Origin of the sequence: Pseudomonas palmensis (assembly GCF_017848315.1) — a bacterium.
Classification (GTDB): Bacteria; Pseudomonadota; Gammaproteobacteria; order Pseudomonadales; family Pseudomonadaceae; genus Aquipseudomonas; species Aquipseudomonas palmensis.
Window position 1 is genome coordinate 1 of the sequence record NZ_JAFKEC010000047.1, and the last position, 43,799, is coordinate 43,799.

The 43,799-nt window shown below is 66.2% G+C and carries 39 protein-coding genes and 1 riboswitch; of the genes, 11 read left to right on the forward strand and 28 right to left on the reverse strand.

Annotated features, from left to right (window positions below; all coding sequences use genetic code 11):
- The 6 genes from JZZ72_RS20790 to JZZ72_RS20815 form a co-directional block, all read left to right on the forward strand.
- The coding region (locus JZZ72_RS20790) for an urease accessory protein UreF (protein WP_210015071.1) at positions 1–520 on the forward strand (520 nt) is incomplete at its 5' end.
- Positions 521–530: 10 nt separating this feature from the next.
- Positions 531–1,157, forward strand: a complete 627-nt coding sequence (ureG, locus tag JZZ72_RS20795; protein ID WP_058540236.1) for an urease accessory protein UreG — start codon at positions 531–533, stop codon at positions 1,155–1,157.
- Positions 1,158–1,266: 109 nt separating this feature from the next.
- Positions 1,267–1,382, forward strand: a riboswitch (TPP riboswitch).
- 32 nt (positions 1,383–1,414) lie between these two features.
- Positions 1,415–2,065 (forward strand): TenA family protein, encoded by a 651-nt coding sequence (locus JZZ72_RS20800; protein ID WP_054914446.1) that lies wholly within the window; start codon positions 1,415–1,417, stop codon positions 2,063–2,065.
- A 3-nt stretch (positions 2,066–2,068) separates the two neighbouring features.
- Complete coding sequence (locus JZZ72_RS20805) at positions 2,069–2,728, forward strand: TenA family protein (protein WP_043860584.1); 660 nt, start codon at positions 2,069–2,071, stop codon at positions 2,726–2,728.
- A 127-nt stretch (positions 2,729–2,855) separates the two neighbouring features.
- Complete coding sequence (locus tag JZZ72_RS20810; protein WP_210015072.1) at positions 2,856–4,760, forward strand: M14 family metallopeptidase; 1,905 nt, start codon at positions 2,856–2,858, stop codon at positions 4,758–4,760.
- A gap of 80 nt (positions 4,761–4,840) precedes the next feature.
- Positions 4,841–5,869 (forward strand): hypothetical protein, encoded by a 1,029-nt coding sequence (locus JZZ72_RS20815; RefSeq protein WP_210015073.1) that lies wholly within the window; start codon positions 4,841–4,843, stop codon positions 5,867–5,869.
- 6 nt (positions 5,870–5,875) lie between these two features.
- Here the strand turns inward: JZZ72_RS20815 and JZZ72_RS20820 are convergent, their stop codons facing one another.
- Together JZZ72_RS20820 and JZZ72_RS20825 are read right to left on the reverse strand one after the other, a co-directional pair.
- Positions 5,876–6,304, reverse strand: a complete 429-nt coding sequence (locus JZZ72_RS20820) for a RidA family protein (RefSeq protein ID WP_210015074.1) — start codon at positions 6,302–6,304, stop codon at positions 5,876–5,878.
- An 88-nt stretch (positions 6,305–6,392) separates the two neighbouring features.
- The gene (locus JZZ72_RS20825) at positions 6,393–6,938 is read right to left on the reverse strand and encodes a hypothetical protein (RefSeq protein WP_043860588.1); all 546 of its coding nucleotides are present in this window, start codon (positions 6,936–6,938) and stop codon (positions 6,393–6,395) included.
- 153 nt (positions 6,939–7,091) lie between these two features.
- Here JZZ72_RS20825 and JZZ72_RS20830 point away from each other — a divergent pair, with 153 nt between their 5' ends.
- Positions 7,092–7,898 carry a hypothetical protein gene (locus JZZ72_RS20830; RefSeq protein ID WP_043860589.1) on the forward strand — a complete coding sequence of 269 codons (807 nt, stop codon included), beginning with the start codon at positions 7,092–7,094 and terminating at the stop codon, positions 7,896–7,898.
- Between the two features lie 133 nt (positions 7,899–8,031).
- Positions 8,032–8,877, forward strand: a complete 846-nt coding sequence (locus JZZ72_RS20835; RefSeq protein WP_235593661.1) for a site-specific integrase — start codon at positions 8,032–8,034, stop codon at positions 8,875–8,877.
- On the opposite strand, the gene JZZ72_RS20840 is transcribed toward JZZ72_RS20835, so the two are convergent.
- The 22 genes from JZZ72_RS20840 to JZZ72_RS20945 all read right to left on the reverse strand — a co-directional run bounded on the left by JZZ72_RS20840 (position 8,874) and on the right by JZZ72_RS20945 (position 36,012).
- On the reverse strand, positions 8,874–9,386 hold the full coding sequence (locus tag JZZ72_RS20840) for a FecR family protein (protein WP_210015075.1): 513 nt from the start codon (positions 9,384–9,386) through the stop codon (positions 8,874–8,876). The two genes, JZZ72_RS20835 and JZZ72_RS20840, sit on opposite strands and share 4 nt — an antisense overlap.
- Before the next feature lie 144 nt (positions 9,387–9,530).
- Positions 9,531–9,878, reverse strand: coding sequence for a hypothetical protein (locus JZZ72_RS20845; protein ID WP_210015076.1), 348 nt, complete (start codon positions 9,876–9,878; stop codon positions 9,531–9,533).
- A 79-nt stretch (positions 9,879–9,957) separates the two neighbouring features.
- On the reverse strand, positions 9,958–11,151 hold the full coding sequence (locus JZZ72_RS20850; RefSeq protein WP_210015077.1) for a hypothetical protein: 1,194 nt from the start codon (positions 11,149–11,151) through the stop codon (positions 9,958–9,960).
- Between the two features lie 81 nt (positions 11,152–11,232).
- Complete coding sequence (locus JZZ72_RS20855; RefSeq protein ID WP_043860593.1) at positions 11,233–11,700, reverse strand: VOC family protein; 468 nt, start codon at positions 11,698–11,700, stop codon at positions 11,233–11,235.
- 157 nt (positions 11,701–11,857) lie between these two features.
- On the reverse strand, positions 11,858–13,474 hold the full coding sequence (locus JZZ72_RS20860) for an NADP-dependent glyceraldehyde-3-phosphate dehydrogenase (protein ID WP_210015078.1): 1,617 nt from the start codon (positions 13,472–13,474) through the stop codon (positions 11,858–11,860).
- Positions 13,475–13,585: 111 nt separating this feature from the next.
- On the reverse strand, positions 13,586–17,986 hold the full coding sequence (locus tag JZZ72_RS20865; protein WP_210015079.1) for a leucine-rich repeat domain-containing protein: 4,401 nt from the start codon (positions 17,984–17,986) through the stop codon (positions 13,586–13,588).
- 60 nt (positions 17,987–18,046) lie between these two features.
- Complete coding sequence (locus JZZ72_RS20870) at positions 18,047–18,847, reverse strand: carbohydrate deacetylase (protein ID WP_078481267.1); 801 nt, start codon at positions 18,845–18,847, stop codon at positions 18,047–18,049.
- The gene (locus JZZ72_RS20875) at positions 18,819–19,994 is read right to left on the reverse strand and encodes a GNAT family N-acetyltransferase (protein ID WP_210015080.1); all 1,176 of its coding nucleotides are present in this window, start codon (positions 19,992–19,994) and stop codon (positions 18,819–18,821) included. The genes JZZ72_RS20870 and JZZ72_RS20875 overlap by 29 nt, the downstream gene beginning before the upstream one ends.
- A 4-nt stretch (positions 19,995–19,998) precedes the next feature.
- The gene (locus tag JZZ72_RS20880; protein WP_043860598.1) at positions 19,999–20,688 is read right to left on the reverse strand and encodes a GNAT family N-acetyltransferase; all 690 of its coding nucleotides are present in this window, start codon (positions 20,686–20,688) and stop codon (positions 19,999–20,001) included.
- A 45-nt stretch (positions 20,689–20,733) separates the two neighbouring features.
- Positions 20,734–22,662, reverse strand: coding sequence for a hypothetical protein (locus tag JZZ72_RS20885; RefSeq protein ID WP_210015081.1), 1,929 nt, complete (start codon positions 22,660–22,662; stop codon positions 20,734–20,736).
- A complete protein-coding gene (locus tag JZZ72_RS20890; protein WP_043860600.1) occupies positions 22,659–23,963 on the reverse strand; it encodes an oligosaccharide flippase family protein in 1,305 nt (434 codons plus the stop codon). Before JZZ72_RS20890 ends, JZZ72_RS20885 begins: the two co-directional genes overlap by 4 nt.
- Positions 23,960–24,970, reverse strand: coding sequence for a polysaccharide deacetylase family protein (locus JZZ72_RS20895; protein WP_043860619.1), 1,011 nt, complete (start codon positions 24,968–24,970; stop codon positions 23,960–23,962). The genes JZZ72_RS20890 and JZZ72_RS20895 overlap by 4 nt, the downstream gene beginning before the upstream one ends.
- An 8-nt stretch (positions 24,971–24,978) precedes the next feature.
- Positions 24,979–26,115 (reverse strand): glycosyltransferase, encoded by a 1,137-nt coding sequence (locus tag JZZ72_RS20900; protein ID WP_043860601.1) that lies wholly within the window; start codon positions 26,113–26,115, stop codon positions 24,979–24,981.
- Positions 26,108–27,073 (reverse strand): glycosyltransferase, encoded by a 966-nt coding sequence (locus tag JZZ72_RS20905; RefSeq protein WP_043860602.1) that lies wholly within the window; start codon positions 27,071–27,073, stop codon positions 26,108–26,110. The genes JZZ72_RS20900 and JZZ72_RS20905 overlap by 8 nt, the downstream gene beginning before the upstream one ends.
- The gene (locus JZZ72_RS20910) at positions 27,070–28,440 is read right to left on the reverse strand and encodes an O-antigen ligase family protein (RefSeq protein WP_054914458.1); all 1,371 of its coding nucleotides are present in this window, start codon (positions 28,438–28,440) and stop codon (positions 27,070–27,072) included. The genes JZZ72_RS20905 and JZZ72_RS20910 overlap by 4 nt, the downstream gene beginning before the upstream one ends.
- Positions 28,437–29,522 carry a glycosyltransferase family 4 protein gene (locus tag JZZ72_RS20915; RefSeq protein WP_210015082.1) on the reverse strand — a complete coding sequence of 362 codons (1,086 nt, stop codon included), beginning with the start codon at positions 29,520–29,522 and terminating at the stop codon, positions 28,437–28,439. The genes JZZ72_RS20910 and JZZ72_RS20915 overlap by 4 nt, the downstream gene beginning before the upstream one ends.
- 8 nt (positions 29,523–29,530) lie before the next feature.
- Positions 29,531–31,123, reverse strand: coding sequence for a GumC family protein (locus JZZ72_RS20920; protein ID WP_043860605.1), 1,593 nt, complete (start codon positions 31,121–31,123; stop codon positions 29,531–29,533).
- A gap of 20 nt (positions 31,124–31,143) precedes the next feature.
- Positions 31,144–32,166 (reverse strand): polysaccharide biosynthesis/export family protein, encoded by a 1,023-nt coding sequence (locus JZZ72_RS20925; RefSeq protein ID WP_043860606.1) that lies wholly within the window; start codon positions 32,164–32,166, stop codon positions 31,144–31,146.
- Between the two features lie 23 nt (positions 32,167–32,189).
- Positions 32,190–32,837, reverse strand: coding sequence for a CpsD/CapB family tyrosine-protein kinase (locus JZZ72_RS20930; RefSeq protein WP_043860607.1), 648 nt, complete (start codon positions 32,835–32,837; stop codon positions 32,190–32,192).
- Positions 32,838–33,584 (reverse strand): sugar transferase, encoded by a 747-nt coding sequence (locus tag JZZ72_RS20935; RefSeq protein ID WP_043860608.1) that lies wholly within the window; start codon positions 33,582–33,584, stop codon positions 32,838–32,840.
- Complete coding sequence (locus JZZ72_RS20940) at positions 33,581–34,663, reverse strand: NAD-dependent epimerase (RefSeq protein WP_054914461.1); 1,083 nt, start codon at positions 34,661–34,663, stop codon at positions 33,581–33,583. Before JZZ72_RS20940 ends, JZZ72_RS20935 begins: the two co-directional genes overlap by 4 nt.
- Positions 34,660–36,012, reverse strand: coding sequence for a UDP-glucose dehydrogenase family protein (locus JZZ72_RS20945; RefSeq protein WP_043860610.1), 1,353 nt, complete (start codon positions 36,010–36,012; stop codon positions 34,660–34,662). The genes JZZ72_RS20940 and JZZ72_RS20945 overlap by 4 nt, the downstream gene beginning before the upstream one ends.
- Before the next feature lie 408 nt (positions 36,013–36,420).
- On the opposite strand from JZZ72_RS20945, the gene JZZ72_RS20950 reads away from it, so the two are divergent.
- Positions 36,421–38,118, forward strand: coding sequence for a sulfatase-like hydrolase/transferase (locus tag JZZ72_RS20950; RefSeq protein ID WP_104572482.1), 1,698 nt, complete (start codon positions 36,421–36,423; stop codon positions 38,116–38,118).
- An 18-nt stretch (positions 38,119–38,136) separates the two neighbouring features.
- Here the strand turns inward: JZZ72_RS20950 and JZZ72_RS20955 are convergent, their stop codons facing one another.
- Genes JZZ72_RS20955 through JZZ72_RS20970 form a run of 4 tightly spaced genes read right to left on the reverse strand, consistent with a single transcriptional unit; the run spans position 38,137 to position 41,591 of the window.
- Positions 38,137–38,697 carry a PqiC family protein gene (locus JZZ72_RS20955; protein WP_210015083.1) on the reverse strand — a complete coding sequence of 187 codons (561 nt, stop codon included), beginning with the start codon at positions 38,695–38,697 and terminating at the stop codon, positions 38,137–38,139.
- A 17-nt stretch (positions 38,698–38,714) separates the two neighbouring features.
- Positions 38,715–40,370 (reverse strand): PqiB family protein, encoded by a 1,656-nt coding sequence (locus tag JZZ72_RS20960; protein ID WP_078481192.1) that lies wholly within the window; start codon positions 40,368–40,370, stop codon positions 38,715–38,717.
- Entirely contained in the window at positions 40,363–40,995 is a 633-nt protein-coding gene (locus JZZ72_RS20965) for a paraquat-inducible protein A (protein WP_210015084.1), read from the reverse strand. The genes JZZ72_RS20960 and JZZ72_RS20965 overlap by 8 nt, the downstream gene beginning before the upstream one ends.
- Positions 40,992–41,591 carry a paraquat-inducible protein A gene (locus JZZ72_RS20970; RefSeq protein WP_043860615.1) on the reverse strand — a complete coding sequence of 200 codons (600 nt, stop codon included), beginning with the start codon at positions 41,589–41,591 and terminating at the stop codon, positions 40,992–40,994. Before JZZ72_RS20970 ends, JZZ72_RS20965 begins: the two co-directional genes overlap by 4 nt.
- 130 nt (positions 41,592–41,721) lie before the next feature.
- Between JZZ72_RS20970 and JZZ72_RS20975 the strand changes: the two genes are divergently transcribed.
- Both JZZ72_RS20975 and JZZ72_RS20980 read left to right on the forward strand, forming a co-directional pair.
- Entirely contained in the window at positions 41,722–42,642 is a 921-nt protein-coding gene (locus JZZ72_RS20975) for an aldo/keto reductase (RefSeq protein WP_043860616.1), read from the forward strand.
- The coding region (locus JZZ72_RS20980; protein ID WP_210015085.1) for an NTP/NDP exchange transporter at positions 42,642–43,799 on the forward strand (1,158 nt) is incomplete at its 3' end. The genes JZZ72_RS20975 and JZZ72_RS20980, both read left to right, overlap by 1 nt.

Sequence of the window (43,799 nt, forward strand, 5' to 3'; positions counted from 1 at the left end):
GCACGACACCCTCGGCCACCTCGACTGGCCGCTGCTGCAACGGCTGTACAGCGCGTGCCGCGCGCAAGATGCCGATGCGTTCGCCCACTGGAGCAGCTTTTTGCTGGCCAACCGCGAAACCGCCGAGCTGCGCCTGGAGGAACGCCAGCGTGGCAAGGCCCTGGCGCGCCTGCTCGATGGCTGGCAGCTGTGTCAGGCGCCGGCCTGGCGCAGCAGCGTCGAGCTGAGCCAGCTGGGCGGCATGGCCTGGCTGGCCGTGCACTGGCAGATCCCGCTGCGTGAGCTGGCCCTGGGGCATGGCTTTGCCTGGCTGGAAGGGGCGGTGATGGCCGGGGTCAAGCTGGTGCCGTTCGGTCAGCAGGCAGCCCAGACCCTGCTGCGCGAGTTGTGCGAGGAGCTGCCTGCGGTACTGGAGTGGGCGCTGGACGTACCTGATGAACACCTGGGCGGCGGCCTGCCGTTGCTGGCGATTGCCTCTGCCCGCCATGAAACCCAATACACCCGATTGTTCCGATCCTGAGGAAACTGCCATGCAAAGCTACCAGCAACCCCTGCGCGTCGGTGTCGGCGGCCCGGTCGGCTCCGGCAAGACCGCGCTGCTCGAAGCGCTGTGCAAGGCCATGCGCGATGACTACCAGATCGCCGTGGTCACCAACGACATCTACACCAAGGAAGACCAGCGCATCCTTACCGAAGCCGGCGCGCTCGAACCCGAGCGCATCGTCGGCGTGGAGACCGGCGGCTGCCCGCATACCGCGATCCGTGAAGATGCCTCGATGAACCTGGCGGCGGTGGAGGATCTGGCGCGCAAGTTCGGCAACCTGGAAGTGATCTTCGTCGAGAGTGGCGGTGACAACCTGAGTGCCACCTTCAGCCCGGAGCTGGCCGACCTGACGATCTACGTGATCGACGTGGCCGAGGGCGAGAAGATCCCGCGCAAGGGCGGGCCGGGGATCACCAAGTCGGATTTTCTGGTGATCAACAAGATCGACCTGGCGCCCTATGTGGGCGCGTCGCTGGAGGTGATGGAAAAGGACACCCGGCGCATGCGGCCCGAGCGGCCGTGGACGTTCAGCAACCTGAAGACGGGGCAGGGCTTGCAGGCGGTGATCGGGTTCATTGTCGAGCGGGGCATGCTCAGGCCGCGTCTGGGTTGAAGGCTTCGCCGGCAACGCCGGCTCCTACGGGCCCTGCGCTGACTGTAGGAGCCGGCCTTGCCGGCGAAGCGGCCAGGCTGGACACTTCAAGCCCACGGTTGTATACAGTGTGCGCACCAAGGGGAGCCCCGGCAACGGGCTGAGAAACCGCTGGCATCTGCAGCGCGGTGACCCTTCGAACCTGATCCGGATCATGCCGGCGAAGGGATGGGATCTAGCGCCTGCCTTCTTTGCCGGTCTCACTGCGAGGCCGCTACATGACTGCCCCACGTTTCACCGAACACCTGCGCAAACAAAGCGAACCCACCTGGTCGGCCGCCGTCGGCCACCGTTTCGTCACCCAGCTGTGCGACGGCAGCCTGCCGGACCCGGTGATGGTGCGTTACCTGGTGCAGGACCATCGCTTCATCGACAGCTTCCTGACCCTGCTCGGCGCGGCCATTGCCACCGCCGACACCTTCGATGCGCGCCTGCGCCTGGCGCGTTTCGCCGGCATGATCGCCAGCGATGAAAACACCTATTTCCTGCGCGCCTTTGAGGCACTGGGCGTGAGCGAGGCGCAACGCACCGCGCCGGCCGACACACAGCCCACGGCCGGCTTCAAGGCGATCATGCGCCAGGCGGCGGCCACCCGATCCTATGCGGCGGTGCTGGCGGTGCTCAACGTGGCCGAGGGCCTGTACCTGGACTGGGCGCTCAAGGCGCCCAGGCCGCTGCCGGACAACTTCGTGCACGCCGAGTGGATCACCTTGCACGACAACCCGGCCTTCGCCGACTTCGTTGCGTTCCTGGGTGCCGAACTCGACCGTGTGGGCCCCCAGGAAGAGGCGCTGAGCACCGATTTCTTCTTGCGTGCCGTGGCGCTGGAGCTTGAGTTTTTCGATGCCGTGTACCCACAGGGGGAGTGAAGGATGGATATTTTCGACCGTTTGAAAGCTGCTGCACCGACCGAGTGGGCCAGTTACGTGGACCACAGCTTCGTGCGCCAGATGGGCCAGGGCAGCTTGCCCGAAACGGCGTTTCGTACCTACCTGGTGCAGGATTACCTGTTCCTGATCCAGTTCGCGCGGGCCTGGGCGCTGGCCGCGTACAAGAGCCGCCGGCCTTCGGACATCCGTGCCGCCCAGGCGGGGCTTGCGGCGATTCTGGACGAGACCGACCTGCATGTACGCCTGTGCGCGCGCTGGGGCTTGTCCAAGGCTGACATCGAGGCCGCGCCGGAGCACCAGGCCACCGTGGCCTATACGCGCTTCGTGCTCGATTGCGGCGCGGCGGGCGACTTGCTGGACCTGCATGTGGCGCTGTCGCCCTGTGTGATCGGCTACGCCGAGATCGGCCGGGCGCTGAGCCCCGACGGGGTGGCGGCGCTGGGTGATCATCCGTACCGCGAGTGGATTGGCGAGTATGCCGGGGAGGGGTATCAGGGCGTGGCTGCTGCAGCGCGCCTGCACCTGGACGAACTGGCGGCGCGCAGCATGACCGAGCAGCGCTTCACCGAGCTGGTGGCGATCTTTGCCCAGGCGTCGCGGCTGGAGGCGGATTTCTGGCAGATGGGGTTGGCGGCGCGGTAGAACGGCGTGGCGCAACGGCGCTCCCGGCACCGAGCGCCGCTCGCGCGGCGCTTCGCCGGCATCCCATCGCGGTGACATTGCCCCTTATCAGCTAAGGTTGCCTGCTTACGCATGATAAGGACCCATCATGAACGACCTGCACCCGCAGCCCCTGCTGGCCACCTTGCTGCTGCTCGGCAGCCTGCCCGCCCTTGCGGCCTTGCCCGGCGCCCCGGCCTATATCGATGACAGCGGCTACCCCGAGGCCGCCAAGCAACGCGTTCTGCCGGCAATGTTCGAGCAGACCCTCACCAGTACCCGCTATATCGCGCCCGCCGGCAATCCCCTGACCACCGTGGCCGAAGCCACCGGCTTTGCCGACACCAGCACCTACGCGCAAACCCGCGATCACCTTCAGCAACTGGCATCCGCCGCCAATGGCGCCATCGTGCTCAGCGAGCTGCCGGAGAAAAGCGCCGAGGGCCACCCGATGCTGCTGGTGGTGGCCTCGCTGGAGGCCGACAAGTCACCCGCCGCGCTCAAGCGTTCCGGCAAGCCGACGCTCTTTATCGAGGCCGGTATCCACCCCGGCGAGTCCAACGGCAAGGACGCGATGTTCATGCTGCTGCGCGACATGACCACCGGCAGCAAGCCGCTGGCCGGCCTGCTGCAGAAGGTCAACATCCTGTTCATCCCCAGTGTCAACGTGGACGGCGATATCCGTCGCAGCGCCTATGGCCGAATCAACCAGAACGGCCCCCGCCAGAGTGGCTGGCGCGTGAACGGGCGCAACCTCAACCTGAACCGCGATTTCACCAAGCTCGACAGCGCCGAGATCCGCAACGTGGCCTGGGTGTTCAACACCTACGAGCTGAGCTTCTTCGCCGACACCCACTCCACCGATGGCGCGATGTACCCCTACGACAGCTCGTATTGCCATAACGGCAATGGCTGGTCGCCGGCCAGCAGCGCGTGGATGGACACGGTGATGCGTGCGCCGGTGTACCAGGCGCTGGAGGGCGAGGGGCATGTGGTGCACGAGTGCATCAGCATGAACGACAACCAGGACCCGACCCAGGGCTACTACCCGTACCGCACCGACCTGGCGCGCTTCTCCAACCAGTACGGCGATATCCGCAACGTGCCGTCGATTCTGATCGAGCAGCATGCACTGCACCCGTACCAGACCCAGGTGCTGGGCAACTACGTGATGCTCAAGACGATGTTCCAGGTGCTCGGCGAGCAGGCCGCTTCGCTGCAGCAGGCCATTGCCAGTGACCGTGCCCGGCTCGCGGCCCAGCGCGAGGTGGTGCTGACCTGGAAGCCGGGCAAGGAGGAGCAGATGGACTTCAAGGTGGGCGACTACCGCTACGAACAGTCGCCGATCACCGGTGCCAGGACGATCGTGTGGAGCAACGTGCCCAAGCCGCTGACGGTGCCGGTCACTGGCAACACCGAGCCCGACCTGGTGGTCAAGCGCCCACGCCAGTACGTGGTGCCGGCGCAGTGGGCCGAGGTGATCGCGCGGCTCAAGGCGCATGGCATCCGCATGCGCACCCTCGAGCAGCCCACGGCGATGGCGGTGACGCTGTACCGCATGGATGAGGTGAAGGTGGCCGGTGGCTTCGAGCCGGACCGTGCGGCAGCCAACGAGATTCCGGGCTATGAAGGGCATCTGCTGGTCAGTGGCGTGGCCAACCCGCTGGAGCGTATGCAGACCTTTGCGGCGGGTTCGGTGCTGATCGACGTCGACCAGCCGCTGGGCGTGCTGGCGATCAACCTGTTGCACCCGCAAAGCCCCGACTCGTTCTGGGCCTGGGGTTTCTTCAACGCGACCCTGGTGGCGGCGGAGGAGCCAGAGGAATACGTGATGGAGCCGATGGCGCGCAAGATGCTGGCCGCGAGCCCGGCACTCAAGGCCGAGTTCGAAGCCCGCCTCAAGAACGACAAGGCGTTCGCCGACAGCCCGAGTGCGCGCCTGCACTGGTTTTACCAGCGCACGCCCTTCTATGACGTGAATGCATTCGTGTACCCGGTGGGGGCCGTGTACTGAGTTAAAGGAAGCGCCAGCCGTGCCGATGCAGGTGTGGGCCACCGCGACCATTGCGGTGGCGTTGCCTTGTCAGGACGTCCATGAAGACCAGCCTTACCCTTGCCATCACCCTGCTGTACGCCTCGCTGGCGTGTGCCCAGGACATGAGCCAGCAGATTGCACAGCCGCTCAAGTACGCAAGCCTTGAAGAAATGAACCTTGGCGAGTTCGTGCCACAGAGCCGCTATGCGTCGACCTTGAGCGCGCTGCGCATGGACTCCGAGGCCGGTGATGCCAATGCCACGCTGGACCTGCTGGAGGCACTGACCGGCAACAAGGACCTCAAGCCCCAGGACCTCGACGCGGTCAAGCAACTGCTGGAAATCGCCGCCGTGCAGAAAGCCGACGGTGCCAGGTTGCAAGCAATGACGGCCCGCTACAGTGCACTCAAGACCCAGGGTGTGGCGGTGTCGACAACGCCTGCACGGCCAGCGCTGACCCTCGACTACAGCGGCGACTCGCTGGACGACATCTCTGGCGTGAAAGGCTGTGGCGATGCGCAGACGGCGCAGACCACGGCGTGCTTCGCGGCGTTCAACAAGGCGTTGAAGGCCGATTACACGGCGCTCAAGCAGTACAACCTGGCCCTGGGCTGGTCGGCGCAGCGGTTTCAGCCAGATGCCCTGCAAGCCAACGCAAGCAAGGACTGCGGGCGCTTCGACTACTGTCCGACCACCACCTTGTACGTGATGAACCAGACGTTGCTGCACGAAACCAACGAAGTCCGCTTCCCCAAGACCTACGAGCAGGCGGTGTATCAATTGCTCACTGTGCCGGTGGCCACTGTGCAGCGCACGCAAAAGGCCAACTATGAAAAGGCAGTGCAGGCCAACTTCGAGCAGGCCCGCCAGCAACGCTATGCCTACCGCGAACGCGCCGGTCAGTCGGCGGACGCCCTGGTCATCTACGCGTTGCGCATGGATGCGGTGATTCTCGAGCGGCCCAACTGCACCGCGTTTGCCAACCAGGCCTATGAAATGGCCTTCAACGTCCACAACAGGGTTGTTGCCGAGAGCGAGCTGGACCGCATCAACCGCTCGATCGTGCAGACGCAGTGCACGCTGCGCTAGGGGCCATCAGCTCGTGGCGGGCAGGGCCGCCACGGCATCGACTTCGATCTGCATGCCGTCCAGTGCCAGGCGCGGCACGGGTATCAGGGTGCAGGTCGGTTTGCTGAGCTGGCCCCAGGCGGCGTTCGCAGCCGCCACCCACAGCGCCAGCCTGGCTTCGCTATGGTCCACGATCAGCAGGGTCAGCTTGAATACATCGGCCAGGCTCGCACCTCTTGATTCCAGCGCGGTGCGCAGGTTGAGCAGTGCCTGGCTCGCCTGTTCGGCAAAGTCGGGCGACAGCGTACCGGCAGGGTCTTCACCCCCCTGGCCGGCGATGTACAGCAGCTTGGCGGCGGTGCTGACCTCGGCCACGTGTGAATAGGCATTGGCGCTGGGGTCGTACAGGCCTTCGGGGTTGGACAACACAAATACGGCGGGTTGGCTGGTGCTCATGGGGCGACTCCACTCAAGGGAGGCGCAAGGGTAAAACCTCAAGTTAGGTTGAGGTCAAGCACCTGTTTTCAAGGGCGCCGCACGTTCTTCAGTAGTGTTTGAGAAATAGGCGCTGCGAAGGCACCGGCCCCTTGATCAGTCGGATCAGGTCGCTGGCCTGCAAGGTGAACGGCTTCGAATAGTAGTAGCCCACAAAGAAGCCGGACGCCTTCATGGTGCATGGCAGTACCGGCTTTCTTGCCAGCATGTCGAGGGCCGCTGCGTCGCTCAGGTCGCGGTACTGGTCTTTTTTCTGAAAGCTCAGTTTCGAGGTGAACAGGCCATCACGGGGCGGTCGGTCATCGCGTTCGATCTCACCGATCAGCGAATACGTCATGCGGTGGTCATAGGCGAGGTTCTCATCCTCGGTGATCGAGCATTCGATGCGCGTGCCCAACTGGCTGGTCTTGCCCCGGAAGGCGTCGAGCACATCCACATCTGCCGCGAAGGTCAGGGTGTACACACTGTGGTTGCTGTCGAGCTGCTTTTGCAGGGAAATCGGTTCGACCGTGGCCTTGGCGCGCGGGATGAACAGTGAACAGGCACTGAGCTGGGCAGCCAGCAGGCCAAGTACGATCAGTGGAAGCAGGCGCATGTGTCATCCATGGGGCGGGAGGGCGCCTTGATACACCAGTTGGTCACGCTGCGCCAGCGGTTCACGAGGCATCGCACAAAGCGCCGTGACACTTGCCGCAGAGTGCCTGCTAGGGCATCCTGCGCGCCCGCCACACTCATGGAAGAAGGGTGCATGCCTGTGTTTCACCGCTTCGCCCTCGGCTTCACGCTGGCCGCCGGTGCACTGTTGAGCAGTGGCTGCGTCAAGGACCACGGCATCGACCCGTTGCCCCTGCGCTTTGTGTCGTTCAGCGACAACCCGTACCGCTACGACCTGCGTTTTCAGGCCGACGAAGACCTGCTCAGCCTGTTCGAACGCCACACCGGCAATGGCCAGATCAGCGAGCGGCTGGTGTGCGCGCTGGACGGCGACGAGAACTTCGACCTCGAGCACGTGATCACCTACAACCTGTCCGGCTCGCCCGAGTTCGAAAGCCGCGCGCCCGATGGCAGTTTCAACTACCTGGCGCAGATGAGCTTCGACAAGACCCTGCCGAGCCGCTCCAGCAGCACTGAACTGACCCGCGAAACCATCCAGCGCCTGCTCGAGAACAGAACCACAATCCCGTGCAAGCTGTACATCACCGCGTTCCCGTATCACGCGTACTTTTCACTGGTGATGCGCATCCCGGTTTCGGTGCTGCTGGCCGAAGTGAACAAGCACGACTACAGCCCGTACATACCACCCTTTGTGTGGGCCGCGCCGACGCTGGACGACGCCACGCCGCTGGCACCCTTCGCCAGGCAGGTCGAGGCGCCGCTCTACAGTGCACGCCTGCCCATCACCGACAGCGAAACCGGCAGGCCGCTGCCACGCGTGGCCTACGTGATCCAGCGCAAGGACGGGTATCTGGAATACGGCACCAGCGATGCCGAGGGCTACACCCACGAGGTGATCTCGCTGACCCGGGAAACCATCAAGCTTTACCTGGTGGACTAGGGGTATCATCCCCGGCTGAATTTGCCCTACTGCGCTAGAGGAACCCCACGGTTTGCCTGATTCACTGCACGCATCGCTCCACAACCCCCTGCTGCAATACCTCGCCCGACTGGCCCCGTCGAGCCAGTTGACCATGAAGTACATCCTGCAGGACGCCGCCGACCGTCTGGACTTCGAGGACATCGACATCAAGGAGGTGCCCTGGCACTTGCTCGAACCGGGGCATGTCACTGCGCTGGTGGCGGCGTTGCGCGCCGACGGCTATGCGCCCAACACCACGTCGCTGTACGTCAACGCGATTCGCGGGGTGATGAACGAGGCCTGGCGCCTGGGCCTGATCAGCCAGGACCAGCTGCTGCGCATGCGCACGGTCAAGGCCGCCCAGGGCACGCGCCTGCCGGTGGGGCGCAACCTCAAGCGCACGCTGATCCGCGAACTGATGGAGGCCTGCGCTGCCGACCCGCGCCCGCAGGGGCTGCGCGACGCGGCGGTGATCGCCTTGCTGTACGGCACCGGCATGCGCAAGAGCGAGTCGGTCAACCTCGACCTCAGGCAGATCGACTTTGCCGAGCGCAGCCTGCAGGTGCTGGGCAAGGGCAACAAGCAGCTGATCAAGTACGCCCCGGTGTGGGCCTTCGACAAGCTCAATGCCTGGCTGGAGTTTCGCCGCTCGCAGCTGCCCGAGGGCCAGGCCGACGATACCTTCCTGTTCAACCGCATCCGCCGCGGCAGCCATATCACCCGCGAGCGCATCACCAAGCACGCGATCTACTACATCGCCCGCCAACGCGGTACCCAGGTGGGCGTGAAGATCATGCCCCACGATTTTCGCCGTTCGTTCATCACCCGGGTGATCGAGGAGCACGACCTGTCGATAGCGCAGAAGCTGGCGCATCACAGCAACATCCAGACCACGGCCAACTACGACATGCGCGACGACAACGAGCGGCGCCGCGCGGTGGACCGCTTCGACTGCTAGCTGCCGGCGGGCCAGGCCCGGGTGTTGATTCGGCTGGGCCGGGCTGGCCATTGCCAGCTGCTGCCGGCACGGCGCAACCACAGCCCGCTGCCGCTGGGCAGCAGGCTGGGGGTGCCCAGCCGTGGCAGAACCTGTACGTCAGCCGCGTAGGCGTTGACCTGGGAGCCCCTGTGCAGATGATCGACACTGAACGTCCCGGACTGTGCGCGGACTTCACCGCTCGGGGTTTCGACGATCAGCGGGCGCGGGTCGCTGCTGGCCTGCACCAGCACTTCGCCGTCGTGCAGCACCAGGCGTCGTTGCTGCGCGGTGAAGCGGATGTCCACATGGGTGGCGTGGTTGAGCGCAAGCTGGCTGCCATCGCTCAATTGCAGCAGGCGTGTCTGGGTCGGCCCGGTGCGTTCATCGGCCATCAATTGGCGCCACGGCACGATGTTCTGCGCCAGGTAGGCGCTGCCAAGGATTGCCAGCAGGCAAGCGCCAAGGCGTTTCAGGCGAGGGTCAGACACGGGGAGCCCCAGGTGGAAGAGGCTGGGGATGATAGGGGCAGCAGGGGCGGCACTCAAGCGGTTGCAGTGCTTGGGCCTTCGCCGGCAAGGCCGGCTCCTACAGGGTGTGTATCGCCGGTAGGAGCCAGCTTGCGGGCGCAGCGGTCAGCTGCCAGCCGGGCCGCTGACACCGCCGCTGTTGTTGCTTTCGGAGCCTTCGTGGCCATTTCTCTCGGAACCGGTGCCCTCGGGCATCTGCCCACGGGTGTCATCGGTGTTCATGCCGCCCTGGCGGCCGTCGTCGTTGCCCTGGGTACGTGGGTCGGTGCCGCTGGGCATCGACGGCTCGTTGGGCGGCGCCGGCACATCCACCCCGGCCCCAGGAAGGGTGGAGTTGGGCACGCCGTTGCCGGGGGCGGGGTTGGTCGGGCCGGTACCTGCGGCCAGGGCCACGGTGGCCTGGGCGCCCAGCAGCGCGGCGAACAGCAGAGCGGTGATCGGGGTGCGGGTCATGGTCGAACTCCTTTCATGTGGGCTACCTGACATTGGTCCGTCGTCATGCGCCGAGGGTGCGGCGTGAGCGACGGACGGTCTAGTCGCGACCCCGCATGAAGAAGCCCGCCACGTACTTGCGGAAGGTGTCCAGGCCTTTGAAATCGGCAAAGCGCCTGAAGTTTTCCGTTTCGGGCTCCGGGCCCAGCGGCTGTTCGGTCAGCGACACGGACAGCACCCTGTCCTGGTCGGAGCTGAGCACCAGTTCGTCCATCACCCGACCGCCGATCACCGGCCGGCGCATCACCACCTTCACACCCTTGCCGGCCATCCAGTCGATCAGCGAGACGAGCATCTTCAGCGGTTCGCGCTCTTCGTCGCGGTACACCGGGAACAGGTGAGCGCGCGACAGCACCGGCACGCTGGCCACATGGATCAGCTCGTAGAAGTGGCTGCCGGCGGTGGCGGGGGAATAGATGGCCAGCGCCAGCAGTGGGCCGGGGGTGCGGCTACCGCCCCACAGCAGGTGGTGGCCCTGGAAGTCGAACCCGTCTTCGCTGCGCTCGGTGAGCACCTTGCGCGCCTTGATCTGGCTGACGCAGTCCAGCAGCAGGCCATGGCGCCGATGTGTGCCGAACACCGTGGCGTCGCGCAGACGTGCCTTGAGCATCATCATGTGCTTCATGTCCAGGCGGGTTTCCAGGTAGTTGCTGGCGGGCACGCGGTCGATCAGCGGGTAGCGGGTGGCGACGCTGCGCAGCTCGGCGAACTGGGCAGTCAGGTCCTTTTTGAGGTGGGTGGCGTAGACGTTCAGGCCGCTGGCTTCGATCAGGGTCAGCAGCAGCGAGAGCAGGCGATGCTGTTCGCGCCTGTCGCCGCTGCCGCTGCCTTCGCCGCTGCCGGCAGCGGCACGCTGGAAATCGCCGATCAGGCGCAACGGCGCGTCCGGTGCCAGCCAGGCCGCCGGCGGGGTGTCGGCCTCGTTGTGGCTGGCGTCGGTGTCGCGTTCGTCCTTGGTGAAGGCACAGCCCGGCGCATGTTCGGCGGTGCCGGGGTTGTTCTTGAGAAACAACGTGCCGGTGCTGCCGTTGAGGTTGACGTTGAGTACCGGCATGCTTTTGGGCTGGCAGTCACAGGCCAGCCACTGCCCGGCGGCGCGTACCTTCATCAGCAGCTGGTTGGCCTGCAGCAGCCGCGGGCCCTCCAGGGCGCCCAGCACGAACCCGCGCAGCAGTTCCTCTTCGGCGGGGGTAAGGGTGCGCACCAGCGCGGCGTTTTTCTCGATGATTCGCATGGACGATCCTGGCCAGCCTTCCTGTGCCTGCCACCTTAATTCAAAGCCCTGCACGCGACCATCGCCGCGTGCAGGTGACGTTCATTGCGGGCTGAACATTTTTGCCGCGCGGGCGCGGATTTCCTCGACCGACACGTCTTCGACGTGGGTGGCGACGAACCAGAGGTTGCCGAAAGGGTCCTTGAGGGTGCCGCTGCGGTCGCCGTAGAACTGGTTCTGCACGGCGTTGACCTGGGTGGCGCCGGCCTTCAGCGCCTGGGCGAAGGTAGCGTCGACATCTTCGACGTACAGGTGCAGGCCGATGGCGCTGCCCTGCAGGGATTGGCTGCTGGTGAGCCCGCCGGCCTGGTCGCAGGGGTCGGCCAGCATCAGCGAGGAATCGCCGATTTTCAGCTCGGCATGGCCGATACGGCCATCGGGGGCGTCGAGGCGGAACATTTCGGTGGCGCCAAAGGCGGCCTTGTAGAAGTCGATGGCCCTGGCAGCGTCCTTGATGCCCAGGTAGGGGGTGATGCTGTGCTGACCGTCGGGGATGGGTTGGGTGGCCATTTTTTCCTCCATTGGTACGCAGAATCGGGTTGTGGGTGCCGGCCTCTTGGCCGGCAAGGCCGGCTCCTGCCCGAAACTCTGTAGGAGCCGGCCTTGCCGGCGAAGCTGTTCAAGCCGACGCGAACCCTATGCTTGTACCGTTTTGCCCACCACGCAATCAGAAGATGTAGTCAGTCGTCAGGAAACTCGACTCGCGGTTGCGGATGATCTGGCTGATCAGCTGCTTGTTGGCCTCCTGGAACTTGGTGGCCACCAGGGTGCGGATCGAGAACACGCGCAATGCGTCATGCACCGACAGGGTTCCTTCGGCCGAGTTCTTGCGCCCGTTGAAGGGGTAGGTGTCCGGCCCGCGCTGGCACTGGGCGTTGAGGTTGATGCGCCCGACCTGGTTGGCGAAGGTGTCGACCAGCCGGCCCACGGTGGCCGAATCGGTGCCGAAAATGCTCAACTGCTGACCGAAATCCGAATCCAGCACGTAGTCGATCACTGTCTGCAGGTCGCGGTAGGGCACCACCGGGATCACCGGCCCGAACTGCTCTTCGTGGTACACGCGCATCTGTGGGTTCACCGGGTACAGCAGCGCCGGGTAGAAGAACGAACCGCGGCTCTGGCCGCCGCCCTGGTTGATCACCTTGGCACCGTGGCCTACTGCATCGGTTAACAGGCCGCCCAGGTAGTCGACCTTGCCTGCTTCGGGCAACGGGGTCAGGCTGACGCCCGGGTCCCATGGCATGCCGGGCTTGAGGTCGGCCAGCTTGCGCTGGAACTTGTCGAGAAAGGCGTCCACCACCTGCTCGTGCACGAACAGGATCTTCAGCGCCGTGCAGCGCTGGCCGTTGAACGAGAGGGCGCCGGTGACCGCCTCGTTGACCGCGTTGTCCAGGTCGACCTCGGGCAGCACGATGCCCGGGTTCTTGGCGTCCAGCCCCAGCGCGGCGCGCAGGCGGTGCGGGCGCGGGTGAAGCTTCTTCAGGTCGCTGGCGGCCTTGTTGGTGCCGATGAAGGCGAACACGTCGACCTTGCCGCTGGCCATCAGCGCGCTGACGGTCTCGCGGCCACGCCCGTAGATGACATTGATCACCCCGGCCGGGAAGCTGTCGCGAAACGCCTCCAGCAACGGGCGAATCAGCAGCACGCCGAACTTGGCCGGCTTGAACACCACGGTGTTGCCCATGATCAGCGCCGGGATCAAGGTGGTGAAGGTCTCGTTGAGCGGGTAGTTGTAGGGGCCCATGCACAGCGCCACGCCCAGGGGCGCGCGACGGATCTGGCCGAGGGTGTCCTGCTCCAGTTCGAAGCGACTGGAGCGCCGGTCGAGTTCCTTGAGGGCGCCGATGGTCTCGACGATGTAGTCGCAGGTGCGGTCGAACTCCTTCTCGGAGTCCTTGAGGTTCTTGCCGATTTCCCACATCAGCCACTTGACCACCACCGCGCGCTGCTCGCGCATGCGGGCCAGGAACGCCTCGACATGCTGGATGCGCTCGGCCACGCGCATGTTCGGCCACACGCCGCGGCCCTTGTCGTAGGCACGCACGGCGGCGTCCAGGGCGGTGAGGGCGGTATCGGCGTCCAGCAGCGGGGCGCTGCCGAGTATCACCTGCTGCTCACCGTCGTCGGTCTTGAGCCACACCGGGCTGCGCACCGTGGCCAGCGGGCCTTCCCAGCGGTGCAGTTGCCCATCCACCAGGTAGTCGCGCTGCTCGAGCGGGTCGCCCAGGCGATAGGCCTCGGGGATATCCGTGGCAGCGGGAAACAGCGAGTCCAGACGATCCATGACGCAATACCTCTTTTCCATGGTGAATGAAACGGTTCAGCCGAGCATAACGCCGGCCCCGGCACAAAAGCCAGCCTGGGCCCGGGTGCGCTCCGGGCCGGCGCCCGCCTGTCAGTCGATGGTGCCTCGCGCCACTCCCTCGGTCAGGGTTCTGCGCAGGTCGACGAGGCGTTGTTCGTACACCTGCCGCAAGCGCTGCGCCTCCACCAGCAGTTCACCTTCGCTCAGCGTTTCGGCTGCCTGCTCCAGGCTGTCGTCCAGCGCTGCCCGCGAGGCGGCGAACTGTGCGGCGAAGCGTTCGCGCAAGTGGTGCTCCCATGCAGGGTAGACCGGTTCCTCTTCATGGTTCATGGCCAGTACTTCGTCCAGGCCGTGGGAGGTGGTCGGGTCGACCGCCAGCAGCAGGTTGCGCTGCTGTTCTATCCAGGCTTCGCCCGGCAGCGGCATCACATCGACCAGTGCGTCGATGATCACCGGCTCGTCGGCACGCGCCGCCTGGGCCAGGTCCAGGCCCGGCAGCCGGGTGATACGTTTGAGCGCCCACTGGTAGAGCGTCGCGTAGCTGTCTTCGGACATGTTGAACGAAAGGCTCAGCACGCCGAAGCCGAGCTTTCTGAGACGCACGTGGTTGACGATGCTCGCCAGCAGGGTGCGCGAGCGGGTTGCCAGGTCCGGGATGGCCAGGGCCTGTGACACCTCGCCCAACTGTTCGAGGTCGAGCAGGGTGCCGCCTGTGCGGGCGAGAATCTGCTCACGCAGGGGCGCATTGGCGTCCATCCAGGTCAGCAGGCGCCATAGGCGGCGCCGGTAGGTCAGTGGGGCGACGATGTAGGGCGGGCTGTCGAACATGGCACGCAGGTCCCGGAAGAACCCCGACGGCAGGCTCTGCTGCAGTCGTTGCCAGCTGGCCCGCTGTTGTGGCGTGGCGTCGTCGAGCAGTTCGTTGTAATCGATCTCGGCCACCAGCAGGTCGATACGGTGGGTGGTGTAGTAGGCATCGGCCGCCTGCAGGGCAGCATCGCTCAGCGGATTGTGTTCCAGGCGCAGCGCCCGGGCCAGCGGAGGTGAGAGGATGGCGGTCGGTGGCAGCTCCTGCAGCTGGTTGCCGGACAGGTCCACCAGGTTCGGCGCGTCCAGCTGATCAAGCCCTGTCGGATAGGTCGCCAGGCTGCAGTTGTACAGGTCCACGCCCTGCAGCCGGTTCAGGCGGGCGAAGTCGGGCGGGGTTGCCAGCGGGTTGTTCGACAGGCTCAGGTCGCGCAACTGCGGGTAACCTTCGAGGGCGTGCTGCAGGTGCTCGTCCCAGACCAGGCGGTTGTTGGCCAGGTCCAGCACGCTGAGCCGATCACCCAGCCCGGTGGGCAGGCTGGTGAGTTCGCAGCCGTTCAGGCTGACGCGCTGCAGCTGGGTGAAGTGGCGCAGGAAGGCGTCAGGCAGCCGGGTCAGGGAGTTCTGCTCCAGCGACAGCTCATTCACGTGATCGAAGTTGGCCTCCAGCGCAGGGAAGCTTTCCAGGTCGCCGTCGGTCAGGTCCAGGTAGTCCAGGTTCAGCTGAACGATGGCTTCGCCGTCGGCGACCTCGCGCACCGACAGGCGCTGCCAGGCGGCGATGATTTCCTCCCGCGCCGATTGCCGGGCTGTACTGGGCAGGGCCCACAGGGTCAACGCGCTTTTCAGGCGTTGCAGGGTTTGTTCGAGCGTGCGCAACCGCGCCTGGGCCGGAATCTCGCTGGCCTCCCAGGCCGCCAGTGTGGCACGCGCCTCTTCGCCGCTGGCATGCGGGTAGAGCGTGCGGTAGCGGGCCTCCTGTGAGGAGCTGGCAGGCGACACCGGCGGGTAGCCGGGGCGGTCACTGCCGCCCAGCAGGCGTGCTTCGCTGGCCCAGCCGCGGACCTCGCCGGACCACAGCCAGGTGGCAAGTTCGCCGCGGGGGCGTTCGAGCATCGACAGCACGCGTTGCTGCAGCGCCGCCCTGGTGTCCAGGCCCAGCACCTGGCGATAGCGGGGAGCGATGCTGTCATGCAGGGCCGCGAACAGGTCGTCGCCGGGCGCGTGCAGCGGGAGGTCGTCCTTGAAGGTCTGGTAGCCTTCTGCACCGTGCACCAGAACCCTGCGCTGCGCCTGGGTGGCACGACCCACGCGCTGCAGCAGAGGGCCGCGCGGGCCACCACTGCGTGCTTCCAGCACCACCGAGGCGTCCCAGCCAGGGGCGTGCTCCAGGCACAACAGCGCCAGGCGCGTGCTTTGCGGCGTCGCCAGGGCTGGCCAGTACAGGCCTTCGGTCGCGCGTACCAGGGGAACACGGGCGGCCAGCGTGGCGGCCTCTTCCAGCAATTTGGTGGGGATGGCTGCCGGTGGCACCCAGCGTGCCAGCCGGGCCGGGCCGACAGTGTCCAGCAGGCTGCGGGCCAGCACCGGGCTCAACCCGGGCAAGCGTGCGCACAGGGCCGTGATGTGCGGCTGCGGGGGCACCAGGGCCAGGTAACGCTGCTCGAACAGGGCCTTGCCGACGTTGCCCGTGACGTTTTCGGCGCGCAGTTGCCGGGCGATCCTGAGCCGTTGCAGCGTATCGGCCAGCAAGGGTGGCAGGCCCAGATTGGCGGCGTGCAACCGACGCAGCGCGTCTTCGCGGGTGCCGCTGACCTGGCAGGCCTGTTCGAGTTCTGCATCGCTCAGGCCTTGCGCAAGCGGGCCCAGACGGCGCAGCAGGGTGGCCCGCGACCAGCTCAGCGGCTGTTCATGCACGCTGCGCCAGGCACCCTGGCCGTTGTGCTCCAGCGCGGGGCGATAGGCGTCCTCACGCGCGGGGTGGCGCAGTTGCCATTGTTGCTGGCGCGCATCGAACTGCTGCTCGTACAGGTCGGCGCCGAGCCTGATGTAGTGCCGGTCCGCGTGCCGGTACTGGCCCTGGTCGTTGGCTGTCACCTCGGCGGGCAGCGGCGTGTCCAGCCGGTAGGGTGCCAGGTCGGGCAGGTACAGGCGCGTACTGCCATCGGGCAGCGGCACTTCGACCAGCGCATCGACCAGCGCTGGTGCTGTCTTGATCGCCAGCACCGAACCGGCCAGCATGCCGGCAGTGATCGCCACCGACTGCAGGTGCGCCATGGCGCCCTCGACGTCGCCGTCCTGCCAGTCCTCCACGCCTTCATACACCTCCTTGATCAGCTGTACCGCAGTGACCGCCAGCATGACCGGGCCCAACGCGGGAACGAACATCGCCGCGGCATTGAGCACGTTCAGCGCGCGTGTCTCCCATTGTTCCAGGCGGGCCTTGCGCGCTTTCTCGTCGGCTTCAGCGGTGGGCACCATCAGTACCCGTGCTTCATCCTTCAGGCGTTGCAGGTGGCGGTCCTGCAGCACGCCGAACAGCTCGCCGGCAACCGGGGCAAGGCTCAGGTACAGGCTGTCCTGCTCCTGCGAGTGCCACGGTCCGTCCTTGTCGACCACCTGCCGGGCCAGGTTGTGTCCGAGCACATCGAACAGGTGTTGCTGCTGTTGCAGCGGTACGTAGCGCTGAAACAGCCTGCGAAACCCGGGGTGGTTGAGGCGCCCTTTGAGGTAGCGCTCCAGCGCCGGCATCGACGCATGCTCGGTGAGGGCATCGTCCGGGTCGCCGGGCAGGTACAGCAGCAGGCTGTCTGCCTGCTGCTCAGATGCCAGGGCAAACAGCAGGATGTCGTGCAACGGTACGCCGCTCATGCTCAGCAGGCTGGCCTGCACTGGCGGGGCCTCGGCGCCTGCTGCGGCGGGCGCGTCCAGCAGCGCCAGCAACCGGCTGCAGGCGGTTGGCCCGATGCGCTGGCGCGCTTTCGCCACGGTGACCTCCAGGCGCAGCAACTGGCGATTGGCATCGATCGAGTCGCGACGCACCCTGTCTTGCGTGGCAGGTGTTTCGAACACTGCCTGCAGGTGCTGCTGGTAGCGGGCGCCCAGGTCCAGTTCGCGGCACAGGCGGGCGAACACGGCCGGTGACAGGCGATGGCGGGTATAGCGGTAGGCAAGCCCGGCGTCGGTCAGGTCGAGGTGGAAATGGCCTTGCAGGGTGATCGCACTCTTGCCGAGGAAAGTCACGTCGTCACCGAAGTTCTGCAGCGCTGCCTGCAGCAGGCTCTGCTTCTGGTAGGTGGTACGTGTGGCGAGCTGCCAGAGGTCGGCCTCTTCGTGAAACTGCACCAGGTCGGTGGTGTGCAGGTTCAGGGGTTCGCCAAGTTCGGCGTCAAGGCGCGCCTGCAGCAGCGGCTCGGCAAATGCCAGCAACCCCTGGAAGGCCTTGAGGGTGCCTGCCAGTGTCTGGCTGGCCCGCCGATAGCGACGCCTGGCTGCACGCACGGCGTCACGCTGATCGGGCAGGCCGTTGGCCAGCCAGTCCGGTTCGGCATCGGGGATGACATGGGTCAGGGCCAGATGACGCCGAAGGTCTTCGGCGTCCTGGGCGCTGGTGTGTTTCAGCCAGGTGGGCAGGCGCTGGACGATGAACGGTGAGTGGGGAATGCGTGAAGGGGAGGTAGGCATGGTCGTGCTCCGGTCCGTGGACCGACAGCACAACCGATCAGCCGGGCGAAGCGGTGGTAGTTATCTGTTGGAGGCAGTGCCCAGGGTGCTCTGGCGCGCCTCGCGCAGCGACGCGTAGCCGACCCTGGGCACGCCCGCCAGGCGCTGGTCGAGCAAGGCCTGCAAGGACTCGCCACTGCCCAGGTAGGCATCGCCGAAGTCGTGGCTGCCCAGGGCACTGGGGTGCGCCACCACTTCGAGCACGCCATGGCGTGGGGCCAGGCCGTCACGCAGGTCGACCGGGGTACACACATGGTCGGCGGTCAGCCTGGCCAGCTGGCGCAGGCGCTGGTTGAGCAACGTCTTGAACAGGCGTTTTGCCGGGCCGATGTTGTGCCCCACATTGCGGGCCAGGCGTATCGGCACCCCTTCGCGGGCGGCGAAGCGGGCGACGATTTCGCCGATGGGCCACAGGTTGTGCACGTGCTGGTGGGAGTCCAGGTGGCTGGGGGTCAGCCCATGGTCCAGGCAGCGCTGCCATTGCGCGGCGAGTTCCTCGTGCACCGCCTGGCGGGCCGCGCGCCCCAGCCACAGACGCTTGCGCGACAGGCCCAGGTCGAACTCGCCCTCGGCATTGCAGAACTGCGCCAGCGCGCGGATCGGCTCGCTCAGCGGGCGCCCGTAGGTCAGGTTGAAATGCAGGCCCACGCGCCCGCGCAGGGCCGGTTGCTGGGCCAGCGCGCAGGCGGCCTTGAATGCAGGCATGCTGGCCATGGCGGTGGCAGAGCTGATCAGGCCGCACTGGAACGCGCGCAGGATCACCGCGTTGGTGTGTTCGTTGAGGCCAAAATCGTCAGCGTTGACTATGACTTGGGACGGCATCCGGGCGCTCCTGTGCTGTGGGTGTGGCAGTGGGGGAAGTGGCAGGTGCCGGCACGGGCTGCTGTTGGCGGCGTTTGAGCCAGGGCTTGATGCGTTGCCACAGGCGCAGCGCCATGCCCAGGCACAGGCCCGACGGGCGCCAGCTGTAGAAACTGTGGCGCAGGTGCTCGACCTGGCCGGTCATGCGCTCATGCAACTGGTGGCTGGAGTTCTCCAGGCTCACCCTTGAAGCGTCGATCCACGTCCAGCCTTCGTCCAGCCCCCAGTCGATCCATTCCTGCAGCAGCACCCGGCCGCTGCCAAGGTCGGCATACTGCGGCACGAAGGCGAGGTTGTAGTCGTACAGGCGGCCCCGTTCGAGCAGGCCCAGGCGGTAGCTGATGCAGCGCCCGTCCAGTTCCAGCACCACCAGGCGCAGACGGCCATCGGCCGCCAGCGCGGTGAAGGCCTGGAACATCCATTGGCGCTGCGCGGGCACCGAGAAGATGCCGACCCCGTCGTCGCCTTTCCAGCTCACGGCCTCGACCGCGCTGACGGCTTCCAGCCAGGAAGCTGCGTTGGCGGTATTGGGGGTTACTCGGCGCACCTGTGCCCCGCAGGCGGCGATGCGCTTGCGCGCGCGGCGCAACTTGTAGCGCGGGTCGCCACTGACTTCCTGGCGGTCGGCCTCGCTTATCTGGTGCACCGGCGCACGGCAGGCGGTGCGCTGTTCGTGGGTGGAACTGCGGCGTGCCCACTGCTGCAGCCAGGGCGAATCGCCCGTTACCTCGTTGAGTTGCAGCAGGGCATGGGGCAGGCGCGTGCGAATGGCTGCCAGTACCTGGCCGGCGGCACTGGTCGGCAGGTCGATGAGCAGGCCGATGCGGTCGCTCATGGGGTAGCCCAGGTGGTGCACCACGGCAAAGTCCAGCGGCCCGTGGCGCTCAAGGGTGCGGACCAACGGCAGGCACAGCACCAGGCGTCCTTGTGCGTGCCCCAGCAGTACCTGCAGGTGCTGGCTGGCCGGCAAGGCAGCCTCGGCGGCGCGCAGCCAGGCCAGGCTGTTGAAGGGGGTGGCATCGGGCAGCCGCTCGAGCAACTGCTCGTAGGCGTCGGCGGGGAAGTCGTCGGCACGCAGCGAGGCGTGCCAGGTAAAGGTCAGGGTCATCGGTTCAGGACACCGTGGCTGTAGTGCTGCGCGGCGCCGGTTTGCGCAAGGCATCCAGGCGCGAGCCGCTGTAGCGCGTTTCGCGGAAGAATTTCCAGCGACCGAACAGGCAGTACACGTGCATCACACGGCCCTGCTCGACGTAGCCCATGCGCAGGTGCAGCTTGAGCGCCGGAATGTTGTGGGTCTCGCACACGTCGACCACCTTGTCGCAGCCCTGTTCGGCCATGGCGCGCCACAGGGCCAGTTGCAGGTCGACCGACAGCGACGTACCCCAGTACTGGCGCGCCAGTTCACCGCCGAACTCGAAGAACTCGCCCGGCTCGACCGGGAACCAGCAGCCATAGTAATGACGGTCGTGGTAGTGACGCGGGCTGCCCCAGATGAACGCCACCACGTGGCTGTCTTCGTCCAGGAACATCAGCCCGGTATGCCCTTCGGCGGCCAGTTCACGCATGGTTTCGACACGGTCGCCGAAGTGCTTGGCAAAGCCTTGCACGTTGTGCACCGTGATGCGCTCCACGCGTAGCGGCGCATAGGGCTTGAGGGTATGCGGCGGCACCGGGCTGACCAGGTCGCGCTCCATCCACAGCAGCTCCCAGTGAAAGAACACGTAGCGCTTGTACGCGCTGCGAAGGGTGGCGCGCAGGCCTTTCTGGTGTACGCGCTGGCTGAACTTGCTGACGATATTCATGGTGGCTCCCGTATCCGGCAGGGGAAGAGATCTTCGGCACTGTGTTCATGAGGCGCTCCATCGCAGGGCAAACAGAGTCTGCCCGGGCAGTTCGAAACGTACCTGGCCGTGCTGGCAATCCAGTGCCGCGGCGCGCGGCTGGTTGTCCGGCCCGAACAGGGTGAGCGTGGCAGCGGTCTGCGGGCATCGGCTGGCCGGGGTGGCGAAGCTGACGTGTTGCAGGCGTTCGCCCTTGTTGACGCCCAGCAGGCTGCGCTGTGCGCCGCGTGCCATGGCCAGTGCATCGACCTCGAAGGCGTCGTTGTCCAGGTGCAGCACCTGGTCGAGCCAGTGCTGGGCGATGAACTGCTGGGCCAGGCCCACCGGCTTGAGCTCGAAGCGGTTGTTGCCCAGCACCTTGACCATGCCTTTGGGCCACTCGGGCTCGTCGGCGATGTGGAACCAGTTGAGCATGTCCAGCAGGCCGTCCTGGGAGGCATTGATGACCACCGAGGCCCACCATACGCCGGCATAGTGGGTGTTCTGCTCGTACAGGCTCAGGGTCGAGCCACTGGACAGGTTGGTCTGGTCGAGCAGCAACGCCTTGCGCGGGCGACCGTTGGCGTCCAGCCCCACCAGTTCGGCGGCGCGGCGTACCGAGTCGCGGTAGGTGCGGGTGGCGAGCAGGTCGCGGACCATCCACTCGTGCCAGGCCATGGCGTCGATCTGCGGTTCGAATTCCTTGAGCAGGCGCCGTGCCCAGTCCAGGCCGACGCGCTGCGCCGCATCGCCGCGCAACGGGCCGTTGACCAGCCGCGAGCTGGCCGGCATGGCGATGCGCACGCCGGCTTCATGGGCGCCGGGGTAGGCGCGCACACGCTGGGCCATGGCCGCGAAGAAGGTGCGGTAGGTGGCGTAGTCGGCGTAGTTGAGGTTGGGTTCGTCGGCAAAGGCGATGTAATGCAGGCCCTTGCCGCCCAGGGCGACGCTGGTGGCCAGCCAGTCGTCCAGCGCGCCATCGTTGGCGCGGCTGCGCATCAGGTCGGACTTGCGCCCGGTGGCGGCCATCAGGGTGATGTCGTGGTGAATGCCGAAGCGCTCCTGGTACAGCTGGCGAAACGGCAGTTCGTAGCGCGGCTTGCGTGCCAGCACGTCGGCAAAGGTGTAGTAGCCGGCGGCCTGCAGTTGCAGCGCATCGATCACCGCATGGCTGGACGGTGGCGGCATCACGTAGGGCAGGTTGTTGCCTAGCCTGGGCGTGGGGCCCAGTACCTTGGCACTGCTGCGCAGGCTTACCTGGCCGTCGCGGTGCACCAGTGGGGCGAGGTCCTGGGGGCGCAGGGCGAACAGGTTGGCGCTGCCGTCCAGCCAGAAGGCCACCTTGCCGGTGCCTTCGAAGTTCAGGCGCCATGTCTGGTCCTGGGCGCTTGCGGGCAGGTTCACCTGATCGAACTGCCAATAGGCCCGGTGTTCGAGCAGCGCCAGCTTGAGGCGCTTGCCATCGTCCACGCGCTCCAGGGTCAGGTTGCGCACACCGTCGTGATACTTGCCGGCAAGCACCGCCGTTTCACCGGCTTTCACGCGAAAGTACAGGGTGGTGGCGCGGTCCGGTTCGAGGCTGAAGTGCACCTTGGCGGGGGCGAACTGGGCGCCGGTGGTATCGTCGTATTCGAGGCGGTAGCGCCTGAAACTGTAGCCGGGGATGGCCACCTGGTAGGTGCCGGTGCCGGCGGTAAGTGGCCAGCTCAGCTGGCCGCGGCCTTCATGGGGGGCAATGATGCGTTGCGCATCGAGCTTGCCGGTGGCGTCGAGCAGGTACACCTGTTCCTGGTTGGCATCGGCCTGCCAGGCCGGCACCCAGCTCAGTTGCAGCGGGGCGCTGCGCTGCGGCGCCAGGTACAGGCTGCCGTCGCGAATGTCCGGCCAGCGCAGGGTGGCGGCGTGGGCAGTGGCGGCCAGCAGCAGGCCGGGTAACAACATCCATGTACGTTTCATACCGTTCTCCGTTGCAGCATCTGGCGCAAAGGCAACAGATCGCCAGGCAACACAAACAAGGTCCGCAGCAACGGTACGCCGCTCAGCCTGCAGTACAGCACGAGCATGGCCACCGTCACCCCAAGGTAGGCGATGGAGGAGGCCAGGGCCGCACCCGCGATGCCAAAACGGGGAATCAGGACCACGTTGAGAATCAGGTTTGCCGCCGCGCCCACCCCCATCATCAGCGAGACCGCGCCGGGGCGATTCTTGCCCAGCAGGTCCAGGCGCAGGATGCTTGCGTAGCACAGGCCGAACAAGCCGGGAAGCAGTGCCAGCAGGGCCGGGTAGGCCGGCTGGTAGGCCGCGCCGAACAGGGTGACGATCAGCCATTCGCCCACCAGGGCCATGCTCAGGCAGGCCCCCAGCATCACGGTGGCAGTCAGGCGCAGGGCCAGCGGGGTGAGCTTGTCCATGCCGGCATCCTGCTGCAGCAGGCGCTTCATCAGCGGGGTGGTGACGGCCTCGGGGATGATCAGCAGCAGTTCGGCGGCGGCGCTGGCCATGGCGTAGTGCCCCAGGGCGGCGCTGCCCAGGAAGGCACTGATGAACAGGTAGTCCGAGCGCAGGATGACCTGCTGGAACAGCACGTCCGGGTGGCTGCGCGCACTGTAGGCCAGCAGCTCGCGCTGCCCGCCGCGGTTCCAGCACAGCGTGATGTCGTGCTGGCGGCCCAGCCACACCAGGCCCAGCAGCGCGACCAGCCCCAGGCCCAGCAGCCAGCTGATCAGCGCGGCCTCCAGCGCGGCGTGCTGCCACATCCAGAACATGCCCACGAACAGCAGCAGCGGCACCAGCGATTCGGTCAGGCGCAGTGCGTTGAATGCGCCCACCCCGCCGGTGGCGTTGTGCAGGGTGAGCAGGCCGCTCTTGAGCACCGTCAGCGGCACCGCCAGCAGCAACAGCCAGGCCAGCAGGCCCAGTTGCAGGGTCACTTCCAGTTCAGTGCCGAATTCGCGCATCAGCGCCACGCAGATCAGGGTCAGCACCCCGGCCAGCAGGCACCCGTAGATCAGCACCTGGCTCAGCAGCAGGCCCATCGAGCGTTGCTGCGCCGCCTGATAGCCCACCGCGGTGTTCAGCCCGCCGCTGGTGGCGGCACTGATCAGGTCGGGCAGGGTGCTGAGCAGGGCGAACAGGCCGCGCTCGCTGGGCCCCAGGATGCGCGCCAGCAGCACGTTGCGCGCCAGGCGCAGGGCGATCATCGCCAGGCGTGTGCCCATGCTCAGCAGCAGGTGGCGCAGGTAGTTGCCTCGACTCATGAGCGGCCTCCGCGGCTGATGCGCCAGGCCAGCAGCGAGGGGCGGCTGGCGTTGCGCTGGCTGACGCCGATGCGCGGCAACGCCAGTGGGTCGTCATGACCCTGGCAGATCCCGGCGCGGGTGCTCAGGGCGAAGGGGTAGCGATGGGCGGCCAGGCGCGCGCGTACCCGGGCGTCATGGTCGCCGTTGGGGTAGCAGTACACCGGCAGCGGCTGCTGGCAGCCTTGCTGCAAGGCGTGGTGGCTGCGGCTGAGTTCTTCATCCAGGCGCTGGTTGTCCAGCCCCGGCAGCAGCGCGTGACTGGCCCCGTGCGGGCCGAAGCTGATCAGCCCGGAGCCTTCCAGTTCGCGTACCTGCTGCCAGTCCAGGGCCTGGGGCAGGGATTCGGCCGGGCAGGCGTCTGTCAGTTGATGCAGGGCGGCCGGGCTCAGGGTCTTGAGGCTTTGCAGGTAGCCGGCCAGCGCCTGGCTGCGGGCGTTGGGCCGCTGGTTCATGAAGTAGGCAGCCGGCAGCGGCCGGCCGATCTTGCGCAACGCTTCGATCAGGGTGTGGCGCGGGCCTTCGCCATGGCTGCCCCACAGGGTTTCGCCCAGGCTTTCCCACCAGAAGCGCTGGCGGCTGCCGATGTAGTCGGTGGACAGGAAGATGCTGGCCGGTACCTGGTACTGCTGCAGCAACGGGAACGCATTGAGCGCGTTGTCGCGCCAGCCGTCGTCGAAGGTCAGGGCAACCTTGGGGCGGCTGTCGCCCCTGGGCTGCTGATGGTCCTTGAGCAGGTCCATCAGGTGTACGCAATCGAAGTGCTGGCGCAGCCAGCGCAGCAGGCGCTCGAAGGCCTGCGGGCCCACGCACAGTTCGTTGCGATGGGGCAGGGCCGCGCTGGCGTCGTCGGCCAGCACCCGGTGCAGCATCAGGATGACCCCGGCGCCGCGCAGCTGGCTGCGGCCCTTCGGGGAGTGCAGGTACAACCAACCGCTGGCGCGCTTGAGACTGGTCTTGATCGGCATGAAGGCACTCATCGGGTCTGGTCGGGGTTCCATTGGTTGTAGCTGTGCCCGCGCAGGAACTGCCACAGGCCCACGCTCATGCCGGCCAGGGTCACCAGCACGAAGGCGGCCAGGCGAAACGGCTTGGGCAGGCGGTGGCCCTTGTCCAGCAGGCCGACCACGGCGATGGCATAACCCAGCAGCTGGGCGGCCAGGGTCAGGCGATAGAAACCGTGGCCGTCGAGCAGCCACAGGTTGGCCAGCAGCAGGGGCACCAGCAGCACGGGGGCCAGGCGGCGTACCAGCTTGTGGCTGATCAGGGCGATGGCGTAGAGCCCGTGGCGCAGCGGGTTGAGCAGTTCGCGCCGGGCCGCCAGGCTGATCAGCCCGCCGACGGTGACGCGCTGGCGGCGGCTGAACTGGCGCTCGGCCTCGTCCACGCCGTAGTCCAGCACCCTGGCCTGGTCGACGTAGACCACGCGCTTGTGTGCCACCGGGGCGCAGGTATTGATGAAGAAGTCGTCGTTGACCCGGTCCGGGATCGGCTGGTACAGCTCGCGGCGCAGGGCCTGCAGCGCACCGTCGGCCGACACCGTGCAGCCGGTGCGGCTTTCTACCCGGCGCAGCCAGGCTTCGTAGTGGCGGTACAGGCTCTCGCCCAGGCTCAGGCCCTTGCCCGCCACCGGGATGGTCATGTTGCCCACGGTGCCGCCCACCTCGGGGTCGGCAAAGGGCGCGAGCAGTGCGGCGAAGGTGCCCTCCACCCAGTGCACGTCGGCATCGGTGAACACCAGGATGTCGCCGCTGCAGTGCTCGACGGCGGCATTGAGCACGCGGTTCTTGCCCATCCGTGGCAGGTCCAGCACCAGGATACGCGGGTCGTCGAAGGTGCGCGCCAGGGCCACGGTCTGGTCACTGGAGCCGTCGCTGGCCACCACGATCTGCAGGCTGGCGAGCGGGCAGTCCTGCTCCAGCAGGTTGCGCAGCTTGTTCTCGATGTTGCGCGCCTCGTTGTGCGCCGCAACCACCACGCTGACCCGTTGCGGCGGCAGCGGCGGCGGGGTGTGCCGCGGGAACAACGGCCCCACCAGTGTGAGCAGCAGCGGGTAGCCCAGCCAGGCATAGAAAGGCAACAGCAGGCAAAGCCAGAAAATGAACTCAGCCACGTGCGGGCCTCCTTGCGTTCCAGTTGAACAGGCTGAGCACGAAGGCCGCTCCAGCCAGGTGCAGGCGAACCCAGTGCAGGCCCCACAGTTGCAGGGTGAACACCGGGTCGCGGTGTTTGAGGCTCTGGCGCAGGCTCAGCGCCAGCGCCGGCAGGCTGGTGAAGAACAGCAGCAGCATTGCCAGATGCGGAAAGCCGTCGAGCAGCGCGGATAATGCCAGCGCATCGAGCACCCAGGCCCCGAGGGACAGCAACGGGAAGCGCAGCAGGCGCAGGCTCGCGCCATTGCTGCGCAGCAGTTGCAGGTTGCTGCCCTGGCGCCACAGCTCCTTGCCCAGCCATTCGCTCCAGCTGCCCTCGTAGCCCCAGTGCAGCACCACCGGTGCGCGCAGGGCCAACAGGCGGGCACCGGCCTGGCCCAGGCGCCAGGTGAAGTCCTTGTCTTCGCCGGTGCGCAGGGTTTCGTTGAAACCGCCCACCCGGTCGAACCAGTCGCGGCGCATCAGCAGGTTGGGGGTGGGCAGCCATTGCATGCTGTGCAGCGCCGGCCGGCCGGCGCGCAATGTGCGTCGCTGCCAGGCGCGGGCGAACCAGGGCGCCTGGCGCGGGGTGTCGCAGTCCAGCGCGAACACATCGCCACGGCCCTGGGCGTGCAGGTCCAGCAGCAGGCTCAGCCACTGCTCCGGCACCTCGATGTCGGCATCCAGAAACGCCACCCATTCCCCGGAGCTGGCCTGCACGCCCCGGTTGCGCAAGGCGCCGATGGTCAGCCCCGGCAGGTCGAGCACCTTGGCGCTGAGGTTACGGGCAATCTGCGGGCCATCGTCGGAGGAGCCGTTGTCCACCACGATCAGCTCGCAGTCCAGGCCGGCAAGGTCGGCGGCCCGACGCGCCGAGTGAAGGGTGCGGGCAATATGGCGTGCCTCGTTGAACATCGGCATCACGATACTGATCTTCATCCGGCCACCTGCACGGGGCGCGCCTGTTCGGCCTTGAGGCGCAGCACGCTGGAAAGCGCCAGCAGAATCCACAGGTACTTGTGGTTCGGCGCACTGAGGAACATCAGGAACAGGCCGATGGCAAGCATGCTGGTGGACAGGTGCGTGAGCATGTCGGCCTGCCCCTGATCACCCTTTTGCAGCCACAGGCGCCGTGCATGCCAGAGGTTGTACAGGGCCAGCATGACCATGCCGACGAATGCCAGGCCCGCCGGTACGCCGACTTCGCTGAAGATTTCCAGGTAGGTGTTGTGGGCACGGCGGTACAGGTCGCCGACCTTGCGGTTGGCCGAGAACGCCTTGGCGTAGCCGGTGGTGGCGTATTCCAGCGGGAAGGTGCCGGGGCCGGTGCCCAGCAGCGGATGTTCGCGGATCATCTTGCTGCCCACCACGATGTAGGACGAACGCCGGCCCAGGGAGTCGTCCTTGTAGGCATTGACCCCGGACTTGAGCAAGGCCAGCGACTGGATACGCTCGATGTAGCTGGCCGGCATCACCGCGACCGCCACAGGCAGCACGATGGCCAGGCCGAGCATGGCGAAGCCCAGGTGGCGCGGGCGCAGGTGCGTGAGTTTTTCGCGGTAGTGCACCAGGCCGATCACCAGGCTGATGGCCAGCACCACCAGCCCGGAACGTGAGTTGGTCTTGGTCATGCCGGCCAGCAACAGCACCACGCAGGCCAGCCAGAACAGCCGCTGCAGGCGGTTGGGGCTGCTGAACACCAGCCACAGGGCCATGGGCACCGCGATGGCGATGAGCATGGCGAACACGTTGGGGTCTTCGAGCAGGCCCGAGGCGCGGCCTTCGTCCTGGTACTTGGCCGAGAACATCGCCATGGCACAGGTGACGCCCACGCTCAGGGTCACCAGGCGGTACATCATCGGCAGGTTGAGTTCGCGCCCGATCAGCAGGGTGAGCACGAACAGCACCAGGCCCACCGCCAGTTCGCGAAAGTGCCCCATGGACATCTCGCTGCTTTCACTGGCCAGAAAACTCAGCAGGTACAGCGCCATAAAGGCCAGCAGCAGGCGCCACATGGAGCTGCGCAGGCGTTCGCCCGGCAGCTGCCCCACGGCCAGTTGCAGCAGCAGCACCATGGCCAGCGCGGCGCCGATGAATTTCGAGGCGGTCAGCTCGCTGTCCTTGAACAGGCCCTCCAGCGGCACCAGGGTGATGATGGCCAGCAGGCCCCACGCCGGGCGGCGGTACAGCACCAGCACGCCGGCCAGGCCGATCACCGCGCCGGGGGCCAGGAACGGGTAGGGGCTGGCCAGCAGTACCACGCTGACGATCGCCAGCAGGCCGATCAGGGACAGGGGAATGATCATGCGCAGGTCTCCTTGGCCGCACCTGCCGTGCCGCGATAGACCTGGGCCCAGCGTTGCGCCAGCGTCGGCAGGTGATAACGTTCACGTTGGGTGCGTCGTGCCTGGGCGATCAGCTCGCCGGCCTGGGCCGGGTCGAGCATCAGCGCCTCGAGCTGGGCGGCCAGTTCGTCCACCGCCAGGGGCGGTGCCAGCAGCCCGCTGCGCCCGTGCTCGATCACGTCGGGGATGCCGCCGACACCAAAGGCCACCACCGGCACGCCATCCTGCATGGCTTCAAGCAGGATCATCGGGGTGCCTTCGGTGCGCGAGCTGATCACCAGCGCATCCAGGCGCGCCATCCATTGGCGCATGTCTTCCTGAAAGCCTGGCAGGCGGATGCGCTCTTGCAGCCCGGCGGCATCGACGCGGGCCTGCAGGGCTTCGCGTTCTGGGCCGTCGCCGAGCATCACCGCGTCCAGGTGCGGGTGGCGCTGGCACAGCGGGATCAGCGTATCGAGGAACAGGTCAGGGCCCTTTTCGCTGCTCAGGCGCCCCACGTAGCCGGCCAGCCAGCGTTCGTGGCCGTGGGCATGGGCGGGCAGGGCGCCAGCATCCGGCAGGCCGTTGGGGATGACATCGAGCTTGCGCTGCGCCACGCCGGCACGCAGGTGGATCCGGCGGATGCTCTCGGCCACGCACACTACCTTGCCGATGGTGGCGGTGCGGCACAGTTGCAGGCTCAGCCAGGTGTACAGCCGCTGCTTGCGGCTGCTGGGGGTGAAGCCGTGCTGGGTGGCGACCATCGGCAGGCGCCACAGGGTGGCGCCCACCCAGCCGAACAGCAGGCCCTTGAAGTTGTGGCTGTTGATCAGCGGCTGCTGGCTGCGGTACTGGTCCAGCGCCCGCAGCACCTCGCTCAGCCCGTTGCAGGTGCGACAGTCCACGCCGGCGGCGGCAAAGCGCGCCACCAGCGTCTGCGGCGCGCCCAGAAACAGCACCACGTGCTGTCCCGGGGTGGCCTGGCAGTGGTCCAGCAACATCCGTTCGGCGCCATAGAAGCCGCCACTGCCCAGCAGGTGGATGATCGGCCGCTGCGGGCTCATGGCTGCGTTCAATTGCGCACCCAGTGCACCAGCCGTGGCAGCGACCAGCCCTTGTGCGGGTTGTGCGTTTCCGGGGTCTGGTCGTTGATCACCAGCAGTACCGGCAAGCCCAGCTGCTGGGTGATCTGCGCGGGGTGCTTGAAGCGATGGTCGAAGAACTCGCGCACGTACACCAGGGCGATGCCCAGCAGCAGGCCGGTGAGCATGCCGAACGGAATGATCAGCATCGGCTTGGGAAAGGCCGGCTCGGCGGGCTCATAGGGCGCACTGAGAATCCGTGCGTTGGACACGTCACCCGACAGCAGGCGCTCGCCACGGGCTTCCTCGTAGCGCTGGGTGTAGGTGAAGAACGCCTTGTGCAGGGCATCGATCTCGGTATCCAGCTGACGCGCCTTGCTCTGGGTTTCCTGCAACTGGTGCACGCGGCTCTTGTAGTCGGCGATGCGCTGGGTTTTCTGCGCGATCACGTTCTGCACCACGGCCAGGTCCTTCTCGCGCTCCTGGATACGGTTGGCGACGATCTTGAGAAACTGCTGGCGGGTCTTGGCGATCTGCTCGCGCTGCAGCAGCATCTGCTCGCTGCCGGGCTGGAACACTGCCAGGTCGCTGACGTAGGTCAGTACCTGGGTGGTCAGCTGCTCGCCCAGTTGCTTGATCTCGCGGTCCTCGAAGGCCACGTTGTCGACGGTCTGGGTGAAGGTGAAGGGGAAGGCGAAGTCGCGCATGTTGGCGTTGCTGGCCGCAGCCAGGCTGGTCTTGAGGTATTCCAGCCACTGCTGGCTCTGCAGCAGGCGATCGCGGTACTGGTTGAGTGCCTGTTCCTCGGTGTTGATGGCATTGAGGCGGAAGGTGATCTCTTCCTTGGGGTCGGACGAGCCGATGCCTTCGAGCATGCCCAGGCGCTTGCTTTCCAGGTCATCCATGCGCACCTGGTACTGCATCTTCTTCTGCTCGTAGAACTCCTGCGGCAGTTCGTTGGACTGCAGGTTCTGGCGGTTGCGCAGGTAGTTGTCGAGCAGACGGCTGACGAACAGCGTACCGACCTTGGGGTCGGGGAAGCTGTAGGTGATCGATACCACGTTGGAGCCGGGCAGGGTCTCGATCTTCAGGTCCTTGATCGCGTCGTCGGTCAGGGTGTCGAGCTGGGTATCGCGTACCGGGTCGACCTCCAGCCCGAACAGGCTGCGCACCGGGTTGACCACATACTCGCGCAGCGGGTTGACGATCAGGCTGCGGATCGGCCCGAACACCAGGCGCTGCAGCAGGCCGGGGGGCACGTCATACAGGCCCTCGTCGCGCAGCTGGGTGATGGTCTGGCGGATCAGCGTGGGTGAACGCAGGATATTGCTCTCGGTCTCCATGTCGGCCAGCGAAGGCGGAATGAACTTGTCTGTCTCCTGGGCCAGGGCGGTGTTGGTATCGCTCTGGGAGAGCTTTTTCGACTGCACGATCACTTCGGCCGTGATGTCGAAGCTCTGCTTGAGCACCAGCGGCAGCAACAGGGCAATCACTGCGAACACCAGGAATACCCGCTTCACCAACTGACGGTTGGCGAAGAGGATCCTGAAGAATTCATGCAGGTAGTTTTCTTTGGTAGTCATGCGCGTGCACCTGCCTGGGTTTAGTTATCGCTGTCTTTGTTGTCGACGCGGTAGGAGAAGCTGAAGCCCACCCCCTGGAACAGCACCACGTCGGCCAGTTGCCGGGCCAGTTCGCCGGCGCTGGCCAGCTTGGTCTTGGGCACGTAGAGCATGTCGTCGGGCTGCAGGTAGGCCACCTGCGCGGCGCTGGCGTCCAGGGCCTTGTCGACGTTGTAGGGCACGGCCTGCACCTGGTTGCCGTTGCGCCGCATGATCACCACCGAGTCGAGCCGGGCCTTGAGGCTGGGCCCGCGGGCCAGGGTCAGGGCTTCGAGCACCGATACCGGGCGCCGGATCGGATAGGCGCCGGGCTGGGCCACCTCACCGAGCACATAGATCTCGTTGACCGCAGTGGACTTGAGCATCACGTCCACCGTCATGCGCCCGGGCAGGTCGGCGTAGCGCTTGTTGAGGAAGGTCTGCAGCTGGGTGACGGTCATGCCCTGCAGCGGCACCGCGCCCACCTCCGGAAAGCTGGCCTGGCCGTCGGTGCCCACGGTGATCTCGCGGCTCATGCCGGTGGCGGGGTGGTTGAGTGCGCTCTTGAGGTTCTGTTCGTTGGTCAGCGGGCTGATCACCTGCACGGTCATCTGGTCGCGGTTGGGCTGGAACAGGCGCTTGTTGCGGTAGGCCTGCTGGATGGCTTGGCGCGCTTCGTCCGGGGTCATCCCGGCGACGTTCACCGAGGTGTTGGCCCGTGGCAGTTCGATGGTGCCATCGGGCAGCACCAGCTGGTTGCCGTTGAGCGAGCTGGCCGCAAGGAAGCCCAGGCCGACGGTGTCACCGGGCTGGATGCGATAGGCCTGCGAGCCGCTGGTGCTGATATGGAAGATCACATCGAGCACGTCCCCCGGGCGCAGCGCCTGCTCGCCGCGTGGCAGCTCGGTGTCCTGGGCGTTGGCCGCGTTGGCAGTCATGATCTGCACCGGCATCTGGCGTGGCTCCTGGCTGGTGCAGGCTGCCAGAGGCAGCAGCGCCAGCAGGGCGAACAGTTTCACATTCATAGCGTCATCCTTAGCCTGGCTGCTCAGAGATTGTTGTAAAGCCATTTGGGCATGTAGTAGCGGCGTCGGTTGAACACGCTGCCGATCAGCTTGGCGCCGGCCTGGGTCAGGCGCTGGGCGGCGGCCTGGGCGACCTCCCAGCGGGTGTCCTCGGCGGTGACCACCAGGATCACGCCATCGACCAGGGTGCCGATCACCAGGCTGTCGACGCTGGAGTACACCGCCTCGCCGTCGATGACCACGAAGCGGTAGTGCGCGCTGAGCTGGCTCAGCAGGGCACGCAGGCGGTCCGGGTTAAGTCGTTCGTTGCCACGCCGGTACTGGCCGCACGGCAACATGTCGAAAGGCTGGTCTGACACCCGCACCAGGCAGTCCTGCAGCACGGGCGGGGTGTCCTGCTCGAACAGCAGGTCGCGAAAGCCGGGCAGCTTCTGCAGGCCCATCTGCTGGGTCAGGCTGTTGCTGGTAGGGCTGCTGTCCACCAGCAGTACCGGTCCGCCGCTCATCAGCGTCAGCTGCTTGGCGAAGGCCAGCGCACTGGTGCTGGTACCGCTGCCGGTATTGGCCGCGGTCAGCAGCAGCACGCGCTGCTCCTGGTCCAGCACGGTGGACGTCAGGTTGGTTTCGCTGGGGGTGGCGATGGTCAGACTTCTCGAAGTAGAACCGTCCATTCAACTTGCTCCGTGGCCGCTGAAGACTTTGAAGGGGGTCTTGAGCAGGATCTTCAGGTCCAGGCTCAAGCTCTGTTCGGCGATGTAACTCAGGTCAAGCTCGACCCGCTGGTCGAAGTCGATGTTGCTGCGCCCCGAGATCTGCCACAGGCCGGTCATGCCGGGGTAGATGCTCAGGCGCGCCAGGTGGCTGTCCTTGTAGCGATAGGCGTTGAAGGAGGTCGGGCGAGGGCCCACCAGGCGCATTTCGCCGCGGATCACGTTGAACAGGTTGGGCAGCTCGTCCAGGCTGCTGCGCCGCAGGAAGCTGCCGATGCGGGTTACGCGCGGGTCCTTGTCGATCTTGAAGTCGATGGCGTCGGCGCCGTGCTTGTTCAGGTGGCGCACCGACTCCTTGAGGTCCTCGGCGTTGGCGACCATGGTGCGGAACTTGTACATGCCGAAGCTGCGCCCGCGGTAGCCGGTGCGCTGCTGCACGAAGAACACCGGGCCGGGGCTGCTCAGCTTGACCAGCACGGCCAGCACCAGCAGCAGCGGTGAAATCAACAGCACGATCATCAGCGCACCGATGAACGACAGTACGCGGTTGGTGCGCGACAGCGTCCACGGCCGCCCGCCGGCGCGCCCGGTCATCCAGCCACGGCCCTGCATGTGAATCGCCGCATCGATGCGCATGCGGTGATTGGGGTCCATGCGTTTGTCCTGGCGCAGGGCCTGGGTTTCAGCACTTTTCTGTTGGCCTGTCATACCACCCTCCGTTGATGCTCGGGCGCGGCAACCGGCGTTTGCCCGATGGACCGCACAGCGTCGTCGGGCGTGTGCGCGTAATAATCGACGAACCAGGCGACGAAGCGGCGCAGCCCTTCGTCCAGCGAGATGCACGGGGTGAAGCCGGTGGCCTGGGCCAGGGCACTGGCATCGGCGCAGGTGTCCAGCACGTCACCGGGCTGCAGGGGCAGCAACTCGACCTGGGCGGTGCGCTGCAGGTGTTTTTCCAGCAGCGCCACGTAGTCGGTCAGGGCCACCGGCCGTTGCCCACCGATGTTGTAGATGCGCCAGGGCGCGTGGCTGCTGGCCGGGTCGCTGGCCAGGCGGTCCCAGGCCGGGTCGCTGACCGGGGCCAGCGGGATCAGGCGCACCAGGCTTTCGACGATGTCGTCGATGTAGGTGAAGTCGCGCTGATGCTGGCCGTAGTTGAACAGCTTGAGCGGGTGGCCCTGGCTGATGGCCTGGGCGAACTGGATGGGCGACATGTCCGGGCGCCCCCACGGGCCGTACACGGTGAAAAAGCGCAGCCCGGTGGTGGGGATGGCGAACAGGTGGCTGTAGCTGTGGGCCATCAGTTCGTTGGCCTTCTTGCTCGCGGCGTACAGCGACAGCGGATGGTCCACTGCGTCCTGCACGGCATAGGGTGTGCGCTGGTTGCTGCCGTACACCGAGCTTGAGGAGGCATACAGCAGGTGCTGCACCGGATGGCGGCGGCAGGCCTCGAGCATGTTGAGGAAACCCACCAGGTTGCTGTCCAGGTAGGCGCGCGGGTTGTCCAGCGAATAGCGCACCCCGGCCTGGGCGGCCAGGTGGATCACCACCTCGGGGGCGAACTCGGCGAACAGCGCCTCGATGCCTGGGCCGTCGGCCAGGTCCAGGCGGCGCAGGTCGAAATCGCCGGCCTGGGCCTGGACCCAGCGCACGCGGTCTTGCTTGAGCGCGGGGTCGTAGTAGTCGTTGAAATTGTCCAGGCCCACGACCTGATGGCCGTCGCGCAACAGGCGCAGTATGCAGTGTGCGCCGACGAAGCCGGCCGCACCGGTGACCAGTATTCTCATGGCGCCGATACCTGCGGTTGTACCTGGCGCAGGCCGATGCCGCTGTAGGTCAGGCCGAAGGTTGCCACCTGTTCGGGGCTGTAGAGGTTGCGTCCGTCGATGATCAGGCGTTGGCGCAGCTTTTGCGCCAGCAGGTTGAAATCCACCACGCGGAAGGTCTTCCACTCGGTGCAGATCACCAGCGCATCGGCATCCTCCAGGGTGTCGTCACGGGTGGCGCACAGTTGCAGGTCGTCGCGGTAGCCATACAGGCGCCGGCATTCGGCCATGGCTTCGGGGTCGAAGGCGCGCACCGTGGCGCCCTCGGCCCACAGCGCCTCCATCAGGTAGCGGCTGGGGGCTTCGCGCATGTCGTCGGTATTGGGTTTGAAGGCCAGGCCCCACAGGGCGATGGATTTGCCCTTCAGGCTGCCGGGGAAGCTGCGCTTGAGCTTGCTGAACAGGATCTGGCGCTGGCTGTCGTTGATTTCGCTCACGCTCTGCAGCAGGCGCAGCGGCATGCCGCTGTGTTCGGCGGTATGCAGCAGCGCACGCAGGTCCTTGGGGAAGCACGACCCGCCAAAGCCACAGCCCGGGTAGATGAAGTGATAGCCGATGCGTGGGTCCGAGCCGATGCCCTTGCGCACCGATTCGATGTCGGCACCGAGGAACTCGCTGAGGTTGGCCAGTTCGTTCATGAAGCTGATGCGCGTGGCGAGCATGGCGTTGGCCGCGTACTTGGTCAGCTCGGCGCTGCGGTTGTCCATGAACATGAGCTTTTCATGATTGCGGCAGAACGGCGCGTACAGCTCGGACAACTGCTGCTGGGCCTGGTCATCGGCGGTACCGACGATGATCCGATCCGGGCGCATGCAATCGGCCAGGGCGCTGCCTTCCTTGAGAAACTCGGGGTTGGAGACCACCCGCACCTGCAGTTGATGCTTGCCCAGCCGGTCGAGCTCCTCGCGGGCGAGCGCGGCCACTTTGTCGGCGGTGCCCACCGGCACGGTGGACTTGATGATCAGGGTGCGGTGCGCCGCCATCAGGCCGGCGATCTGCCGGGTGACGCCCAGCACGTGGGAAAGGTCGGCCGAGCCGTCTTCGTCCGGTGGGGTGCCGACCGCGATGAAGATCAGTTCGGCGTGGGCGACGGCATCGCTGGCCTGGGTACTGAACGACAGCCGACCTTCCTTGATGTTTTCCTCGAGCATGCCCGACAGGCCAGGCTCATGAATAGGTGGAACACCTTGTCGCAACTGACTGATTTTATGGGCGTCTACATCGACACAAAGTACCCGGTGACCTACGTCAGCCAAAGCGGCAGCTTGCACAAGTCCGACATAACCGGTGCCAAATACGCTCACATCCATGCTGGCGTGCCTCGTATGGAGTAATGAAAGTGAAACAGCGGGTGTGAATTCGGTATAGACCAGCTGAGCCGGTTTGTGTCAAACCTATGGCATGTATCTGTAGAGTTACAGGTGGTAGGAGTTCCACTGTTTTGCCATCAACCCTTTTCCAATCCGTACCTTAGCGTCGAAATGGGCTGGCACTTGGCCGGTTGTCAATGCGATGAACGGTCGTAGCCCGCGTAAAACGTGGCTCGTGGAATGTGGGTTGTTTCGCGAATGCATCAGATTCCCGCTTGAAAAACGTCATAATCGGCGCCCTGCATTTCGTCATTTTTTTGACAAACTGTGGTTTGCGCTTTGTCGGCATCCTGCTACCGTGTGGGAAACCTCAGTGGGCTGGGGGGAAACATTTCTGGCGGGGAAGTCATGCGCGTTTACATCAAGGGACTGTTGCTGCTGGTCTACCTTCTGAGTTTCCATGCGTACTACCTCGAGCGTCTCGAGGCGATCGGGCTGGGGGTGGCACTGGTGTTGTATGCCGGTGTGTTCGTGCTGCTGGTGGCTGCCCTGTGGCTGTGCGCGAACATACGCCAGGGCCTGGTGCGCTGGCTGTTTGCAGTGGGGTTCTGTGCCAGCGCGGTGTTTTTCGACGCCTATACGCGCATAACCGCCGAATACCTCACCTACAGCGCCTTCGTTTCGATGGTGTATTCGGGTGGGTTCATCGGCGAAGCGCTTGAGCAGTACCACAGCGTGATCCTGGGGGTCGCGGCCAAGGGGCTGCTGTTGCTGCTGGGGCTGGGCCTGCGCCCGGACCCGGTGCAGCGGCTGCCCGGCACCCTGGCGTGGGCCGCACCGCTGCTGGGCCTGGCGCTGTTGACCGGCATCCTGTTCGTGCGTGCCGGCGAGGGCGCACGCGGCCTGCCGGTGATGTACACGCCGCTGGCCTACCTGAACCTGTTCCTCTACGAATCGCTGCACGACAGCGTGGGCCCGCGCCAGCCAGTGACGCTGGCGCGCAGCGGCCCGCCATTGGCGCGCGATATCGTGCTGATCATCGACGAGAGCGTTTCGGGCAACTACCTGGACCTCAATACCCCCAACGGGGTCACCAGCAACCTCACCCACCCCCAGCCGGGGGCCAGCATCTTCAACTACGGCTATGCCGCCTCCATCGCCAATTGCAGCGCCGACACCAACGTCACGCTGCGCTACGGCGGCACCCGCAGCGATTACCTGCGCATCAACTCGACCCTGCCGTCGATCTGGCAGTACGCCAAACAGGCCGGGCTTGGCACCGTCTACATCGACAGCCAGCGCACCGGCGGCAACCTGCAGAACCTGATGGATGCCACCGAAAAGCGCGACATCGACCAGTTCATCCAGTTCGATACCACCCCGGTGCGCGACCGCGACATGGCCGCACTGCAAAAGCTCGTGGAGCTGCTGGGCGACGGCAAGCCGCAACTGATCGTGATCAACAAGGTGGGGGTGCATTTTCCGGTGCACGACAAGTACCCGGATGCGTTCATGACCTACACGCCGGCGTTGCCGCGGGGCCACTATGCCGACATCGCCGATACCGGTCAGCGCGATGGGTTCAGTGGTACCCCGCAGGACTGGGTGCTGTACCGCAACTCGTACAAGAACAGCGTGCTGTGGAGCGTGGGCGAATTCTTCAAGCGCCTGTTTGCCCAGGCCGACCTGAGCCAGGCGGTGATCATCTACACCTCCGACCATGGCCAGGACCTGCATGAACGCGGCAACCCGGGGCTCAACACCCACTGTGGCGAGAACCCGGTGGAGGAAGAGGGCCTGGTGCCGCTGGTGGTGATCCAGGGCCAGGGCCTGAAGACTTTGGACTGGCAGGCGCAACTGGCGACCAACAAGGACCGCTCCAGCCACTACAACATCTTCCCCACGCTGCTGCAGTTGCTGGGGTATGACGCTGCGGCGGTCGAGCCGATCTACGGACACGCACTCAACGTGCCGACCAACGATCCGTTCAGTTTCAACTACCGCTTCAATGCACGCCTTGGTGCCAAGCCCGAGTTCAAGCATATCGACCTGGACGTGGTGGTCACACCGGGGCCGCAGGGCATGCCGGTGGGCTCGGCCCAGTAAGCTGACCGGCCCGATGCCTCAGGAACCGGAGGCCGGGCACCCGGCCCGGGTGTCATCGGCCGCCTGGGCTATCAGCCCTGCAAGACGCGCCACGTTGCGTTGCTGGGCTGCCACCAGCTCGGCGATCCCGGTGCCCGCCGCACTGCGTACCAGGCTGTGGCAGCGCAGGGCGGGGCGGTTGGCATCGCCGCCCAGCGTACGCAGGCGCCAGCGCGCCTCCAGCAGGGCGTATTGCCCGGGTACCGAGTCGAAGCGCTGCACCTCCAGGCGCAGGCCCAGGGTGCGCGGTGCATTGCTGGTGAGCTGGCCGCTCAAGGCGCTGCGCAGTTCATCCACCAGGCTGGCGCCCCACCATTCACTGTCGAGCACCGCCAGGCCGCTGTCGCCCTGGCGCACGACAATCTGCTCGCGGTCGACCTGGGGCGGCACGCTGATGGACTCTATGCGTACGTCTACCGCACGGCTCGCCCCGGCCTGTAGCTGCGCAGGCACCAGGGTGTGGTAGTGCACCGGCTCGCTGCGACAGGCCGCCAGCAACAGCGCGATGCCAAGCAGCGAAGGTTTGAGCAGATAGGTCATGGGGCGGGCTCCAGTGCTCATTGGCGCGAGGAAGGTTGCAAGGCATCGGCAGGGGCATTGTCGGGCCGCCCGCGCAGCAGCGACTCGGGGTTGCGCTTGAGGTAGTCGGCCAGCTCGCGCATCGAGCGGGTCATGCGGCCCAGGTCGTCCAGGGTCTGCGACAGCTGCTCACGCTGTGGCGAGTCGTCGGCCAGGGTCGCATTGGCACTCTTGAGCGTGGTGCTCATGTCCTGCAGCGTGCCCTCGATGCCGGGCAGGGTCTTGCCGTTGAACTGCTTGAGCGCCTTGCGCAGTTCCACCAGGTTGGCGTCCAGGTTGCCGGCGATGCGTTCGATGGGCAGCTTGTTGATCTTCTCGACCATGGCCTGGAACTGCTCCTGCAGTTGTTCCAGGCTGCTGGGGATGGTCGGGATGGTGATGGGGCGCGCGGTCGGGTCGAAGGTCACCTTGGGCGCCTTGGGGTAGAAATCCAGGGCGATGTACAACTGCCCGGTCAACAGGTTGCCGCTGCGGGCCTGGGCGCGCAGGCCGTTGTCGATGAAGGTGCCCATCAGGCGGACGCCGGCCTGTTCATCATCAGGGTTGTGATTGAGCACCTTGAGCATCTTGGTATGCGCCTGGCCCAGGCGTTGCGGGTAGATCACGATGCCCACATTCACCGGAAAAGTGCGGGTCTTGGCGTCGAAGTCGAGGTTGATGGCGACTACCCGGCCGAATTCCATGCCCAGGAACTCCACCGGTGCGCCCACCTTGAGCCCGCGCAGCGACTGGTCGAAGCGCAGCGCCAGGTACTGCGCCTTGCCCGCCGGCGGGGCGAGGGCGGCGGGGCGGTCGTCGAAAAGCTCGAAGGTCTTGTCTTCGGCTGCCGGCTGGTCGTCGGGGCTGTAGTCCGGGGCCCTGAAGGCCACGCCGCCGACCATCAGCGACGACAGCGACTCGGTGCGCAGGGCAAAGCCGTTGGCACCCACCTCGACATCCACGCCGCTGGCGTTCCAGAACCGCGTGTTGTCGGTGACGAAGGCATCGTTGGGGGCGTGCACGAACACTTCGACATTGACCCCTTTGCCGTTGGCGTCCAGCGCGTACGACACCACCTGGCCGACCTGGATCTTGCGGTAGTACACCGGCGAGCCGACGCCCAGCGAGCCGAGGTCGGAGGCATGCAGGTTGAAGCGCTTGCCGGGTTCGCCGTAGGTGATTGGCGGTGGTGTCTCCAGGCCGGTGAAGGTCTTGGCGCGGGTGTCCGACTGCCCGGCATCGGCGCCGATGAAGTCACCGGAGAACAGCGTGTCGATACCCGTTACGCCGCCCGCACCGATGCGCGGGCGCACCACCCAGAACAGCGAGTCCTGGCGGGTGAAGTTCTCGGCCTGCTTGACCAGCTTGATGGTGGCGGTGACGCTCTTCTGGTCCTGGCTGAGCTCCACTTCGCTGACCTGGCCGATCACCACGTTGCGGTACTTCACTGCTGTCTTGTTGGCCTCCAGCCCCTGGCCGGTCTTGAAGGTGACCTGGATACTGGGGCCTTCCTGCAGCCAGTTGTGCACCACCAGCGAGATGCCCACCAGCACTGCCACGATCGGCACGATCCACACCAGCGACACGCTGAAGCGCCGGGTCTGCACCGCCGGGCGAGCCGGTTGTGCCGCGCTGTGGTTGCTGTCTTCACTCATGCGCGGGTTCCTTGCCGTTGGGCGGTTGCCAGATCAGGCGGGGGTCGAAGCTCATGGCCGCGAGCATGGTGAACACCACCACCATGCCGAAAAACAGAATGCCCAGGCGCGGCTCGATGTCGCCCAGGGCCTGGAACTTGACCAGTGCGGCAACCAGCGCCACCACGATCACATCGAGCATCGACCAGTAGCCGATCAGCTCGACGAAGCGGAACAGCTTCGAACGCTGGCGCTGGGCCCAGGTACTGCCGCGCTGCACCGTCACCAGCAGCAGGCCCAGGGCCACGAACTTGGTGGCCGGCACCGCGATGCTGGCGATGAAGATGATCAGTGCGATGTCCCATGAGCCATGGGCCCAGAACTCGAGCACGCCGCTCATGATGGTGCTGTCGTCGCCGGCACCGAACAGCTTGGTGTTCATCACCGGCAGCAGGTTGGCCGGGATGTAGAACACCAGGGCGGCGATCAGGTACGCCCAGGTTCGGGTCAGCGACTCGGGCTTGCGCTCATGCAGCGGCGCTGCGCAGCGAGGGCACTGGGTGGGGTGGTCGCGGTTGTCGCAGGCCAGCCCGCAGGCATGGCACAGCACCAGGCCCAGCTCGCTGGCCACCGGCGGCGCGTTCAAGACAGGTACACCCACAGGTCGCGGATATCGCGCCCGGCCAGGCGGATCATCAGCAGGCTCAGGGCGGCCAGGGCGATCAACCCCAGGCCTGGCAGCACATCGAGCAGCCCGGCCAGCTTGAACACCGCCACCATCGACCCCAGCAGGCACACCTCCAGCATGCTCCACGGGCGCAGGGTTTCCAGCCAGCGCATGCACAGGCTGAAGGCCGGCGAGCGGCGTCGGCCCAGGGCATGCACCAGCACCCACAGCAGCAGCAACAGCTGGAACATCGGCGCGATGATGATCGCGATGGCGGCCACCAGGGCGATGAAGGTGATCGGCCCGGTGGCCAGGGCGCGCACCGAGTCCCATAACGTGGCGCTGTTGTGCAGGCCTTGCAGGCTGATGCTCATCACCGGGTAGAAGTTGGCGAACATCCACAGGATCGCTGCAGTGAGGCTCAGCGCCAGGCGCTGCTGTACATCCAGGCCGTTATGGCGCTGCAGCACGGCGCCGCAACGCAGGCATAGCGCTTTCTGGTGTTTGGCGAGCTCGACCCGTTCATACACGCAGTCGCAGTGTTCGCAGATGATCAACCGATCGGTGCTGGCCACGCTTGGCACTCGCAACAGGGACTAGCTCAATATAGAAGCGCATGGCAATTGAGCAAATCGGCGCCGTTGGGCCATGGTCTATGCTTGACCCTTTGACCCCTTCCAACGCCGCTTTGCAGGAGGCCTGCGCATGCCTACGCGTCGCCGTTTTCTCGCCACCAGTGCTGCCCTGGCCGCTGGCCTGGGGCTGCTGCTGAGCCGCCCGCACGCCCTGGCGCAGCCCCACACGGCGCTGCTCGAGCGCAAGGTGCCGTCCACCGGCGAGGCCTTGCCGGTGATCGGCGCCGGCACCTCGGGCAGTTTCGAGGTGACGGCGGGTTCCCCCGAGTACCAGCAGCTCAAAGCGGTGCTGCAGGTGTTCTTCGACGGTGGCGGCCGGGTCATCGATACCTCGCCCAACTATGGCGGCGCCGACGCGATACTGGGCCAGTTGCTGGAGGAGGGCGGTTGGCGCGAGCGCACCTTCCTGGCCACCAAGATCGCCGCCGACAGCCAGGCTGCGGCGCAGGCGCAATGGGCCCAGACGCTGCGCAGCCTGCGCACCGACAAGGTCGATCTGCTGCAGGTGCACAACCTGCGCGACTGGCAGCGCCAACTGCCCTACGCCCGTGAACTCAAGGCCCAGGGCAAGACCCGTTACGTGGGCGTTACCCATTACACCGATGGCGGGCTGGACGAACTGGAGCGCATCCTGCGCCGCGAGCCGCTGGACTTCATCCAGATCCACTATTCGGTGAATGCGCCTGGCGCCGCGCGCACGGTGCTGCCGCTGGCGCAGGACAAGGGCGTGGCGGTACTGATCAACCGCGCCTTCGACGATGGCAGGCTGTTTGCCAGGGTCAAGGGCCAGCCGTTGCCGGGCTGGGCCAGCGAAGCCGGCATCGGCAGCTGGGCGCAGCTGTTTCTCAAATTTGCCCTCAGTCACCCGGCAGTGACGACCGTGATCCCGGCCACCAGCCGCCCGGACCGTCAACGCGACCAGCTCAAGGCCGGCAGTGGCGCGTTGCTCGACACGGCCCGGCAGCAGGCGCTGATCAAGATGTTCGGCTGATGCGCCTGCTGGGCCGGCTGTTCACCTTTCACGACGACGAAACCCCGGCGGTGGTGGGCGGCCTTGCGCTGTTCTTCCTGCTGTTCGCCGGCTATTTCATGCTGCGACCGGTACGCGAGACCATGGGGGTGGCCGGCGGCATCGACAACCTTCAATGGCTGTTCACCGGCACCTTCATCGTCACCTTGCTGGCATTGCCGCTGTTCGGCTGGGTGGTGGCGCGGGCCCGGCGGCGCAGGATCCTGCCCTGGACCTACGGCTTTCTGGCAAGCAACCTGCTGGCCTTCGCCCTGGTGTTCGCGGTGCAGCCCGACAACCTGTGGGTGGCCCGGGCGTTCTACATCTGGCTGTCGGTGTTCAACCTGCTGAGCATCTCGCTGGCCTGGAGCGTACTGGCCGACCTGTTCAGCAACGAGCAGGCCAAGCGCCTGTTCGGGTTGCTGGCAGCCGGTGCGAGCCTGGGCGGGCTGGTGGGGCCGATACTGGGTACCCTGCTGGTGGGCGTGGTCGGGCATGCCGGGCTGGTGTTGCTGGCCACGCTGTTTCTGCTGGGCAGCATCGGCGCGGCAACCTACCTGCAGCGCTGGCGCGACCGTGCGCCCTTGCCGGCGGAGGCCGAACACCCGCGCTCCCGGCCGCTGGGCGGCAACCCGTTCGCCGGGGCCGGCGAGGTGCTGCGCTCGCCCTACCTCTTGATGCTGGCGCTGTTCGTGGTGCTGCTGGCCAGCATCAGTACCTTCCTGTACTTCGAGCAGGCGCGGCTGGTGGCACAGACCTTTACCGATCGCACCCGCCAGACCCAGGTGTTCGGCCTGATCGACACCGTGGTGCAGGCGCTGGCGATCCTCACCCAGTTGTTTTTCACAGGGCGCATCGCGCGGCGCATGGGGGTGGGCGTGTTGCTGGTGGCGGTGCCGCTGGTGATGGTGGCCGGCTTCCTGTGGCTGGCCCTGGCCCCGGTGTTTGCGGTGTTCGTGGTAGTGATGGTGGTGCGCCGTGCGGGGGAGTATGCGCTGGTACGGCCGGGGCGCGAGATGCTGTACACCGTGCTGCCGGCCGAGCAGAAGTACCGCGCCAAGAACTTCATCGACACGGTGGTCTATCGCGGTGGCGATGCGCTCAGTGGCTGGGTCAAGCGCGGGCTGGATGTGCTGGGT

Excerpts from the sequence above, each read along its gene's own strand:
- ureG (WP_058540236.1), top strand. The coding sequence starts at position 531 with ATGCAAAGCTACCAGCAACCCCTGCGCGTCGGTGTCGGCGGCCCGGTC.
- JZZ72_RS20830 (WP_043860589.1), top strand. The coding sequence starts at position 7,092 with ATGCCTGTGTTTCACCGCTTCGCCCTCGGCTTCACGCTGGCCGCCGGT.
- JZZ72_RS20810 (WP_210015072.1), top strand. The coding sequence starts at position 2,856 with ATGAACGACCTGCACCCGCAGCCCCTGCTGGCCACCTTGCTGCTGCTC.
- JZZ72_RS20885 (WP_210015081.1), bottom strand. The coding sequence starts at position 22,662 with ATGAAACGTACATGGATGTTGTTACCCGGCCTGCTGCTGGCCGCCACT.
- JZZ72_RS20850 (WP_210015077.1), bottom strand. The coding sequence starts at position 11,151 with ATGCGAATCATCGAGAAAAACGCCGCGCTGGTGCGCACCCTTACCCCC.
- JZZ72_RS20875 (WP_210015080.1), bottom strand. The coding sequence starts at position 19,994 with ATGACCCTGACCTTTACCTGGCACGCCTCGCTGCGTGCCGACGACTTC.
- JZZ72_RS20955 (WP_210015083.1), bottom strand. The coding sequence starts at position 38,697 with ATGACCTATCTGCTCAAACCTTCGCTGCTTGGCATCGCGCTGTTGCTG.
- JZZ72_RS20940 (WP_054914461.1), bottom strand. The coding sequence starts at position 34,663 with ATGAGAATACTGGTCACCGGTGCGGCCGGCTTCGTCGGCGCACACTGC.
- JZZ72_RS20865 (WP_210015079.1), bottom strand. The coding sequence starts at position 17,986 with ATGCCTACCTCCCCTTCACGCATTCCCCACTCACCGTTCATCGTCCAG.
- JZZ72_RS20815 (WP_210015073.1), top strand. The coding sequence starts at position 4,841 with ATGAAGACCAGCCTTACCCTTGCCATCACCCTGCTGTACGCCTCGCTG.
- JZZ72_RS20870 (WP_078481267.1), bottom strand. The coding sequence starts at position 18,847 with ATGCCGTCCCAAGTCATAGTCAACGCTGACGATTTTGGCCTCAACGAA.
- JZZ72_RS20845 (WP_210015076.1), bottom strand. The coding sequence starts at position 9,878 with ATGACCCGCACCCCGATCACCGCTCTGCTGTTCGCCGCGCTGCTGGGC.
- JZZ72_RS20905 (WP_043860602.1), bottom strand. The coding sequence starts at position 27,073 with ATGAAGATCAGTATCGTGATGCCGATGTTCAACGAGGCACGCCATATT.
- JZZ72_RS20945 (WP_043860610.1), bottom strand. The coding sequence starts at position 36,012 with ATGGATGTGAGCGTATTTGGCACCGGTTATGTCGGACTTGTGCAAGCT.
- JZZ72_RS20800 (WP_054914446.1), top strand. The coding sequence starts at position 1,415 with ATGACTGCCCCACGTTTCACCGAACACCTGCGCAAACAAAGCGAACCC.
- JZZ72_RS20855 (WP_043860593.1), bottom strand. The coding sequence starts at position 11,700 with ATGGCCACCCAACCCATCCCCGACGGTCAGCACAGCATCACCCCCTAC.
- JZZ72_RS20960 (WP_078481192.1), bottom strand. The coding sequence starts at position 40,370 with ATGAGTGAAGACAGCAACCACAGCGCGGCACAACCGGCTCGCCCGGCG.
- JZZ72_RS20950 (WP_104572482.1), top strand. The coding sequence starts at position 36,421 with ATGCGCGTTTACATCAAGGGACTGTTGCTGCTGGTCTACCTTCTGAGT.
- JZZ72_RS20825 (WP_043860588.1), bottom strand. The coding sequence starts at position 6,938 with ATGCGCCTGCTTCCACTGATCGTACTTGGCCTGCTGGCTGCCCAGCTC.
- JZZ72_RS20930 (WP_043860607.1), bottom strand. The coding sequence starts at position 32,837 with ATGGACGGTTCTACTTCGAGAAGTCTGACCATCGCCACCCCCAGCGAA.
- JZZ72_RS20820 (WP_210015074.1), bottom strand. The coding sequence starts at position 6,304 with ATGAGCACCAGCCAACCCGCCGTATTTGTGTTGTCCAACCCCGAAGGC.
- JZZ72_RS20935 (WP_043860608.1), bottom strand. The coding sequence starts at position 33,584 with ATGACAGGCCAACAGAAAAGTGCTGAAACCCAGGCCCTGCGCCAGGAC.
- JZZ72_RS20895 (WP_043860619.1), bottom strand. The coding sequence starts at position 24,970 with ATGCCGATCAAGACCAGTCTCAAGCGCGCCAGCGGTTGGTTGTACCTG.
- JZZ72_RS20910 (WP_054914458.1), bottom strand. The coding sequence starts at position 28,440 with ATGATCATTCCCCTGTCCCTGATCGGCCTGCTGGCGATCGTCAGCGTG.
- JZZ72_RS20920 (WP_043860605.1), bottom strand. The coding sequence starts at position 31,123 with ATGACTACCAAAGAAAACTACCTGCATGAATTCTTCAGGATCCTCTTC.
- JZZ72_RS20915 (WP_210015082.1), bottom strand. The coding sequence starts at position 29,522 with ATGAGCCCGCAGCGGCCGATCATCCACCTGCTGGGCAGTGGCGGCTTC.
- JZZ72_RS20890 (WP_043860600.1), bottom strand. The coding sequence starts at position 23,963 with ATGAGTCGAGGCAACTACCTGCGCCACCTGCTGCTGAGCATGGGCACA.
- JZZ72_RS20880 (WP_043860598.1), bottom strand. The coding sequence starts at position 20,688 with ATGAATATCGTCAGCAAGTTCAGCCAGCGCGTACACCAGAAAGGCCTG.
- JZZ72_RS20835 (WP_235593661.1), top strand. The coding sequence starts at position 8,032 with ATGAAGTACATCCTGCAGGACGCCGCCGACCGTCTGGACTTCGAGGAC.
- JZZ72_RS20860 (WP_210015078.1), bottom strand. The coding sequence starts at position 13,474 with ATGGATCGTCTGGACTCGCTGTTTCCCGCTGCCACGGATATCCCCGAG.
- JZZ72_RS20805 (WP_043860584.1), top strand. The coding sequence starts at position 2,069 with ATGGATATTTTCGACCGTTTGAAAGCTGCTGCACCGACCGAGTGGGCC.
- JZZ72_RS20925 (WP_043860606.1), bottom strand. The coding sequence starts at position 32,166 with ATGAATGTGAAACTGTTCGCCCTGCTGGCGCTGCTGCCTCTGGCAGCC.
- JZZ72_RS20975 (WP_043860616.1), top strand. The coding sequence starts at position 41,722 with ATGCCTACGCGTCGCCGTTTTCTCGCCACCAGTGCTGCCCTGGCCGCT.